At 35.6% G+C, this 57671-nt stretch carries 54 protein-coding genes and 4 pseudogenes; 36 read left to right on the forward strand and 22 right to left on the reverse strand.

Translation table 11 applies throughout. The annotated features are described in order from the left end of the window. From HMPREF2758_RS04060 to HMPREF2758_RS08670, 18 genes and pseudogenes are all read left to right on the forward strand, one after another. Nucleotides 1-858: FtsK/SpoIIIE domain-containing protein (locus HMPREF2758_RS04060; RefSeq protein WP_083304843.1), on the forward strand; the 858-nt coding region annotated here is incomplete at its 5' end. Between the two features lie 20 nt (nucleotides 859-878). Continuing rightward, nucleotides 879-1031, forward strand: a complete 153-nt coding sequence (locus HMPREF2758_RS08655) for a hypothetical protein (protein ID WP_000879507.1) — start codon at nucleotides 879-881, stop codon at nucleotides 1029-1031. A 22-nt stretch (nucleotides 1032-1053) separates the two neighbouring features. Next, on the forward strand, nucleotides 1054-2259 hold the full coding sequence (gene mobT / locus HMPREF2758_RS04065) for a MobT family relaxase (RefSeq protein ID WP_000398284.1): 1206 nt from the start codon (nucleotides 1054-1056) through the stop codon (nucleotides 2257-2259). 42 nt (nucleotides 2260-2301) lie between these two features. After that, nucleotides 2302-2523, forward strand: coding sequence for a hypothetical protein (locus tag HMPREF2758_RS04070; RefSeq protein ID WP_001009056.1), 222 nt, complete (start codon nucleotides 2302-2304; stop codon nucleotides 2521-2523). Nucleotides 2524-2639: 116 nt separating this feature from the next. Beyond that, a complete protein-coding gene (locus HMPREF2758_RS04075; protein WP_000342539.1) occupies nucleotides 2640-3137 on the forward strand; it encodes an antirestriction protein ArdA in 498 nt (165 codons plus the stop codon). A gap of 88 nt (nucleotides 3138-3225) precedes the next feature. Then, nucleotides 3226-3618, forward strand: coding sequence for a conjugal transfer protein (locus HMPREF2758_RS04080; protein WP_000723888.1), 393 nt, complete (start codon nucleotides 3226-3228; stop codon nucleotides 3616-3618). After that, nucleotides 3602-6049 carry a conjugal transfer ATPase TcpF gene (locus HMPREF2758_RS04085; RefSeq protein ID WP_070609282.1) on the forward strand — a complete coding sequence of 816 codons (2448 nt, stop codon included), beginning with the start codon at nucleotides 3602-3604 and terminating at the stop codon, nucleotides 6047-6049. The genes HMPREF2758_RS04080 and HMPREF2758_RS04085 overlap by 17 nt, the downstream gene beginning before the upstream one ends. Before the next feature lie 2 nt (nucleotides 6050-6051). Beyond that, nucleotides 6052-8229, forward strand: a complete 2178-nt coding sequence (locus HMPREF2758_RS04090; protein ID WP_000804748.1) for a CD3337/EF1877 family mobilome membrane protein — start codon at nucleotides 6052-6054, stop codon at nucleotides 8227-8229. After that, the gene (locus HMPREF2758_RS04095; RefSeq protein ID WP_000769868.1) at nucleotides 8226-9227 is read left to right on the forward strand and encodes a bifunctional lytic transglycosylase/C40 family peptidase; all 1002 of its coding nucleotides are present in this window, start codon (nucleotides 8226-8228) and stop codon (nucleotides 9225-9227) included. The genes HMPREF2758_RS04090 and HMPREF2758_RS04095 overlap by 4 nt, the downstream gene beginning before the upstream one ends. Further along, nucleotides 9224-10156 (forward strand): conjugal transfer protein, encoded by a 933-nt coding sequence (locus HMPREF2758_RS04100; protein ID WP_001224319.1) that lies wholly within the window; start codon nucleotides 9224-9226, stop codon nucleotides 10154-10156. The genes HMPREF2758_RS04095 and HMPREF2758_RS04100 overlap by 4 nt, the downstream gene beginning before the upstream one ends. 313 nt (nucleotides 10157-10469) lie before the next feature. Next, a pseudogene (locus HMPREF2758_RS09115) lies at nucleotides 10470-10517 on the forward strand (hypothetical protein); the annotation flags it as partial. A gap of 15 nt (nucleotides 10518-10532) precedes the next feature. Then, the gene (gene tet(M), locus HMPREF2758_RS04105) at nucleotides 10533-12452 is read left to right on the forward strand and encodes a tetracycline resistance ribosomal protection protein Tet(M) (protein ID WP_000691727.1); all 1920 of its coding nucleotides are present in this window, start codon (nucleotides 10533-10535) and stop codon (nucleotides 12450-12452) included. A 346-nt stretch (nucleotides 12453-12798) separates the two neighbouring features. Beyond that, a pseudogene (locus HMPREF2758_RS09095) lies at nucleotides 12799-12884 on the forward strand (peptide-binding protein); the annotation flags it as partial. A gap of 48 nt (nucleotides 12885-12932) precedes the next feature. Next, on the forward strand, nucleotides 12933-13016 hold the full coding sequence (locus HMPREF2758_RS04110; RefSeq protein WP_001814874.1) for a 23S rRNA methyltransferase attenuation leader peptide: 84 nt from the start codon (nucleotides 12933-12935) through the stop codon (nucleotides 13014-13016). A 124-nt stretch (nucleotides 13017-13140) separates the two neighbouring features. After that, nucleotides 13141-13878, forward strand: a complete 738-nt coding sequence (gene erm(B) / locus HMPREF2758_RS04115) for a 23S rRNA (adenine(2058)-N(6))-methyltransferase Erm(B) (protein WP_002292226.1) — start codon at nucleotides 13141-13143, stop codon at nucleotides 13876-13878. 354 nt (nucleotides 13879-14232) lie between these two features. Next, nucleotides 14233-14787: a recombinase family protein gene (locus HMPREF2758_RS04120; RefSeq protein ID WP_000576156.1), complete on the forward strand. Its 555-nt coding sequence runs from the start codon at nucleotides 14233-14235 to the stop codon at nucleotides 14785-14787. A 3-nt stretch (nucleotides 14788-14790) separates the two neighbouring features. Beyond that, nucleotides 14791-17705, forward strand: a pseudogene (locus HMPREF2758_RS04125) (Tn3 family transposase). A 134-nt stretch (nucleotides 17706-17839) separates the two neighbouring features. Continuing rightward, a pseudogene (locus tag HMPREF2758_RS08670) lies at nucleotides 17840-18006 on the forward strand (cysteine-rich KTR domain-containing protein). Nucleotides 18007-18065: 59 nt separating this feature from the next. Here the strand turns inward: HMPREF2758_RS08670 and HMPREF2758_RS04130 are convergent. Further along, complete coding sequence (locus HMPREF2758_RS04130; protein ID WP_001227347.1) at nucleotides 18066-18419, reverse strand: helix-turn-helix transcriptional regulator; 354 nt, start codon at nucleotides 18417-18419, stop codon at nucleotides 18066-18068. 503 nt (nucleotides 18420-18922) lie between these two features. Between HMPREF2758_RS04130 and HMPREF2758_RS04135 the strand changes: the two genes are divergently transcribed. Together HMPREF2758_RS04135 and HMPREF2758_RS04140 are read left to right on the forward strand one after the other, a co-directional pair. Then, nucleotides 18923-19345: a sigma-70 family RNA polymerase sigma factor gene (locus HMPREF2758_RS04135; RefSeq protein WP_000804885.1), complete on the forward strand. Its 423-nt coding sequence runs from the start codon at nucleotides 18923-18925 to the stop codon at nucleotides 19343-19345. Then, nucleotides 19342-19572, forward strand: a complete 231-nt coding sequence (locus HMPREF2758_RS04140; protein WP_000857133.1) for a helix-turn-helix domain-containing protein — start codon at nucleotides 19342-19344, stop codon at nucleotides 19570-19572. Before HMPREF2758_RS04135 ends, HMPREF2758_RS04140 begins: the two co-directional genes overlap by 4 nt. A 225-nt stretch (nucleotides 19573-19797) precedes the next feature. On the opposite strand, the gene HMPREF2758_RS09015 is transcribed toward HMPREF2758_RS04140, so the two are convergent. Further along, entirely contained in the window at nucleotides 19798-20049 is a 252-nt protein-coding gene (locus HMPREF2758_RS09015; RefSeq protein ID WP_001845478.1) for a hypothetical protein, read from the reverse strand. Here HMPREF2758_RS09015 and HMPREF2758_RS04145 point away from each other — a divergent pair. Both HMPREF2758_RS04145 and HMPREF2758_RS04150 read left to right on the forward strand, forming a co-directional pair. Next, a complete protein-coding gene (locus HMPREF2758_RS04145) occupies nucleotides 20033-20236 on the forward strand; it encodes an excisionase (protein WP_000814511.1) in 204 nt (67 codons plus the stop codon). The genes HMPREF2758_RS09015 and HMPREF2758_RS04145 overlap by 17 nt on opposite strands. 81 nt (nucleotides 20237-20317) lie before the next feature. Beyond that, on the forward strand, nucleotides 20318-21535 hold the full coding sequence (locus HMPREF2758_RS04150; RefSeq protein WP_001291561.1) for a tyrosine-type recombinase/integrase: 1218 nt from the start codon (nucleotides 20318-20320) through the stop codon (nucleotides 21533-21535). Nucleotides 21536-21810: 275 nt separating this feature from the next. Here the strand turns inward: HMPREF2758_RS04150 and gltX are convergent, their stop codons facing one another. Genes gltX through HMPREF2758_RS04170 form a run of 4 tightly spaced genes read right to left on the reverse strand, consistent with a single transcriptional unit; the run spans nucleotide 21811 to nucleotide 26431 of the window. Further along, on the reverse strand, nucleotides 21811-23286 hold the full coding sequence (gene gltX / locus HMPREF2758_RS04155; protein ID WP_070609283.1) for a glutamate--tRNA ligase: 1476 nt from the start codon (nucleotides 23284-23286) through the stop codon (nucleotides 21811-21813). Between the two features lie 54 nt (nucleotides 23287-23340). Further along, a complete protein-coding gene (locus tag HMPREF2758_RS04160; protein ID WP_070609284.1) occupies nucleotides 23341-24465 on the reverse strand; it encodes a PIN/TRAM domain-containing protein in 1125 nt (374 codons plus the stop codon). 23 nt (nucleotides 24466-24488) lie between these two features. After that, entirely contained in the window at nucleotides 24489-25865 is a 1377-nt protein-coding gene (gene radA, locus HMPREF2758_RS04165; protein WP_070609285.1) for a DNA repair protein RadA, read from the reverse strand. 20 nt (nucleotides 25866-25885) lie between these two features. Then, on the reverse strand, nucleotides 25886-26431 hold the full coding sequence (locus HMPREF2758_RS04170) for a dCTP deaminase/dUTPase family protein (protein WP_070609288.1): 546 nt from the start codon (nucleotides 26429-26431) through the stop codon (nucleotides 25886-25888). Nucleotides 26432-26613: 182 nt separating this feature from the next. Here HMPREF2758_RS04170 and HMPREF2758_RS04175 point away from each other — a divergent pair, with 182 nt between their 5' ends. After that, complete coding sequence (locus HMPREF2758_RS04175; RefSeq protein ID WP_070609290.1) at nucleotides 26614-26916, forward strand: DUF4298 domain-containing protein; 303 nt, start codon at nucleotides 26614-26616, stop codon at nucleotides 26914-26916. 54 nt (nucleotides 26917-26970) lie between these two features. Here HMPREF2758_RS04175 and glnA read toward each other — a convergent pair whose 3' ends face one another. Together glnA and HMPREF2758_RS04185 are read right to left on the reverse strand one after the other, a co-directional pair. Next, on the reverse strand, nucleotides 26971-28317 hold the full coding sequence (gene glnA, locus HMPREF2758_RS04180; protein WP_210384432.1) for a type I glutamate--ammonia ligase: 1347 nt from the start codon (nucleotides 28315-28317) through the stop codon (nucleotides 26971-26973). A 14-nt stretch (nucleotides 28318-28331) separates the two neighbouring features. Continuing rightward, complete coding sequence (locus HMPREF2758_RS04185) at nucleotides 28332-28688, reverse strand: MerR family transcriptional regulator (protein WP_070609292.1); 357 nt, start codon at nucleotides 28686-28688, stop codon at nucleotides 28332-28334. A gap of 195 nt (nucleotides 28689-28883) precedes the next feature. On the opposite strand from HMPREF2758_RS04185, the gene HMPREF2758_RS04190 reads away from it, so the two are divergent. Next, nucleotides 28884-29798, forward strand: coding sequence for a C39 family peptidase (locus HMPREF2758_RS04190; protein ID WP_006908397.1), 915 nt, complete (start codon nucleotides 28884-28886; stop codon nucleotides 29796-29798). Nucleotides 29799-29822: 24 nt separating this feature from the next. After that, nucleotides 29823-30686: a cation diffusion facilitator family transporter gene (locus tag HMPREF2758_RS04195; protein WP_006908398.1), complete on the forward strand. Its 864-nt coding sequence runs from the start codon at nucleotides 29823-29825 to the stop codon at nucleotides 30684-30686. A 64-nt stretch (nucleotides 30687-30750) separates the two neighbouring features. Here the strand turns inward: HMPREF2758_RS04195 and HMPREF2758_RS04200 are convergent, their stop codons facing one another. The 14 genes from HMPREF2758_RS04200 to dnaA all read right to left on the reverse strand — a co-directional run bounded on the left by HMPREF2758_RS04200 (nucleotide 30751) and on the right by dnaA (nucleotide 47011). Then, nucleotides 30751-31938 carry an acetyl-CoA C-acetyltransferase gene (locus HMPREF2758_RS04200; protein ID WP_070609294.1) on the reverse strand — a complete coding sequence of 396 codons (1188 nt, stop codon included), beginning with the start codon at nucleotides 31936-31938 and terminating at the stop codon, nucleotides 30751-30753. A 14-nt stretch (nucleotides 31939-31952) separates the two neighbouring features. Continuing rightward, nucleotides 31953-32819, reverse strand: coding sequence for a hypothetical protein (locus tag HMPREF2758_RS04205; protein ID WP_070609295.1), 867 nt, complete (start codon nucleotides 32817-32819; stop codon nucleotides 31953-31955). A gap of 180 nt (nucleotides 32820-32999) precedes the next feature. Then, nucleotides 33000-34364, reverse strand: coding sequence for a replicative DNA helicase (gene dnaB, locus HMPREF2758_RS04210; RefSeq protein WP_070609297.1), 1365 nt, complete (start codon nucleotides 34362-34364; stop codon nucleotides 33000-33002). Between the two features lie 18 nt (nucleotides 34365-34382). After that, nucleotides 34383-34835, reverse strand: coding sequence for a 50S ribosomal protein L9 (gene rplI, locus HMPREF2758_RS04215; RefSeq protein WP_070609299.1), 453 nt, complete (start codon nucleotides 34833-34835; stop codon nucleotides 34383-34385). Between the two features lie 2 nt (nucleotides 34836-34837). Beyond that, on the reverse strand, nucleotides 34838-36838 hold the full coding sequence (locus HMPREF2758_RS04220; protein ID WP_070609301.1) for a GGDEF domain-containing protein: 2001 nt from the start codon (nucleotides 36836-36838) through the stop codon (nucleotides 34838-34840). 138 nt (nucleotides 36839-36976) lie between these two features. Further along, nucleotides 36977-37210 (reverse strand): 30S ribosomal protein S18, encoded by a 234-nt coding sequence (rpsR, locus tag HMPREF2758_RS04225; protein WP_070609303.1) that lies wholly within the window; start codon nucleotides 37208-37210, stop codon nucleotides 36977-36979. 18 nt (nucleotides 37211-37228) lie between these two features. After that, nucleotides 37229-37759: a single-stranded DNA-binding protein gene (ssb, locus tag HMPREF2758_RS04230; protein WP_070609304.1), complete on the reverse strand. Its 531-nt coding sequence runs from the start codon at nucleotides 37757-37759 to the stop codon at nucleotides 37229-37231. Nucleotides 37760-37797: 38 nt separating this feature from the next. Continuing rightward, nucleotides 37798-38097, reverse strand: a complete 300-nt coding sequence (gene rpsF / locus HMPREF2758_RS04235; protein WP_070609306.1) for a 30S ribosomal protein S6 — start codon at nucleotides 38095-38097, stop codon at nucleotides 37798-37800. A gap of 161 nt (nucleotides 38098-38258) precedes the next feature. Further along, nucleotides 38259-40835, reverse strand: coding sequence for a DNA gyrase subunit A (gene gyrA / locus HMPREF2758_RS04240; protein WP_070609308.1), 2577 nt, complete (start codon nucleotides 40833-40835; stop codon nucleotides 38259-38261). Between the two features lie 19 nt (nucleotides 40836-40854). Continuing rightward, complete coding sequence (gene gyrB / locus HMPREF2758_RS04245) at nucleotides 40855-42774, reverse strand: DNA topoisomerase (ATP-hydrolyzing) subunit B (protein WP_070609309.1); 1920 nt, start codon at nucleotides 42772-42774, stop codon at nucleotides 40855-40857. Between the two features lie 2 nt (nucleotides 42775-42776). Next, a complete protein-coding gene (gene recF, locus HMPREF2758_RS04250) occupies nucleotides 42777-43898 on the reverse strand; it encodes a DNA replication/repair protein RecF (protein WP_070609311.1) in 1122 nt (373 codons plus the stop codon). Beyond that, nucleotides 43898-44131: a S4 domain-containing protein YaaA gene (yaaA, locus tag HMPREF2758_RS04255; protein WP_070609312.1), complete on the reverse strand. Its 234-nt coding sequence runs from the start codon at nucleotides 44129-44131 to the stop codon at nucleotides 43898-43900. The genes recF and yaaA overlap by 1 nt, the downstream gene beginning before the upstream one ends. Nucleotides 44132-44358: 227 nt before the next feature. Next, nucleotides 44359-45507 carry a DNA polymerase III subunit beta gene (dnaN, locus tag HMPREF2758_RS04260; protein WP_070609313.1) on the reverse strand — a complete coding sequence of 383 codons (1149 nt, stop codon included), beginning with the start codon at nucleotides 45505-45507 and terminating at the stop codon, nucleotides 44359-44361. Nucleotides 45508-45664: 157 nt separating this feature from the next. Further along, nucleotides 45665-47011, reverse strand: a complete 1347-nt coding sequence (gene dnaA / locus HMPREF2758_RS04265; protein ID WP_070609315.1) for a chromosomal replication initiator protein DnaA — start codon at nucleotides 47009-47011, stop codon at nucleotides 45665-45667. Between the two features lie 476 nt (nucleotides 47012-47487). On the opposite strand from dnaA, the gene rpmH reads away from it, so the two are divergent. The 11 genes from rpmH (at nucleotide 47488) to HMPREF2758_RS04320 (ending at nucleotide 57666) form a co-directional block, all read left to right on the forward strand. Beyond that, complete coding sequence (gene rpmH, locus HMPREF2758_RS04270) at nucleotides 47488-47625, forward strand: 50S ribosomal protein L34 (protein ID WP_006908413.1); 138 nt, start codon at nucleotides 47488-47490, stop codon at nucleotides 47623-47625. A gap of 127 nt (nucleotides 47626-47752) precedes the next feature. Further along, nucleotides 47753-48139 carry a ribonuclease P protein component gene (rnpA, locus tag HMPREF2758_RS04275; RefSeq protein ID WP_006908414.1) on the forward strand — a complete coding sequence of 129 codons (387 nt, stop codon included), beginning with the start codon at nucleotides 47753-47755 and terminating at the stop codon, nucleotides 48137-48139. Beyond that, entirely contained in the window at nucleotides 48123-48959 is an 837-nt protein-coding gene (gene yidC / locus HMPREF2758_RS04280; RefSeq protein WP_070609316.1) for a membrane protein insertase YidC, read from the forward strand. Before rnpA ends, yidC begins: the two co-directional genes overlap by 17 nt. 12 nt (nucleotides 48960-48971) lie before the next feature. Continuing rightward, the gene (gene jag, locus HMPREF2758_RS04285; RefSeq protein ID WP_070609318.1) at nucleotides 48972-49940 is read left to right on the forward strand and encodes an RNA-binding cell elongation regulator Jag/EloR; all 969 of its coding nucleotides are present in this window, start codon (nucleotides 48972-48974) and stop codon (nucleotides 49938-49940) included. A 137-nt stretch (nucleotides 49941-50077) separates the two neighbouring features. Continuing rightward, on the forward strand, nucleotides 50078-51229 hold the full coding sequence (locus HMPREF2758_RS04290) for a GerMN domain-containing protein (protein WP_070609320.1): 1152 nt from the start codon (nucleotides 50078-50080) through the stop codon (nucleotides 51227-51229). A 154-nt stretch (nucleotides 51230-51383) separates the two neighbouring features. Next, nucleotides 51384-52760, forward strand: a complete 1377-nt coding sequence (mnmE, locus tag HMPREF2758_RS04295; protein WP_083304844.1) for a tRNA uridine-5-carboxymethylaminomethyl(34) synthesis GTPase MnmE — start codon at nucleotides 51384-51386, stop codon at nucleotides 52758-52760. An 8-nt stretch (nucleotides 52761-52768) separates the two neighbouring features. Then, on the forward strand, nucleotides 52769-53260 hold the full coding sequence (locus tag HMPREF2758_RS04300; RefSeq protein WP_070609324.1) for an NUDIX hydrolase: 492 nt from the start codon (nucleotides 52769-52771) through the stop codon (nucleotides 53258-53260). Further along, on the forward strand, nucleotides 53260-55170 hold the full coding sequence (gene mnmG, locus HMPREF2758_RS04305; RefSeq protein ID WP_070609326.1) for a tRNA uridine-5-carboxymethylaminomethyl(34) synthesis enzyme MnmG: 1911 nt from the start codon (nucleotides 53260-53262) through the stop codon (nucleotides 55168-55170). Before HMPREF2758_RS04300 ends, mnmG begins: the two co-directional genes overlap by 1 nt. Before the next feature lie 114 nt (nucleotides 55171-55284). Beyond that, a complete protein-coding gene (gene rsmG, locus HMPREF2758_RS04310; RefSeq protein WP_070609327.1) occupies nucleotides 55285-56010 on the forward strand; it encodes a 16S rRNA (guanine(527)-N(7))-methyltransferase RsmG in 726 nt (241 codons plus the stop codon). 20 nt (nucleotides 56011-56030) lie between these two features. After that, nucleotides 56031-56795 carry a ParA family protein gene (locus tag HMPREF2758_RS04315; protein WP_006908422.1) on the forward strand — a complete coding sequence of 255 codons (765 nt, stop codon included), beginning with the start codon at nucleotides 56031-56033 and terminating at the stop codon, nucleotides 56793-56795. Next, entirely contained in the window at nucleotides 56785-57666 is an 882-nt protein-coding gene (locus tag HMPREF2758_RS04320) for a ParB/RepB/Spo0J family partition protein (RefSeq protein ID WP_016648680.1), read from the forward strand. The genes HMPREF2758_RS04315 and HMPREF2758_RS04320 overlap by 11 nt, the downstream gene beginning before the upstream one ends. Nucleotides 57667-57671 lie beyond the last annotated feature (5 nt).

The raw sequence follows: 57671 nt of genomic DNA on the forward strand, positions 1-57671 counted from the left end.
TGTGAGCTGACGGATAAAGAGTTAAAGGATTCCTATGTGGAATATACTTTGCTCTATGACACCATAGCCAGTCGTATTTCTATTGATGAAGTAGAAGCTAAAGATGGTAAACTTCGCTTAATGAAAAACGTATGGTGGGAATATGATAAGCTCCCTCATATGTTGATTGCTGGTGGTACAGGTGGCGGTAAAACTTACTTTATACTGACACTGATTGAAGCCTTGCTTCATACAGATTCAAAACTGTATATTCTTGACCCGAAAAATGCTGATCTTGCGGACTTAGGTTCTGTGATGGCAAATGTCTACTATAGAAAAGAAGACTTGCTTTCTTGCATTGAAACATTCTATGAAGAAATGATGAAACGTAGTGAGGAAATGAAGCAGATGAAGAACTATAAGACTGGCAAAAATTATGCTTACTTAGGTCTCCCGGCACACTTCTTAATCTTTGATGAATACGTCGCTTTCATGGAAATGCTGGGAACAAAAGAAAACACCGCAGTTATGAATAAGCTGAAACAGATTGTCATGTTAGGTCGTCAAGCTGGCTTCTTTCTAATACTGGCTTGTCAACGTCCAGACGCAAAATATTTAGGCGACGGAATCCGTGATCAGTTTAATTTCAGAGTGGCTTTAGGTCGTATGTCTGAAATGGGCTATGGCATGATGTTTGGCAGTGACGTACAAAAGGATTTCTTCTTAAAGCGAATCAAAGGTCGTGGCTATGTTGATGTAGGAACAAGTGTCATATCAGAGTTTTATACTCCCCTTGTACCAAAAGGATATGATTTCTTGGAGGAAATTAAAAAGTTATCCAACAGCAGACAGTCCACGCAGGCGACGTGCGAAGCGTAAGTCGCAGGTGTGGACTGATCTTGCTGGCTGGTGTGGCAATAGCCACGCCAGCACTTAACCCCCCGTATCTAACAGGGGGGTACAAATCGACAGGAAACAGTCAAAAAAACATTAGAAAATCCTTTGGTTACAAGGGATTTACAAAATTTCAGCGTATGTCAAATGGGCTTTAAAAGTTGACATACGCCTTTTTGATTGGAGGGATTTTTACTGAATGAACAAACTTGGTTACAGCATTTAAAAGAAAAACGCTTGGCTTATGGACTATCTCAAAACCGTTTAGCTGTTGCGACTGGTATTACAAGGCAGTATCTAAGCGATATTGAAACAGGAAAAGTCAAGCCATCAGAGGATTTACAGCAGTCCCTTTGGGAAGCTCTGGAACGCTTCAATCCCGACGCTCCCCTTGAAATGCTGTTTGATTATGTAAGAATTCGCTTTCCGACAACAGACGTACAGCAGGTGGTCGAAAACATCTTACAACTGAAACTGTCCTATTTTCTTCATGAGGACTATGGTTTCTATTCTTATTCAGAGCATTATGCTTTAGGCGACATATTCGTCCTTTGCTCCCATGAACTGGACAAAGGAGTTCTGGTGGAATTGAAAGGTCGTGGGTGCAGACAATTTGAAAGCTATCTTCTGGCACAACAAAGAAGCTGGTATGAGTTCTTTATGGACGTTTTGGTGGCTGGCGGTGTGATGAAACGCCTTGACCTTGCCATTAACGATAAGACAGGGATTTTAAATATCCCTGTACTCACTGAAAAGTGCCAACAGGAAGAATGTATCTCCGTCTTCCGCAGTTTTAAAAGCTATCGCAGTGGCGAACTGGTACGCAAAGAGGAAAAGGAATGTATGGGAAACACCCTCTATATCGGTTCATTACAAAGTGAAGTTTATTTCTGTATCTATGAAAAGGACTACGAGCAGTACAAGAAAAATGATATTCCCATTGAAGACGCAGAAGTAAAAAACCGTTTTGAGATTCGATTGAAAAATGAGCGTGCCTATTATGCAGTCCGTGATTTACTCGTCTATGACAATCCAGAGCATACCGCCTTTAAAATTATCAATCGGTATATCCGTTTTGTAGATAAAGACGATTCCAAACCTCGTTCTGATTGGAAACTGAATGAAGAATGGGCTTGGTTTATTGGGAACAATCGTGAACGATTAAAACTAACCACAAAACCAGAGCCTTACTCCTTCCAAAGGACGCTGAACTGGCTATCTCATCAAGTTGCCCCGACCTTAAAGGTTGCGATTAAACTTGATGAAATCAACCAGACGCAGGTTGTAAAAGACATTCTCGACCATGCGAAACTGACAGACCGACACAAGCAGATTTTGAAGCAACAGTCAGTAAAAGAACAGGACGTGATAACAACAAAAAAATAACTCAAATACAAATTCATTGAATATAGAGAGGAGAACATTTTTATGAATTTTGGACAAAACCTTTATAACTGGTTTCTATCAAACGCTCAATCACTGGTGCTTTTAGCAATCGTTGTGATTGGCTTGTATCTTGGCTTCAAGCGTGAGTTTAGCAAACTGATTGGCTTTTTAATTATTGCGATTATTGCGGTTGGCTTAGTCTTCAACGCTGCTGGAGTAAAAGACATTTTACTAGAGCTATTCAATCGCATTATTGGTGCTTAAATAAAACAGTTCTTTTGTGGAATATAAGTGGTTTTCTTATGTTCCGCAAAGGAATGGTACACCAAACGAAGTGCGGTAGGGATTTTTGAATCTCTACAAAGAAAGGACGTGAATATATGGACGATATGCAAGTCTATATTGCGAATTTAGGCAAATACAATGAGGGCGAATTGGTCGGTGCGTGGTTTACCTTTCCCATTGACTTTGAGGAAGTCAAAGAGAAAATCGGCTTGAATGATGAATATGAGGAATACGCCATTCATGACTACGAGTTACCCTTTACGGTTGACGAATACACTTCCATTGGCGAACTCAATCGACTATGGGAAATGGTATCGGAATTACCCGAAGAATTACAATCGGAGCTATCTGCTCTGCTCACTCATTTTTCAAGCATTGAAGAACTAAGCGAACATCAAGAGGATATTATCATTCATTCCGATTGTGATGATATGTATGACGTGGCACGCTACTACATTGAAGAAACGGGTGCTTTAGGCGAAGTACCAGCTAGTCTTCAAAACTATATTGATTATCAAGCCTATGGTCGGGATTTAGACCTTTCAGGAACGTTTATCTCAACCAATCATGGGATTTTTGAAATCGTCTATTAAATCTGTCGGTACATTACTACTGGCAGATTTTCTATTTTACGGGGTGGCTCAATCAGCTACCCCTATTTTTTATGAAAGGATTGATTACATGAAGAAAATACGAAGCTATACCAGTATCTGGTCTGTGGAAAAGGTACTGTATTCTATCAATGATTTTAGACTTCCGTTTCCCATAACCTTTACGCAAATGACATGGTTTGTCGTGTCACTCTTTGCAGTGATGATACTTGGCAACTTGCCCCCTCTTTCCATGATAGAGGGAGCATTTCTCAAATACTTTGGGATTCCTGTGGCTTTCACATGGTTTATGTCTACAAAAACTTTTGATGGTAAAAAGCCTTATGGATTTTTGAAGTCTGTCATTGCTTATGCACTGCGACCAAAGCTGACCTATGCAGGAAAAAAAGTAACGCTTGGCAGAAACCAGCCACAAGAAGCCATTACAGCAGTTAGGAGTGAATTTTATGGCATATCCAATTAAATACATTGAAAACAATCTCGTCTGGAATAAAGACGGGGAATGTTATGCTTACTATGAGCTTGTTCCTTACAATTACTCATTTCTAAGTCCAGAACAGAAAATACAAGTGCATGATTCTTTCAGACAGCTTATCGCACAAAATCGTGATGGCAAAATTCATGCTTTACAAATCAGTACAGAATCCAGCATACGTTCTGCACAAGAGCGTTCCAAAAATGAAGTCACTGGCAAGCTCAAAGCGGTTGCCTATGACAAAATCGACCAACAGACAGACGCTTTAATATCCATGATTGGCGAAAATCAAGTGAACTACCGTTTCTTTATCGGCTTTAAGTTGCTTCTCAACGATCAGGAGTTTTCTATGAAAAGTCTTACCGTTGAAGCAAAAAATGCTTTGTCTGATTTTGTCTATGATGTGAACCATAAGCTGATGGGCGATTTTGTTAGTATGAGTAATGATGAAATCCTGCGTTTTCAGAAGATGGAAAAGCTCTTAGAAAATAAAATCTCTCGTCGTTTCAAAATCCGCAGGTTAGATAAGGACGACTTCGGCTATCTGATTGAACACCTTTACGGACAGACAGGCACTGCCTATGAAGAGTATGAGTACCATCTATCAAAGAAAAAGCTGGATAATGAAACGCTGATTAAATACTATGACTTGATTAAGCCTACTCGCTGTTTGGTGGAAGAAAAACAGCGATATTTGAAAATCCAGCAGGAAGATGAAACCGTCTATGTAGCTTACTTTACCATTAACAGCATTGTCGGAGAACTGGACTTCCCGTCCTCTGAAATCTTCTACTACCAGCAACAGCAATTTACATTCCCGATTGATACGTCAATGAATGTGGAAATTGTAGCGAATCGTAAAGCCCTATCTACTGTCCGCAATAAAAAGAAAGAACTGAAAGACTTGGATAACCACGCTTGGCAAAGTGATAATGAAACCAGCTCCAATGTGGCGGAAGCTCTGGAAAGTGTGAATGAGCTGGAAACCAATTTAGACCAAAGCAAGGAATCTATGTACAAGCTGTCTTATGTGGTAAGGGTATCAGCAAATGATCTTGACGAACTCAAACGTCGTTGTAATGAAGTGAAAGATTTTTATGACGATTTAAGCGTAAAACTGGTACGACCATTTGGGGATATGCTCGGCTTACATGAAGAATTTTTACCTGCCAGCAAGCGTTATATGAATGATTATATTCAATACGTGACCTCTGATTTCCTCGCTGGTTTAGGTTTTGGTGCTACTCAAATGCTGGGGGAAAATGAGGGGATTTATGTTGGCTACAGCTTAGATACTGGACGCAATGTCTATCTGAAACCTGCTCTTGCCAGTCAAGGGGTTAAGGGTTCAGTAACCAATGCGTTAGCGTCGGATTTTGTTGGTTCGCTGGGTGGTGGTAAATCCTTTGCGAATAACCTTATCGTCTATTATGCGGTGCTTTATGGGGCACAAGCAGTGATTGTAGACCCAAAAGCAGAACGTGGCAGATGGAAAGAAACCTTGCCAGAGATTTCCCATGAAATCAATATCGTCACTCTGACTTCTGATGAGAAAAACAAAGGCTTACTTGACCCTTATGTGATTATGAAAAATCCCAAAGATTCTGAATCACTGGCTATTGATATTCTGACATTCCTTACGGGGATTTCCTCTCGTGATGGGGAACGCTTCCCAATCCTTAGAAAAGCCATTCGTGCAGTAACCAATAGTGAAGTACGAGGGTTGATGAAAGTGATTGAGGAATTACGGGTTGAGAATACGCCACTAAGTACCAGTATAGCCGACCATATCGAAAGTTTTACAGACTATGACTTTGCACATTTATTATTCAGTAATGGTTATGTGGAGCAGTCTATCAGCTTAGAAAAACAACTGAACATTATACAGGTTGCGGACTTGGTACTTCCCGACAAGGAAACTTCCTTTGAGGAATATACCACTATGGAGCTTTTATCCGTTGCTATGCTGATTGTCATTAGTACCTTTGCTTTAGACTTTATCCATACAGACCGAAGCATTTTCAAGATTGTAGATTTAGACGAAGCATGGAGCTTTTTACAGGTAGCACAAGGAAAAACACTATCTATGAAGCTGGTTCGGGCTGGTCGTGCTATGAACGCTGGGGTATATTTCGTGACCCAAAATACAGACGACCTCTTAGATGAAAAACTGAAAAATAACCTCGGCTTAAAATTTGCATTTCGTTCCACTGACCTTAACGAGATTAAAAAGACCTTAGCCTTTTTTGGTGTAGACCCAGAGGACGAAAACAATCAGAAGCGATTGCGTGATTTGGAAAACGGGCAATGCCTTATCAGTGATTTATATGGTCGTGTCGGTGTGATACAGTTCCACCCTGTATTTGAAGAACTGCTCCATGCCTTTGATACCAGACCACCTGTGCGAAAAGAGGTGTAAATGTGAAACCATCAATAGTAAACAGAATAAAATCAAACTGGACGCTGAAACGTCTAGGTAAAGTGGCAATGACAGTGGCTTTCACACTTGTGATTGCCATTTTTCTTTTAGCCATGCTGGGAACGGTGGTTCAAGCTGCGGGCTTGGTAGATGATACGGTCAATGTGGCAAATGAATACAGCCGATACCCACTTGAAAACTATCAACTGGATTTTTATGTGGATAATAGCTGGGGCTGGCTTCCGTGGAACTGGTCGGACGGGATTGGAAAACAGGTCATGTATGGACTATATGCCATTACCAATTTTATTTGGACAATCAGTTTGTATGTTTCCAATGCGACAGGTTACTTAGTACAGGAAGCCTATTCCTTAGACTTCATTTCCGCTACAGCAGATTCCATTGGTAAGAATATGCAGACCTTAGCTGGTGTGAGTGCAAACGGATTTTCAACAGAGGGTTTCTATGTTGGATTCCTCTTACTCTTGATTTTGGTTCTTGGGGTTTATGTTGCCTATACGGGACTGATAAAGAGAGAAACCACAAAGGCAATTCATGCCATTATGAATTTTGTGCTGGTGTTTATCCTATCGGCTTCCTTTATTGCCTACGCTCCCGACTACATTAAAAAAATCAATGACTTTTCATCAGACATCAGTAATGCCAGTTTATCACTTGGCACGAAGATTGTCATGCCCCATTCCGATAGTCAAGGCAAGGACAGCGTGGACTTAATCAGAGATAGCCTGTTTTCCATACAGGTTCAGCAACCGTGGCTACTGCTTCAATACAACAGTTCAGACATTGAAAGTATCGGTATTGACCGTGTGGAAAGCCTGCTCTCCACCAGCCCAGATTCCAACAATGGCGAAGACAGAGAAAAAATTGTTGCGGAAGAAATTGAAGACAGAAGCAATACCAATCTAACCATTACAAAGACCATTAACCGTTTAGGTACAGTCTTCTTCCTATTTGTCTTCAATATTGGGATTTCCATATTTGTATTCCTATTAACAGGAATCATGATTTTCTCGCAGGTACTTTTTATCATCTATGCTATGTTTCTGCCTGTGAGCTTTATTTTAAGCATGATTCCATCATTTGATGGTATGTCAAAACGAGCCATAACAAAGCTCTTTAATACCATTTTGACACGAGCTGGAATCACATTGATTATTACGACAGCATTTAGTATTTCAACCATGCTCTATACCTTATCGGCTGGTTATCCGTTCTTTTTGATTGCTTTTCTACAGATTGTGACCTTTGCAGGAATCTACTTCAAGCTGGGCGATTTAATGAGTATGTTTTCTCTACAGAGTAACGATTCTCAAAGTGTGGGAAGTCGTGTGATGAGAAAACCTCGTATGCTTATGCACGCTCACATGCACCGTCTACAGCGGAAACTTGGACGTTCCATGACTACTCTAGGGGCTGGGTCTGCCATTGTTACAGGTAAAAAAGGACAGTCGGGTTCGGGGAGTTCTGCAAGGACACAAGCAGATCACTCCCGACCAGACGGAAAGGAAAAATCAACACTTGGAAAACGTATCGGTCAAACCATCGGTACAGTAGCTGATACCAAAGACAGAATGGTAGACACTGCTAGTGGTTTGAAAGAACAGGTTAAAGATTTGCCGACCAATGCAAGATATGCAGTATATCAAGGAAAATCCAAAGTAAAAGAGAATGTCCGTGATTTAACCAGTAGTATTTCTCAAACCAAAGCGGACAGAGCCAGTGGACGCAAGGAACAGCAGGAACAAAGGCGAAAAACCATTGCGAAGCGTCGCTCTGAAATGGAACAGGTCAAACAGAAAAAACAGCCTGCTTCTTCTGTTCATGAAAGACCGACTACAAGACAAGAACAATATCATGATGAACAGACCTCAAAACAGTCTAATATTCAGACTTCATATAAGGAATCTCAACAAGCCAAACAAGAGCGTCCAGCAGTTAAGTCCGATTTTTCAAGTCCAAAAGTGGAACGCCAAGGCAATACCGTTCAAGAAAAAACCGTTCAAAAGCCAGCAACTTCAACCACTACAGCAGATAGAACTTCACAACGTCCAATCACAAAAGAACGTCCGTCTACTGTTCAAAGAGTACCACTACAAAATACAAGAAGTAGACCACCAATCAAAACCGCCACCATTAAGAAAGTCGGTAAGAAACCATGAAGTTGAAAACTTTAGTGATTGGTGGTTCTGGATTATTCTTGATGGTCTTCTCACTGCTTCTGTTTGTTGCCATTTTATTTTCAGATGAACAGGACAGCGGAATTTCCAATATTCATTATGGAGGTGTGAATGTTTCCGCAGAAGTGCTGGCTCATAAGCCTATGGTAGAAAAATATGCCAAAGAATATGGCGTTGAAGAATATGTCAACATACTTCTTGCGATTATACAGGTGGAATCGGGCGGTACTGCGGAAGATGTTATGCAGTCCTCGGAATCCCTCGGTCTTCCACCTAATTCATTGAGTACAGAAGAATCCATTAAGCAAGGTGTGAAGTATTTCAGTGAATTATTAGCCAGTAGCGAAAGGCTCAGTGTAGATTTAGAATCGGTTATCCAGTCCTACAATTATGGTGGTGGTTTCTTAGGGTATGTGGCTAATCGTGGAAATAAATATACCTTTGAACTGGCTCAAAGTTTCTCAAAAGAGTATTCAGGTGGCGAAAAAGTGTCTTACCCCAATCCCATAGCCATACCTATCAATGGGGGCTGGCGATACAACTATGGCAATATGTTTTATGTGCAACTGGTAACGCAGTATCTTGTCACAACAGAGTTTGATGATGATACGGTACAAGCCATCATGGACGAAGCACTGAAATATGAGGGCTGGCGATACGTTTACGGTGGAGCTTCCCCGACTACTTCTTTTGATTGTAGCGGACTGACACAATGGACGTATGGAAAAGCTGGAATTAACTTACCACGAACCGCACAACAGCAATATGATGTGACCCAGCATATCCCACTATCGGAAGCACAAGCTGGCGATTTGGTTTTCTTTCATTCTACCTATAACGCTGGCTCTTATATTACTCATGTTGGGATATACCTTGGCAATAACCGTATGTTTCATGCAGGCGACCCAATCGGTTATGCCGACTTAACAAGCCCCTACTGGCAACAGCATTTAGTGGGAGCAGGACGAATCAAACAATGAGAAAGGAAGATTTAATGATGAAATTTAGAAAAAATCAGAATAAAGAAAAACAGATACCAAAGGAAAAGAAACCTCGTGTCTATAAGGTCAATCCTCATAAAAAGGTTGTGATTGCCTTGTGGGTACTTTTAGGGCTTAGTTTCAGCTTTGCGATATTCAAGCACTTTACAGCTATAGATACTCATACTATTCACGAAACAACTATCATAGAAAAGGAATACGTTGATACTCATCATGTAGAAAATTTTGTAGAGAACTTTGCGAAAGTCTACTATTCATGGGAGCAATCCGATAAGTCCATTGATAATCGAATGGAAAGTCTAAAAGGCTATCTGACAGATGAACTTCAAGCTCTCAATGTTGATACAGTACGCAAAGATATTCCTGTATCGTCTTCTGTAAGAGGATTTCAGATATGGACGGTAGAGCCAACTGGCGACAATGAGTTTAATGTAACCTACAGTGTAGACCAGCTCATTACAGAGGGAGAAAATACAAAGACCGTCCACTCTGCTTATATAGTGAGTGTCTATGTAGATGGTTCTGGAAATATGGTACTGGTTAAGAATCCGACCATTACCAACATACCTAAGAAATCAAGTTATAAACCAAAAGCCATTGAAAGTGAGGGGACGGTTGATTCCATTACAACCAATGAAATCAATGAGTTTTTAACGACGTTCTTCAAGCTCTATCCTACAGCGACAGCCAGTGAACTTTCCTACTATGTGAATGACGGGATATTAAAACCAATCGGAAAAGAGTACATCTTTCAAGAACTGGTAAATCCTATTCACAATCGTAAGGATAATCAAGTCACGGTATCGCTGACAGTGGAGTATATCGACCAGCAGACCAAAGCAACGCAGGTATCTCAATTTGATTTGGTACTTGAAAAGAACGGGAGTAATTGGAAGATTGTAAAATAACAAATATTGGTACATGATTACAGATACTTTGTAATCATGTACTCTTTTTGATAAAAAATTGGAGATTCCTTTACAAATATGCTCTTACGTGCTATTATTTAAGTGACTATTTAAAAGGAGTTAATAAATATGCGGCAAGGTATTCTTAAATAAACTGTCAATTTGATAGCGGGAACAAATAATTAGATGTCCTTTTTTAGGAGGGCTTAGTTTTTTGTACCCAGTTTAAGAATACCTTTATCATGTGATTCTAAAGTATCCAGAGAATATCTGTATGCTTTGTATACCTATGGTTATGCATAAAAATCCCAGTGATAAAAGTATTTATCACTGGGATTTTTATGCCCTTTTGGGTTTTTGAATGGAGGAAAATCACATGAAAATTATTAATATTGGAGTTTTAGCTCATGTTGATGCAGGAAAAACTACCTTAACAGAAAGCTTATTATATAACAGTGGAGCGATTACAGAATTAGGAAGCGTGGACAAAGGTACAACGAGGACGGATAATACGCTTTTAGAACGTCAGAGAGGAATTACAATTCAGACAGGAATAACCTCTTTTCAGTGGGAAAATACGAAGGTGAACATCATAGACACGCCAGGACATATGGATTTCTTAGCAGAAGTATATCGTTCATTATCAGTTTTAGATGGGGCAATTCTACTGATTTCTGCAAAAGATGGCGTACAAGCACAAACTCGTATATTATTTCATGCACTTAGGAAAATGGGGATTCCCACAATCTTTTTTATCAATAAGATTGACCAAAATGGAATTGATTTATCAACGGTTTATCAGGATATTAAAGAGAAACTTTCTGCCGAAATTGTAATCAAACAGAAGGTAGAACTGTATCCTAATATGTGTGTGACGAACTTTACCGAATCTGAACAATGGGATACGGTAATAGAGGGAAACGATGACCTTTTAGAGAAATATATGTCCGGTAAATCATTAGAAGCATTGGAACTCGAACAAGAGGAAAGCATAAGATTTCATAATTGTTCCCTGTTCCCTGTTTATCACGGAAGTGCAAAAAACAATATAGGGATTGATAACCTTATAGAAGTGATTACGAATAAATTTTATTCATCAACACATCGAGGTCCGTCTGAACTTTGCGGAAATGTTTTCAAAATTGAATATACAAAAAAAAGACAACGTCTTGCATATATACGCCTTTATAGTGGAGTACTACATTTACGAGATTCGGTTAGAGTATCAGAAAAAGAAAAAATAAAAGTTACAGAAATGTATACTTCAATAAATGGTGAATTATGTAAGATTGATAGAGCTTATTCTGGAGAAATTGTTATTTTGCAAAATGAGTTTTTGAAGTTAAATAGTGTTCTTGGAGATACAAAACTATTGCCACAGAGAAAAAAGATTGAAAATCCGCACCCTCTACTACAAACAACTGTTGAACCGAGTAAACCTGAACAGAGAGAAATGTTGCTTGATGCCCTTTTGGAAATCTCAGATAGTGATCCGCTTCTACGATATTACGTGGATTCTACGACACATGAAATTATACTTTCTTTCTTAGGGAAAGTACAAATGGAAGTGATTAGTGCACTGTTGCAAGAAAAGTATCATGTGGAGATAGAACTAAAAGAGCCTACAGTCATTTATATGGAGAGACCGTTAAAAAATGCAGAATATACCATTCACATCGAAGTGCCGCCAAATCCTTTCTGGGCTTCCATTGGTTTATCTGTATCACCGCTTCCGTTGGGAAGTGGAATGCAGTATGAGAGCTCGGTTTCTCTTGGATACTTAAATCAATCATTTCAAAATGCAGTTATGGAGGGGATACGCTATGGCTGTGAACAAGGATTGTATGGTTGGAATGTGACGGACTGTAAAATCTGTTTTAAGTATGGCTTATACTATAGCCCTGTTAGTACCCCAGCAGATTTTCGGATGCTTGCTCCTATTGTATTGGAACAAGTCTTAAAAAAAGCTGGAACAGAATTGTTAGAGCCATATCTTAGTTTTAAAATTTATGCGCCACAGGAATATCTTTCACGAGCATACAACGATGCTCCTAAATATTGTGCGAACATCGTAGACACTCAATTGAAAAATAATGAGGTCATTCTTAGTGGAGAAATCCCTGCTCGGTGTATTCAAGAATATCGTAGTGATTTAACTTTCTTTACAAATGGACGTAGTGTTTGTTTAACAGAGTTAAAAGGGTACCATGTTACTACCGGTGAACCTGTTTGCCAGCCCCGTCGTCCAAATAGTCGGATAGATAAAGTACGATATATGTTCAATAAAATAACTTAGTGTATTTTATGTTGTTATATAAATATGGTTTCTTGTTAAATAAGATGAAATATTTTTTAATAGGGGTCCCGAGCGCCTACGAGGAATTTGTATCGATAAGAAATAGATTTAAAAATTTCGCTGTTATTTTGTACATTTAACTTGACGGTGACATCTCTCTATTGTGAGTTATTAGTGGTACAGTTTTCAACCGTTTTAATTATAAAAAAGTGGTGCATTTTTAAATTGGCACAAACAGGTAACGGTTATTGCAGGTGTATTTCTTATCTATGGGTTTAACATGGATTTTATCATTAAAATCATGAGTATTGTCCGAGAGTGATTGGTCTTGCGTATGGTTAACCCTAAAGTTATGGAAATAAGACTTAGAAGCAAACTTAAGAGTGTGTTGATAGTGCAGTATCTTAAAATTTTGTGTATAATAGGAATTGAAGTTAAATTAGATGCTAAAAATTTGTAATTAAGAAGGAGGGATTCGTCATGTTGGTATTCCAAATGCGTAATGTAGATAAAACATCTACTGTTTTGAAACAGACTAAAAACAGTGATTACGCAGATAAATAAATACGTTAGATTAATTCCTACCAGTGACTAATCTTATGACTTTTTAAACAGATAACTAAAATTACAAACAAATCGTTTAACTTCTGTATTTATTTACAGATGTAATCACTTCAGGAGTGATTACATGAACAAAAATATAAAATATTCTCAAAACTTTTTAACGAGTGAAAAAGTACTCAACCAAATAATAAAACAATTGAATTTAAAAGAAACCGATACCGTTTACGAAATTGGAACAGGTAAAGGGCATTTAACGACGAAACTGGCTAAAATAAGTAAACAGGTAACGTCTATTGAATTAGACAGTCATCTATTCAACTTATCGTCAGAAAAATTAAAACTGAATACTCGTGTCACTTTAATTCACCAAGATATTCTACAGTTTCAATTCCCTAACAAACAGAGGTATAAAATTGTTGGGAGTATTCCTTACCATTTAAGCACACAAATTATTAAAAAAGTGGTTTTTGAAAGCCATGCGTCTGACATCTATCTGATTGTTGAAGAAGGATTCTACAAGCGTACCTTGGATATTCACCGAACACTAGGGTTGCTCTTGCACACTCAAGTCTCGATTCAGCAATTGCTTAAGCTGCCAGCGGAATGCTTTCATCCTAAACCAAAAGTAAACAGTGTCTTAATAAAACTTACCCGCCATACCACAGATGTTCCAGATAAATATTGGAAGCTATATACGTACTTTGTTTCAAAATGGGTCAATCGAGAATATCGTCAACTGTTTACTAAAAATCAGTTTCATCAAGCAATGAAACACGCCAAAGTAAACAATTTAAGTACCGTTACTTATGAGCAAGTATTGTCTATTTTTAATAGTTATCTATTATTTAACGGGAGGAAATAATTCTATGAGTCGCTTTTTTAAATTTGGAAAGTTACACGTTACTAAAGGGAATGGAGATAAATTATTAGATATACTACTGACAGCTTCCAAGAAGCTAAAGAGGTCCCTAGCGCCTACGGGGAATTTGTATCGATAAGGAATAGATTTAAAAATTTCGCTGTTATTTTGTACAATAAGGATAAATTTGAATGGTACCATAAACGACCGTTTATGGTACCTTTTCATTTTCCTGCTTTTTCTAAATGTTTTTTAAGTAAATCAAGTACCAAAATCCGTTCCTTTTTCATAGTTCCTATATAGTTATACTTAATGAGTTATGGTACATTTAAATTATAAAATTAAGGAGGTTTTTTTATGATTTTTGGCTATGCTCGAGTGAGTACGGATGATCAAAATCTTAGTTTACAAATTGATGCACTTACTCATTATGGAATTGATAAATTATTTCAAGAAAAAGTAACTGGTGCGAAAAAAGACCGACCGCAATTAGAAGAAATGATCAACCTACTACGTGAAGGAGATTCTGTTGTCATTTACAAGTTAGATCGAATTTCACGATCAACTAAACATTTGATTGAACTTTCTGAATTATTTGAAGAACTTAGTGTCAATTTTATATCTATTCAAGATAACGTAGATACTTCAACGTCTATGGGAAGATTCTTTTTCCGAGTTATGGCTAGTTTAGCAGAACTGGAACGGGATATTATTATTGAACGAACTAACTCTGGTCTTAAGGCAGCCAGAGTCCGAGGAAAAAAAGGGGGCCGTCCAAGTAAAGGTAAGCTATCAATTGATTTAGCTTTAAAAATGTATGACAGCAAAGAGTATTCTATTCGTCAAATTCTTGATGCCTCTAAATTAAGCAAAACAACCTTTTACCGTTACCTCAATAAAAGGAATGCTTAAGATATGGCTATGAAAAGAATTTTAACTACTTCACAGCGTGAACAACTTCTTTCTGTAGACCACTTATCAGAAGAGGATTTTAAAGCGTATTTTAGTTTTTCTGATTATGATCTGGAGGTTATTAATCAACACCGTGGAAAGGTCAATAAACTAGGATTTGCGATACAACTTTGTTTGGCCCGGTATCCTGGGTGTTCTTTAAGTAATTGGCCGATTAAATCAACCAGACTAACTTCTTATGTGAGTCGACAGCTCCATCTTGATGCAATTGATTTAAATTCATATGATCATAGAAATACACGTGCAAATCACTTCAACGAGATCTTAGAAGTATTCAACTATCATCGATTCGGTAGTGCTAATACACAAAAACAGTTAATAGAATATTTAATTGAACTAGCTTTAGAAAATGATGACTCTATCTAATGAAAAAAACAATTGATTTCTTAACTCGAAAAAGAATTATTTTTCCATCTATAGCTACACTTGAAGACATTATAAGCCGCTGTCGAGATAAAGCAGAAAACAACTTATTTTCAATATTACTCTGTTCATTAACAGATATACAAATTGAAAAACTAGAGAGTTTGTTTCAAATTTATGAAGAGACGAAAATAACTAAACTCGCTTGGCTAAAAGACATTCCAGGTAAGGCAAATCCAGAAAGCTTTATGAGTATTTGTAAAAAAGTGGAAGTGATTGCTTCCATGGGACTCGGGACAATTAATGTCTCCCATATTAATCGGAACAGGTTTCTTCAGCTAGCTAGACTAGGGGAAAATTATGATGCATATGACTTCTCCCGTTTTGAGCTTGAAAAAAGATACTCTTTACTTATTGCTTTTTTAGTCAATCATCATCAATATCTGATCGATCAACTGATTGAGATTAATGACCGCATTTTAGCAAGTATTAAACGCAAAGGGACACGTGATTCACAAGAACAGTTAAAAGAAAAAGGAAAATTGGCTACTAAAAAATTGGAACATTATGCTTCTTTAATTGATGCTCTTCACTTTGCAAAAGATAATGATAGTAATCCTTTTGACGAAATTGAACGAATCATGCCTTGGGAAGATTTAGTACAAGATGGAGAAGAAGCTAAAAAAATTACAGGTAATAAAAATCATGGCTATTTAGAAATGGTTCGAAATAAAGCTAATTACCTCCGAAGATACACGCCAATGTTATTGAGGACCCTTTCGTTCAAAGCAACTCCGGCAGCAAATCCAGTCCTCATGGCCCTAACTCAACTAACTGATTTACACAATAGTGGTAAAAGAAAAATACCGGCAGATACTTCTACTGATTTTGTGAGTAAAAAATGGAAAAGCCTTGTTCGGCCAGAAGAGGGGAAAATAGATCGGTCTTACTATGAGTTAGTAGCTTTCACCGAGCTAAAGAACAATATTCGATCAGGAGATATTTCAGTTGAAGGAAGTATGATCCATCGAAATATTGATGATTACTTAGTTGATTTATCTGCTTGTATTGATTCAGAAACTATTCCAGACACGTTTGAGGACTATTTAAAGGATCGGGAAATAATTTTAGATTTACAGCTTCAATTTTATTCGACAGTTGATAAGAGAATTTCAAGAGCAAACCTTAAAAAGTTGGAAAAAGTTACACCTAGCGAAGCAGAAATATATAGAAAAAAACTTTATTCAATAATTCCTAAGATAAGGCTTAGTGATCTTTTAATTGAGGTGGACAGTTGGACCAACTTTTCACAAGAATTTAGTCATGATTCTACAGGGAAACCGCCGAGTGAACAAGAAAGAAAAATTATTTTTGCTGCTTTGCTGGGTTTAGGGATGAATATTGGTCTTGAAAAAATGGCCCAATCAACTCCTGGAATTTCTTATTCTCAGTTAGCCAATGCCAAACAATGGCGCTTTTATAAAGAAGCTCTGACTCGTGCTCAATCTGTTTTGGTTAATTATCAGTTAAAGCTTCCTGTTGCAGACTTTTGGGGTGAAGGAAAAACCACTGCTTCAGACGGAATGCGCGTCCCAGTGGGCGTCTCAGCTCTAAAATCCGATGTTAATCCACATTACAAAAGTATGGAAAAAGGAGCTACAATGATTCGATCAATAAATGATAGGCATACGACTCATCATATCGAGGTTGCTTCAACTAATACAAGGGAAGCTACTCATACCCTTGATGGCCTACTTTATCATGAAACAGATCTAGATATTGAGGAACATTTTACTGATACAAATGGGTATTCTGATCAGGTGTTTGGAATGACCGCATTACTAGGCTTTGATTTTGAACCTCGCATCAGAAATATAAAAAAATCACAATTATTTTCTATCAAATCACCTTCCTACTACCCTAACTTATCAGAAGATATAAGCGGAAAAATCAATGTAAAAATTATTGAAGAAAACTATGATGAAATTAAACGAATCGCCTATTCGATTCAAACAGGAAAAGTATCTAGTTCTTTACTATTAGGAAAGCTAGGCTCATACGCACGTAAGAATAGAGTAGCTCTTGCACTGAGAGAACTAGGTCGCATTGAAAAGAGCATTTTTATGATAGATTATATTACAGATAGTGAGCTACGGCGAAGGATCACTCATGGACTAAATAAGACAGAAGCGATTAATGCTTTAGCTAGAGAACTATTTTTTGGGCGACGCGGAAAATTTATGGAGCGCGATATTCGCCGACAACTTCAAAGTGCTAGTGCGCTTAATGTGTTAATAAATGCAATAAGTATATGGAACGCCGTCTACTTACAAGCAGCTTATAATTATCTCGTCAAAATAGATCCCGAAGTAACTAAGTATATGAAGCATGTATCTCCTATTAATTGGGAGCATATCACTTTTCTTGGAGAGTATAAATTTGACTTGTTATCTATTCCTAAACACTTAAGAGAATTGAATATAAAAAATAAATAGGCCTTGAAACATTGGTTTAGTGGGAATTTGTACCCCTTATCGATACAAATTCCCACTAAGCGCTCGGGACCCCTAATAAAGATTTGAATTAAAGTGTAAAGGAGGAGATAGTTATTATAAACTACAAGTGGATATTGTGTCCTGTATGTGGAAATAAAACACGATTAAAGATAAGGGAAGATACTGAATTAAAAAATTCCCCCTCTATTGTCCGAAATGCAGACAAGAAAATTTAATTGAAATAAAGCAGTTCAAAGTAACTGTGATTACAGAGCCAGACGCAAAGACGCAGAGCCGATAAAATGAGATTAATACAATCTCATTTTATCGGCTCTTTCCGTTATGTATGGATTCTTTTAATTAGTCTTCGATGTTTCTTGCTTCGTTGATACCGCTGGCTAAAGATTCCATTAAGGATAGTTCTTTGTCTGTAAAGCTATCCATGTATTTCTCTATCTGTAATCGTCGGGTGCTTTTTACCAAGTTATTAGCAGGTAAGAAAAATTCATCAACGGAAACATGAAGTAACGATACAAGGTCATAAAGAACTTGTATGCTGGGGTGTTGCCCTTTATTTTCAATATTAGTTAAGTACCGTGGGTCAATTTCAATCAATGCTCCCACTTGTTCACGAGTTAAACCTCGTTTCAATCGAGCTTCTTTAATGGCTAAACCAAAGGCTCTAAAATCATATTTATCTTCTTTTTTACGCATAGTAGACCACCTCTATACATTTTATTGTTCCTACTGAATTAAAAACAGGTATAGAAAAACGTGTTATATGGTTTATAGGTTTATATTTAATAAAAAGCACTACTAAACGCCAATAAAAAAACCGTTATATGGTAGTGCTATTTACGCTGTTAAAATATTGTATATTACTTCCAAATGGCGGTTTGTTGGAGGTCAACGTCGCCATGAAGTACATCATATACAATAAATTTCCTTACATTGGGTTCTTGTCAAAAAAAGTCGTCTATCTGCAATAGATAAGTACGTCCACCAATGTGGTTTTATAAATCATATAGATAGAATAACAGAAGCATGTAAACAGAGAAATAAATCTGTTTATATGCTTTTTTGGCTATTCAGAACTTTTTTACAAAGTTTATTTATCAGTAATGCAACAAATCCCCCTTTCACATTGGGACTAAGAGTGAAAGGAGATAAACGAGCAAGGCTCACTTCCTTTCCTAGACAGAAAGGGGGTGAGAAACATGAAACCATCTTCTTTTCAGACCACAATAGAAAATCAGTTTGACTATATCTGTAAACGTGCTATGGAAGACGAGCGAAAGAATTATATGCTTTATCTTTCAAGGATTGCAAAGCGTGAGGTGTCCTTTTCGGATGTTGGCGATTATCTTGTTAGCCAGTTTGCGACAACAGATAACTATTCAACTGACTTTCAGATTTTTACACTCAATGGGTTATCAGTAGGCGTTGAAAATGATTTGTTGAGTGAAGCATTACGTGAGTTGCCAGACAAGAAACGTGAAATTCTACTGCTGTTTTACTTTATGGACATGAGCGATTCAGAAATTGCAGACCTGTTGAAATTGAACCGTTCTACTGTCTATCGGCATAGAACCAGTGGACTAGCCTTAATTAAAAAGTTTATGGAGGAATTTGAAGAATGAAAACACAATATCCTATGATTCCCTTTCCTCTCATTGTAAAGGCAACAGATGGCGATACCGAAGCGATTAACCAGATTCTACATCATTACAGAGGGTACATAACGAAGCGTTCCCTACGACTTATGAAAGATGAATATGGCAATCAAAGTATGGTCGTTGATGAAGTCTTACGTGGAAGAATGGAAACCAGACTGATTACAAAGATTTTGTCATTTGAAATTAAGTAATATCCTCTCTCCTTTCGTGGAAGCGTGCTAAACCATTCCACGCTTCCCGAACAGGGAGGTTTGTTATTCCACCAAAGCATATTGAGCTTTCAATGTGTTTTGATAGGCTAACGTGCCATTGTTCTTTGAAAACTGAATAAAAGTAATCGAATACGTTTCGATAAGAAAAGAGCCAACGGAACTAACCGCCATGACCTATCTTATAAAGATAGCGAGCGATTCATGTTAGTGATCCGAGAAGCAATCTTTAGCAGGATTGCCTGCAACGACATTCTTATCGTGATAATGATACTCCCATACAGTCAATAGTCCGAGCGTGATAAAACCGTCGCAGGCAATGAGTATGGCTACATGAGAACCATGCAGGGGTGGAACTCCCGTGAGCTTTGCTAAAGCTGTTCGATTGCTGGTAAAACAACTTTTATGAAATCCAAATAAGTGATTTGGAAAGGAGGATTTTATGAAGCAGACTGACATTCCTATTTGGGAACGTTATACCCTAACCATTGAAGAAGCGTCAAAATATTTTCGTATTGGCGAAAACAAGCTACGACGCTTGGCAGAGGAAAATAAAAATGCAAATTGGCTGATTATGAATGGCAATCGTATTCAGATTAAACGAAAACAATTTGAAAAAATTATAGATACATTGGACGCAATCTAGCGTCGCCAAAGGGTCTTGTATATGATAAAATAGTATTAAGTCGTATCAAGGCTCTTTCCATAAAGGAAAGGAGCAAATGCCATGTCAGAAAAAAGACGTGACAATAAAGGTCGAATCTTAAAGACTGGAGAGAGCCAACGAAAAGACGGAAGATACTTATACAAATATATAGATTCATTTGGAGAACCGCAATTTGTTTACTCGTGGAAACTTGTGGCTACAGACCGAGTACCAGCAGGAAAGCGTGATTGTATCTCACTTAGAGAGAAAATCGCAGAGTTACAGAAAGACATTCATGATGGTATTGATGTTGTAGGAAAGAAAATGACACTCTGCCAGCTTTACGCAAAACAGAACGCTCAAAGACCAAAGGTTAGAAAAAACACTGAAACTGGACGCAAATATCTTATGGATATTTTGAAGAAAGACAAGTTAGGTGTAAGAAGTATTGACAGTATTAAGCCATCAGACGCTAAAGAATGGGCTATTAGAATGAGTGAAAATGGTTATGCTTATCAAACCATCAATAACTACAAACGTTCTTTAAAGGCTTCATTCTATATTGCTATACAAGATGATTGTGTTCGGAAGAATCCATTTGACTTTCAACTGAAAGCAGTTCTTGATGATGATACTGTCCCTAAGACCGTACTAACAGAAGAACAGGAAGAAAAACTGTTAGCCTTTGCAAAAGCTGATAAAACCTACAGCAAAAATTATGATGAAATTCTGATACTCTTAAAAACAGGTCTTCGTATTTCAGAGTTTGGTGGTTTGACACTTCCAGATTTAGATTTTGAGAATCGTCTTGTCAATATAGACCATCAGCTATTGAGAGATACTGAAATTGGGTACTACATTGAAACACCAAAGACCAAAAGTGGCGAACGTCAAGTTCCTATGGTTGAAGAAGCCTATCAAGCATTTAAGCGAGTGTTAGCGAATCGAAAGAATGATAAGCGTGTTGAGATTGATGGATATAGTGATTTCCTCTTTCTTAATAGAAAGAACTATCCAAAAGTGGCAAGTGATTACAACGGCATGATGAAAGGTCTTGTTAAGAAATACAATAAGTATAACGAGGATAAATTGCCACACATCACTCCACATAGTTTGCGACATACATTCTGTACCAACTATGCAAATGCAGGAATGAATCCAAAGGCATTACAGTACATTATGGGACATGCTAATATAGCCATGACGCTGAACTATTACGCACATGCAACATTCGATTCTGCAATGGCAGAAATGAAACGCTTGAATAAAGAGAAGCAACAGGAGCGTCTTGTTGCTTAGTAGTACAAATGAATTTACTACTTATTTACCACTTCTGACAGCTAAGACATGAGGAAATATGCAAAGAAACGTGAAGTATCTTCCTACAGTAAAAATACTCGAAAGCACATAGAATAAGGCTTTACGAGCATTTAAGAAAATATAAAAAGATAATTAGAAATTTATACTTTGTTTATAAATAAAAAAAAGAAATCAAACCATCCCCAACTAAAAAAGCTTCTTTCATGGTTAAACTGAAAGTAACCATAAAAGAAGCTTTTCTTTTTAATTATTGATTAGCACTGACTCATTATTTGGTCGATATGACTTAATACCTTTTTCTTACCTAAGACTTCAATCATATCCGCTAACTGAGGGCCATGCATTTGTCCAGAAACCGCAATACGAATTGGCATAAAGAGATTCTTACCCTTAACACCCGTTTCTTTTTGAACAGCTTTGACTAGGGGATTAATATTTTCTGAAGTGAAAGCCTCCTCACTTAACTGACTTAGTTTTTCTCTCATCAATTCAACAACCGTAGGAACAGTTTCTCCTTGCATGATCTCTTTGGCACTCGCATCCAAATGAACTTCATCATTAAAGAATAGACCTGAAGCTTCTACAATCTCAGCCCCATAAGAAATTTGGTCATGGTATAAAGCAACTAGTTTATGAATCCAGGCCATCTCTTGCGCATCAGGATTTTGAGATACTTTTCCAGCTTTTTGTAAATGAGGAAGCGCTAAGCTAACTACTGTATCTAAATCAGCTGCTTTCATATAAGTATTATTAATCCATTCTAACTTTTTCTTGTCGAAAGAAGCTGGTGAGGTCGAAAGACGATCAGGATCAAATTGTTGGATCAATTCTTCTTGTGAAAAGATTTCTTCCTCTCCCTTAGGAGACCATCCTAATAAAGCAATAAAATTAAACATAGCTTGAGGTAAATAACCTAATTGCTTATATTGATCAATAAATTGTAAAATCGAACCATCCCGTTTAGATAACTTACGATTTGTTTCACTATTAATAATCAATGTCATATGCCCAAACCTTGGAATTTCCCAACCAAAGGCATCATACACCATCATCTGCTTAGGTGTATTTGCAATATGATCGTCCCCTCTTAAAACATGGGTAATCTTCATCATATGATCATCAACAACAACCGCGAAGTTATATGTAGGCATACCATCTCTTTTTTGAATAACCCAGTCACCAGAAATATTCTTAGATTCAAAAGTTACAGGACCTTTAACAATATCATCAAATTGATAAGTAACTCCTTCAGGAACTCGGATCCGAACAACCGGTTGACGACCTTCCGCTTCAAATGCGGCAATCTCATCCTTACTTAAATGAGCATGTTTTCCACCATAATGTGGCATTTCCCCTCTAGCCTTTTGCGCTTCACGTTCTTCTTCTAATTCTTCTTCTGTCATATAGCATTTATAAGCTAAATCACGTGCTAATAAATCATCAATTAAAGGTTGATAAATAGATAAACGTTCCGACTGTCTGTAAGGACCGTATTCTCCAGGATTTTCAGGTGACTCATCCCAATCCATTCCTAACCAAGCCAAATTTTCTAATTGACTTTTCTCTCCATCCTCAATATTACGCTTGGTATCTGTATCTTCAATTCGAATAATAAATTCTCCACCCATCGATCGAGCAAATAAATAATTAAATAATGCCGTACGGGCATTCCCAATATGTAATTTCCCAGTAGGACTTGGTGCGTAACGAACGCGAATTTTATCAGTCATGCTTTTTTTAATCTCCTTTATTCAAATTCTCTCCACTATTGTAATCCTTATCGCTTAAGCTTTCAAATTCGTTTCAGACTCTTTTATTTTTCCAAAAATCATACGTCCAGCAGAAGTCTGTAAAAAGGACGTCACAACAACATCCAACCATTCATTAATATGATTTAAACCTTCTTCAACCACTACCATAGTGCCATCATCTAAATAAGCAACCCCTTGACGCCGTTCTGTTCCTGCCTTAATAATTTGAACATGCATCTCTTCACCTGGTACGTAAGCTGGTTTCAAGGCATTTGCTAAATCATTAATATTCAATACCGCCACTTGCTGAAATTCAGCCACTTTATTCAGATTATAATCAGTAGTAACAAGGACTCCTCCAATTTTCTTAGCTAAAACAACTAATTTCGCATCAACCTCAGAAACATTTTCTACATCTCCTTCAAAAAAACGCACTTCAATATGCCCTTCCTTTTGAAGTCGATTCAAAATATCTAATCCGCGTCGTCCTTTACTCCGTTTTAGTGCATCCGAAGAATCGGCAATGTGCTGTAATTCAATTAAAACAAAATGTGGTACTACCAATCTACCCTCAATAAAACCTGTTTTGACAATTTCCGCCATCCGTCCATCAATAATTGCCGATGTATCCAATAATTTATCTTTCGCTAAATTTTCTGTCGAATCGACATGTATTATCGGATCATCCACCTTCTCAACATTATGACGCAGAGTCGAGACCGCCATCTTATTCATTCGATTAGAAAAAATACCTAACAGTTCCTCTCGCCGATTCATCATGATATTATAGCCAATCACACTCCCTAGAAAGCAAAAGACAAGAGGAGCGATTGAAGATAAGATGGGAATATTACTAAAAGGTAACGATAATAAATATCCTAAAAGTAACCCCAAAACTAAACCCAATAGGCCAAACAAAATATGTGCGGTCGACTGATTCTCAATATAACGAATAAATCGCTTAATAAAGTTTTCAATATAGGGAGATAGAACCCAACCCAAAATAATAAAAATAAGACCAAATAATAAACTGTCTATCACCGGAAACTGAGCTAAAGGGGGAAAAATATTGAAATTTTTCCAGATTAAAGGGCCTACTGAAAAACCTAAACTAATTCCAATAATCGCAAATATACCCACAATAATTTTTCGAAACATAATATCCCTCCTTTCTTTTTTATTTAACGTGGAAATATCTTTTGGATAGCCGAGCGAATCGTTTTCACTGGAATTACTTCAATATCCATTGGTGCCAATTGCAATCCTTTATAATTATTAAAGGGAATATAAATTCGCTTAAATCCCAATTTGTCTGCTTCTTTAATCCGATCCTCGATCTGACTCACTCTTCGTATCTCACCCGTTAAACCAATCTCACCTACAAAAACATCTCCCACCTGAACCTCTTTATTCCAATAAGAGGAAGCAATTGACACAGCGATTGCTAGATCAATCGCCGGCTCATTTAATTTAACACCCCCTGCTGTTTTAAAAAAAGCATCTTGATTTTGTACTAAAAGACCACAATGCTTTTCCATTACAGCAAGCAATAAAGAAATTCTTTGGTAATCAATCCCAGAACTCGTTCGCTTAGCATTTCCAAATACTGTCGGAGTCATCAATGACTGTATTTCTGCTAGAATTGTGCGGGTTCCTTCTAACGCGGCCACCACCGTAGATCCCGTCGCACCAGCTAATCTTTCTTCTAAAAAGAGCTCTGATGGATTGCTCACTTCTCTAAGTCCACGATCATCCATCTCAAAAACACCAATCTCATTTGTTGATCCAAAACGATTTTTAACAGCTCTCAAAATTCGAAAACGATTATGCTTTTCCCCTTCAAAATAAAGAACAGAATCAACCATATGCTCCAAAATACGAGGGCCAGCAATATTTCCTTCTTTAGTCACATGTCCTACAATAAAAATAGCAATGCGTTGATCTTTTGCAATGCGCATCAAATGATTAGTTACTTCTTTTAATTGTGAAACAGATCCTACAATCCCTTGATTTTCACTCGCAGACATAGTTTGGATTGAATCGATCACCACGATTTCTGGTTGAACATGATCAATCTCTTTAACAATTAAATTTAAATCTGTTTCAGACATTAGATAAAAGTCCTGTGCCATCAGATTTAAACGCTGGGCACGCATTTTTATTTGTCCTAAGCTCTCTTCTCCAGAAACGTATAGAATTTTATTTTTTTCTTGAGCTAAGCGCATTGACACTTGAAGTAAAAGAGTTGATTTGCCAATACCAGGATCTCCTCCTATAAGAACCAGAGATCCAGGAACAATTCCTCCTCCTAAAACACGATCTAATTCCTCAAAATGACTGGGAAGTCGTTCTTCAACTTTAGAAGGTATTTGATCTAACTGATACGCTTTTGCTAAAGCCGGATGACGCCGATTCGATAATTGAACCTTATCTTCTGTTATTTGGCGAAGTTGCTCCTCCATTTGATTCCACGCTCCACAATTAGGACATTTCCCTAGCCACTTGGGAGATTCGTAGCCACATGCCAAACATTCATACATTACTTTTGTTTTTACCAAATTTTCCCCCCTATCCCTCGTTAATCTGAAGAACCAAAGCCACCCTGTCGCGTTGTATCAATAGGTTGGTCCTGGTCCACTTTTAAGTATGAACAAAATATCGCTTGTGCTATTCGCTCACCTTTTTTTATTTTTCGCGTCTTCATACCAAAATTTATTAACTGAACATAAACATGCCCTTCATTTTTCTCATTATTATAATAATCTGCATCAATAATCCCAATTCCATTTGGGAGGGCAGAAAAATGTTTATATGAACCTGAAGAACGATTAACAATTTTAACGTACTCATCTTCTTGCATGTAAATTTTTAATCCTGTCGGCACTAGAGTTGGTTTAAAGAGTGTTTCTCTTACTTGATCAACTTGGTCAGAATTTTCCATCATCTTTAACTTAAACTGATGCAACAATACTCTAAAAGCTTGGGACCAAAAACTAGGTAATTCCACTTCCTCTGCTGCAGCTAAATCATATCCTGCTGAATATTTAGTCTGTCTTTGAGGAAGTTCAATCCCTTTATCCTGATATTCAGAAACAATCTCAAAACCACGCACTTTTTCTCTCAAAATATCCCTTCCTTTCTGATAATAAGTTTTTTGCAATCGCTTTAATTGTAACCTTTTTTCTAAATTTTTTCACCTCTTTTAACTATTTGTAAGTGATTTGTAAAAATTCACTTGATTTTACATTCTGAATCTCATTCATTACAATAGAATAAAAGAATATTCAATTTAAAGGAGTGATTAGCATGACCCCTCAAGAACGTGCTGTCCATTATGAAGCGCTCTATCAAAAATACCAAGACCAAATTAACCAATTACAAATGATTGTTGATCAACATGAAGAATTTCTTCCAATGTTTAAAGAATTAAGCGATTATTATAGCTCACAAGCGTATTTTGATGATCTCGATGCCTCCAACAGTGGAAAAATTGACCCCAATATTCCCCAAGGAATTTATAGTGAAGATCAGTTATATAATCTTTTTTTCCAACATCACCAAGTGGCACTCCAGATCTTAGACCTTGCCAGTGAAATGTTAAAGCAATAAAAAACAGCGCATAAAAGAGAACCGTTAAAACCACTCTTTCATGCGCTTATTTTTTTAATAACTAGTAAAGTATTTATCCAACTCCCACTGAGAAACATGTTTTTGATAAGACTCAAATTCCATAGATTTAGCTGTAATAAAGTTTTGAGCAATATGCGGACCTAAGGCATCTAACATAACCGGCTCTTGACGCAATTCTTTAATGGCTTCTCTCAAAGACCCCGGCAAATCCACAATACCATTGGCAAGTCGTTCTTCATGACTCATCGCATAAATATTTCGGTCAATCGCTTTAGGGGGATCAATTTTATGTTCAATTCCTTCTAAACCAGCTTGTAACATCACCGCTAATGCTAGGTAAGGATTCGCAGAAGGATCTACAGATCTCACTTCAATCCGAGTTGAATTTCCTCGAGCAGAAGGAATCCGAATCAAAGGAGACCGATTTTGTTTAGACCAAGCATTATAAACCGGTGCTTCATAACCTGGTACGAGTCTTTTATATGAATTGACCGTTGGATTACACACCGCAGTAAATGAGCGAGCATACCTAATTAATCCTCCAATAAAGTATAAGGCCGTTTGAGATAAGCCGTCTTCAGCTTCTGGATCATAAAAAGCATTTCCAGCTTCATTAAATAAAGATACATTACAGTGCATTCCTGAACCAGCAACACCATAAATTGGTTTAGGCATAAAGGTCGCATGAAGATGATGGCGACGTGCAACTGATTTAACAATCAATTTAAAGGTTTGAATGCTGTCACACGCTGCTACAGCATCTAAATATTTCCAATCAATTTCATGTTGACCAGGTGCATTTTCATGATGACTAGCTTCAATCTCAAAGCCATGATCTTCTAATTCTAAAACAATATCTCGTCGACAATTTTCAGCCAAATCAACAGGAGCTAAATCAAAATAACCGCCATTATCATAGAGATTTTTAGTAGCTTCACCTTTATCATCTAGTTTAAACAGGAAAAATTCGGGTTCGGGTCCTAAATTAAATTGTGTAAATCCCATATCTTTCATTCTTTTTAAAACTCGCTTCAAATTAGACCGCGGGTCTCCTGGAAAGGATTGACGCATTGGCAATTCAATGTCACAAATCAACCGAGCAATCTTAGCATCTTTTTCTGTCTCTTTCCAATCAAAAACAAGCCAGGTATCTAAGTCAGGTACAAGATACATATCACTCTCTTCAATTCTTACAAAACCGTCAATAGAAGAGCCATCAAACATCATATCATTATCCATCGCCTTATTTAGCTGGGATAATGGAATCTCAACATTTTTTAAAATTCCATTAATATCAGTAAAAATCAAACGAATAAATCGAACATTTTGCGCTTTTGCATCTGATAAAATTGCCTCACGAGTCCATTTCTTCTTCATTATATCATCCTTTTAAATTAAATTTCATAATCACTTAAAAAACGGTTTTGTGCCTGCATTTCACTGTACAATATCCGCCGAACATCGTCATCAGTCAAAGGCCTTTGATGATCTTTTTTTAAATTTATTTTTTCCTGTTCAAAACGACGTTTTATTCCTTCTAGGCTCATCCCTTCCTCCATCAATTCTTTGATATCCAGAATTCGATCCAAGTCATTTAAGGAGTACAGTCGTCGATTTGTCTTTGACCGTTGTGGTTGGATCAATTGATATTTTTCAAGATAACGAACTTGTCTGGCTGACATTTCAGTAATTTCCATAACTGTCCCAATTGGAAAAATCGGACGTAATTTACGTTTAACCTTATCTTTCAAGCCTTTTCCTCCCTAAATTTAGTCACAGTATAAAACTTAGATTTATGATGCGTCAAAGATAATATAACATTATGTGTCATATTATCTTACATTATAAATTTATTTCGCAAAAAAGTCATGCAAAATGTTTTTTAATTCAAATTAACTTATGCTATGATAATATGGAACTTCTGTTACATAATAAGGAGGAAGTCAATGTTGAATCATTTCCAAAAAAAACGACAGATTTCAAATCTGCTATCTACAATAATCATAGTTATAGCATGTCTGTCTGTCGTCTATCTTTGTTACTTTAGCAATCATATGGAAACAGATGTAGAAAAATCAATATCTCCACAAACTGATCAAGTTTCAGATAATAATCAACCATCCCATACTGAAGAGAACGACTTAGCAAAGATTATTCACGATTATCGCTTTGATAATGGAAACAAAGCAACAATCAAAAAACTCATCAAAAATATTATTAATACTAACTACCATGGAGAATTTTTAAGTGCACAAAGTGATCTAGTTACACTTTTTGAATCAAGTCCTTACGAATTGAAAAATATCAGTAATTATGTGTTACCTGATTTTCCAGCTTCTTGGACTCATCATGGTAACAATCAAATAAATATCCCGTTATACCTACAAAATGACCCTCAATTTGCAAACCTTTCCTACGGAACAGATGGCAGTCAATCTATTGCCGAAAACGGTTGTGCCATCGTTTCACTAGCAATGGTTGACTCCTATTTATCAAAAAAAGAAGTATTACCCAAAGATGTTCTTAAATGGGCTAAAAATGATTATTATGAAGAACGCGCGGGAACTTCTTGGCGTATTTTCTCTGATTATGCGATGGCCCATGATCTTACCTTTTACAATTACGGAAATAACTTTGCTCAAGCCATGCAAGCACTGAATGAAGGGCAGGTTGTTATTGCTTCAGTCTCTCCAGGATTTTTTACGGAAGTGGGTCATATCATTGTCATCCGTGGTTATCAAAATGGCTTTGTCTATGTCAATGATCCCAATGATGATATTGAAAAAATGCATAGCCTGCAGGCTATCCCTGAATCTACCTTGATTGAAGAAGGTATTAATTATTGGTCTTTCTCCAACTAATCCAAATATAAACGAGGGAAAATCATGAAAACTTCTTTTAAAATAGCCACTCAAGGTGCAATGATAAGTATTTTCGTGTATCTTTTTTTAGCGATTAGCAAACTTGTAGTCGCAAACATTTTCCAAGCAGGGTCACTTAAGGCCGATGGGTTAAATAATTTAACCGATATTTTTTCTTCGGCCTTTGTACTACTTGGTATCTATTTTGCCAGTCGACCTGCAGATCGTGAACATCGATTTGGACACGAAAAATATGAACTTCTAGCCTCCTTTGTTGTTTCATTGATGATGTTTTCAATTGGCGTTCAAGTATGTTGGGAAGCATTGAGTCGTATCTTTCATCCCTTAGAAAGTCGCAATTCTATCATCGTCTATCTTACAACCTTTGCTTCAATCTCTGTACTCTATTTAACCCAATTCATCATTGGTCGTATGGCTAAATCATCAAAATCAATTGCTCTAAAAGCAACCAGTCAGGATATGAAAAATGACTTTTATGTTTCTCTAGCTACTTTATTTGGAGCCTTAATGGTTAATTTAAAGCTGCCTCTATTCGATGTTTTAGTTTCTCTATTAGTCGGGTTAAGCATTTTAAAATCTGCTTATGATCTTTTTATGGAATCAAGTTTTTCATTATCTGATGGATTCGATCCAGAACTCCTCAAAGAATATAAACAAGCAGTCTGTAACCATCCTCAAGTTATACAAGTCAAATCTATTCGTGGTCGCCAATCAAGTCATTCTATTTATCTTGATATCGTCATTTTGTTAGACCCAGACTTATCAGTATTAAAATCTCACCAAATCACTGAAGAAATTGAAGAAATTTTAACACTTAAATACCAAATCGATGATATTGATATTCATGTTGAACCCTATATTCCATAAAAAAGGGATGTCCCACTTAGCTAAAATGCTAAGCGATACATCCCTTTTAATATATAATTAAGCTTTACTCTCTTTCTAAAATAAGAGCATTCCCTTGACCACCACCAATACATAATGAGGCTAAACCATATTTTACTTGTTGGCGTTTCATTTCATAAAGTAAGGTCACAAGGATTCGACTCCCACTACAACCAATTGCATGTCCTAAAGAAATTGCTCCACCATTGACATTAACACAATCTCTAGGCCAATTTAATTCCTTTAAACAACTCAAGCACTGAGCAGCAAAAGCTTCATTTAATTCAAATAAATCAATATCTTTAGACTGTAATTGGGCGGCTGTCAAAGCCTCTAAACTTGCTTTAACCGGGCCCATCCCCATCGCTTGTGGATCCAGTCCAGATTTTCCAGAAGACCTGATACTAGCTAAGATCGGCAATCCCAACTTCCTAGCCTTTTGTCTACTTGCCAAAACAAGGCAGGCCGCTCCATCATTTATAGGTGACGCATTGCCAGCGGTCACACTACCCTCTTTTTTAAAAACTGGCTTTAATTTCTGTAGAGCTTCTAAAGTCTGGCCATGCCGGATCCCTTCATCTTCTGAAAATATAGTTTGCTCCTTCTTTTTATTTGTCACTTTTATAGGAATGATTTCATCAACAAACTTTAATTCCTTTTGAGCTTTTTCAGCTTTTTGATGACTAGTTAAAGCAAAAAGATCCTGGTCCTTTCTAGATATTTGATAATGTTCGGCTAAGTACTCGGCAGTTAATCCCATATGATTTAAGCTAAAAGCATCTGTTAATCCATCGACTAAAATAGAGTCATATACTTGTTGGTGACCTAATTTACTACCCCAACGTTGATTCGTTAAATAATATGGAGCTTGAGACATGTTTTCACAGCCTCCAACCACGACTAATTCATTTTCTCCAACCTCAATTGACTGAGCACCTAACATCACTGCTTTCATTCCTGAACCACAGACCTGACTAACAGTATAAGCAGGAACCGTAACTGGAAGTCCTGCTTTAATACTAATCTGTCGAGCCATATTTTGACCAAGTCCTGCACTTATAACATTCCCAAAGATCACCTCATCATATTCTTCTTTAGGAATTGCTAAAGAATCTAATATTCCCTGAACTAATTGGCTTCCTATTTCCACAGCACTTAAATCCTTCAAACTACCTCCAAAACGACCAACGGCTGTCCGTTTTGCAGCTACGATAACTACGTCTTTATATTCCATTTTGTCTCCTCTATTTATTTAAAAATTGTTTCTAAATAATTTTTACTCCGTACTGTTTGATTTAATTGAACAGATTTTAATTCTGCTTTTATTTCTTTGTATGTCATTTTTAAATTTTGATCACTTTCTACTTCAATAAGATCTTGATTTAAGATTTCTATTAATTTTGCATGCTTTTGTTCAGTAATCAACATAAGTTGTTGTTGCTGATCTAGTAATTGATGTAATCCCTTGATTTGCTCGTTCTTTGTTCGTAACTCAGACATTAGTCTTTCCTTTTCTGCATGTTCTTGATCTTCCCATACAGATAATTGATCTTTAACTACTTCTTGGATATAGCTTAAAATCATCGCCTGATTTTCTGAATTCAATTTATTAGATTCTACTCGTCCTTCTCTTTTCTCATCTTTCAAGATTTCATTTGTGATCTTATCTTGTTTCGACCCCTCACTGTCAACTTGGTTATTATCCTTATGTAAATGAGGAAGATTTTTCGCTATTTCTTTTGAACTATCTTTAACACTTTCTTCATGATCTAAAACAAGGGCAATTTCTCTAGCTAATTCTGGATCATAGGTAAAGTCAGGAGATTCATTTGCTTCTTGGCTGACTTCTTGAATCTCACTTTCTAGAGAATGATCATCAAAAATTGGATTTTTTCCCTGAACACTTTTATCTATTTTATTTGATTGATTTTTAGTAGGTAACACCGTATCAGTCATAAAGCTTTTTAAAAAATCTTGTTGTTCAGGAGAAAAAACAAGCTTATTATCCTCATATATTTTATCTTTTGAATTTATTTTCTTTGCATGGTAATAAATTAGCTGCCGAGTTACACCTAATTCATCCGCAAATTCTTGAGCTGTTAATTTTTTTGTCATTTTCCGCCACCTTTTCCACTGTAAAAGACTCTCATCTATTTTAACCAAAATCATCTTATTTTTTCAAGTTCAATTTGTCACTTACTATGTAAAAAGAGGATTTGACAATAATGCCAAATCCTCTTTAAGTTATTATTAATAAAAAAGCACTTTTTACAATTCATATTTTATATAATCTAACTATTCAGTTTTAAATGATAGTGATGAAAACTTATTATATTCCTTTTTAAATAGTAACTTAACGGTGTCTCTCGCGCCTGCACGATTTTTGGCAATAATCACTTCTACTACATTATCCGGAAGATCGTCTTGTTTGTCGGGTTCTTCTTCATCTTTCTGATGATAATCATCTCGATAAAGAAAAGCAACAATATCTGCATCTTGCTCAATAGAACCCGATTCTCGAATATCTGATAATATAGGGCGTTTGTTCTGTCTTTGCTCCAACCCCCGAGACAGTTGGGACAATGCTAGTACAGGGACTCCTAGTTCTTTAGCAAGCTTTTTGAGTTGTCTTGAAATTTCAGATACCTCCTGTTGCCGATTTTCTCGTCCATTTCCATCGATTAATTGTAGATAGTCAATAACAATTAATCCTAAATTAGGATTTTCTTGCTTTAGACGTCGGCATTTAGCCCGAATCTCAGATACTTTAATTCCCGCTGAATCATCAATAAAGATAGGAGCATCCTTTAGTGTATCAGTAGCTACCGTTAAGCTAGACCATTCATCATCAGTAAGTTGACCTGTTCTTAAGTTAGAAGCATTGATATTTCCCTCTGCACAAATCATTCGGTAGACCATATCTAGCGCATTCATTTCTAAAGAAAAAATAACAACAGGAATTGAAAAACGAGTAGCAACATTTTGTGCAATATTCAAAGCAAATGCAGTTTTACCTACTGAAGGTCTTGCAGCCAAGATAATTAACTGATCAGGTTGAAAACCGGCGGTTAACTTATCTAATTCAATATATCCACTCGGTAAACCTACAATATCTTTTTTTTCTTCTGATAATTTAACAATCTTCTCAAAAGCTTCAACGACCATTTTATGCATATCTCTTGGTCGATCATCTTGTGATCCTTCACCAATTGATAAAATCCATCTTTCACTTTGATCAATAATTGATTCAATATCCTCTGATTCCTCATAAGCTATCTTAGAAATACGTTTAGAAGTACTGATTAATTGACGTAATAGTGATTTTGTTTGTACGATTTTAGCATACTGTTCTATGTTCGCTGTGGTTGGTACATAAGCTGCTAAATTAATAATGGCTTCTTGTCCACCAACTGTCTCTAATTGATCTAAAGCATCTAACTGATCAATCAACATCAAAGTATCTACACTACCCTCACGATCATAGATACGTTCAATCGCTGAATAAATTAATTGATGGCTCACTTTATAAAAATCAGACTCATTTAAGATTGGTGCAACACTGGCATATTTTATAGGATCTAAAAGAAGGCCACCTAAGACAGATCTTTCTGCATCAAGATTTTGAGGGGGTGTCTGAGTGACTTGTTCAAAATTTTCCATGTTGTCCCCCCTAATAGTCTATTGTTCTTCAACCTTTACTCGGATAGTTGCCATCACATCTGGATGCAACTTAACTGGCACTTGATGAAAGCCTAGAGATGAAAGGTTTTCAGACAATTCTATTTTTCGCCGATCCACTTTAAGTTTATATTGTTTTTCAAGTTCTTGAGATATTTGCTTAGATGGAATTGTTCCAAATAACCTACCATCTTCACCTGTTTTGGCTGCAATTACTACTACTGTAGATTCACTTTCAATTTTTTCCTTTAGTTCCTTTGCTTCCTGTAACTGTTCTTTTGCTAATTTTTCTTTAGCTTTATTATGTGCTTTCAATTCTGACATATTTCCCGCATCAGCTACTTTTGCTAATCCATTTTTTATCAGATAGTTATTCGCATATCCATCAGGAACATCAATAACTTGTCCTTTTTTACCCTTTTTTCGAACATCTTGTAATAAAATTACTTTCACTATTATTCCTCTCTTTCCTTAATCACTTGAATCAATTGATCTTTTACTTCTGTTAATGTTTTACCAGTAATTTGAGTCGCTGCATTGGATAAATGACCGCCACCACCTAAAGCCTCCATAATCGTTTGAACATTAACACTTCCTAAACTACGTGCTGAAATTCCTACTTCGTCAGCCTTCCTTCGATAAATAACAAATGAAGCATCAACATGATCAATCCCAAGCATCTCATCAGCAGTTTGTGCAGCTGTTACATTATCTAATATCGCTTCCTCATCACTAAGAGTAATGGCATGACCTGAATCGAGCAACTCCATTTTTTCTATTAATCGGTTTCTAGTTGTTATAGTTTCTAAACTTTCTTTAAGTAAATATTGAATTTTAACAGAGTCTGCTCCTTTAGATTTCAAATAAGCAGCTGCTTGAAAAGTCCGAGACCCTGTTCTTAATGAAAATTGATTAGTATCTACAACAATTCCTGATAATAGTGCTGTCGCAATCATATCATCAACTTTACTATTTCCTTCTTCTACAAATTCAAAATATTCGGTTACTAATTCAGACGCAGAAGATGCCGATGGTTCCAAATAAGACAATACAGAATTTGATAAACAGTCTTCAGAACGACGATGATGATCAATAATAACCGTGTCATGATCATTAATATATGCTTCTGCTTCTGAAAGTGTTGGACGATGATGATCTACCAATATAAACAAAGTCTTAGTTTTTAAGAAGTCGTTTAAATGATCATGCGTAATAAAGAATTGATCATAGTTTTCCTTAAAATAGTTATCACTTAATAATTCTGTAATATCATGATTTAATTCACTTTGATTAATAATAATGCGGGCATCTTTTTTCCATGATTGACATATTTGATAAATACCTAATGCTGATCCAATTGAATCTGTATCCGGAAAGCGATGTCCAGCAATCACTACATTATCTGCTGAGACGACACTTGATTTAAGAGCCTGAAAGAATAACTTAACTCGAATATCTGATCTCTTTTCAGTATGACTTGTATTACCACCGTAATAATTAGCCTTACCTTCAATAGCTCTTACAACTACTTGGTCACCCCCACGTCCTAAAGCTAAATCTAGATTACTTCTAGCCTGATTTGATACTAAAATCATATCTTGCTTAATTTCCTGAGTATACGCTAAGCCTAAAGCCATCGATAACGGAATATTCTTCTCTTCATAACTTTTTCGTATCATTTCAAATGATTGAAATTTTTCCTTCTCTAAAATATTAAGATCAGCTTTTGTTAAAAGTAACATAAATCGATCTTCATCTGTTGGTTTTAAAAAGATATGGTATTGGTCTGCCCAATGATGTAAATCACTGATTAATTCTGATTCGAACTTTGCACTTTTCTCATCATCCATAGCATACAGAAGATCATCGTAGTCATCCAACAGTAAGCTCCCCATAACTACAATTGTACTATCAGTCGCTTCTTGCATTTCTCGATCATAGGTAATGTCATAAAGATAAATCGCATGGTATTTCGCATGGTGAAGAATTCTATAATAACCATGTGATAATGAAATTTCCTGCCACTCATCCATTGACGTCTGATTAAGAACAGGAACTAATTTAGGATCTATCGACTCTAATGATTGACCAATAATATCATCAACTTCCATAATTTCTTGCATTTTTGGATTTACCCAAGAAATTCGGTTAGATTCATCATAAATTAGAACACCAATTGGAGCATGGTAAATAGCATACTCCTGTGATAAAGAAACATCTTTTGATAACTGGTTAGCCATCAAAGTAATATCCCTTACGAAACTCTTATACTTAAAAGAAAAAAACAAAATTGTAATCATCAAAAAGATCACTAACATCCATGTAATTCGAATATCTATCCATAGAGAAACAACGCATATTGATAAATAAATTGCCAATAAGGTATAAATTTGCCAAGAGATTTCTAGAGAATGAAAATATTCAAAAAAAATCTTCAATTTTTCTTTAATAATCACAGTTCACCTCTTTTTCTGTTCAGTAATTATTTTAACATAGATCGAATTAAATCACTATCTATGAAGGTGAATGTTTCACATGAAACCTATATATTAAAAAATGTCATCTCTATACGAAAGAGATGACATTTGTATTGATTAATCTTTAACGGTGAATGGTAACAATGCCATTACACGTGCACGTTTAATTGCCGTTGTTAAAGTACGTTGATGTTTCGCACAAGTACCTGTAACACGACGAGGTAAAATTTTACCTTTTTCTGAAATGTAGCGTTTAAGTAGGTCTGTATCTTTATAATCGACATGATCGATATGATTTGCACAGAAATAACATACTTTTCTTCTACGTCTTCCTCCGCGACGTTGTGCCATAATATTCCTCCTTATCTCCTAGAAAGGTAAATCATCCTCCGAAATATCATTTCTTGGACTTGCTGAGAATGAATCCTGATCATTAAAATTGAAATTTGGACTAAAATCAAAGCTTGACTGATTTTGGTTAGACTGATTAGTAGGTGTTGAGGGACCAGCAGTTTGATTTGATTGATAATTAGAGTTTGTAGCGTACCCTTGATTATGATCAACCGGTCTTTGATCAGTAACTGATTTAGGCTCTAATAAGTGAAAATTATTCACGACTACTTCAGTTACATATACTCTCTGACCCTGTTTATTTTCATAATTTCTCGTCTGAATACGACCTTCTATACCAATCAACGATCCTTTACGCGTAAAATTCGCTAAGTTCTCTGCTGATTTCCGCCAAATCACACAATTAATAAAATCCGCTTCACGTTCACCTTGCTGATTGGTGAAAGAGCGATTAACAGCAATTGTAAAAGAACCAACAGCAGTTCCTTGAGCTGTAAAACGTAATTCAACTTCTCTAGTTAAACGACCTACAAGCTGTACTGTATTCATCTTCCATACCTCCTACAAGTGTTTCACGTGAAACATAACTAGTCTTCTAACTTAATAATCATATGGCGTAAGATATCACGATTGATACGTGCTAGACGATCAAATTCGTTTACTCCTTCAGCATTTTCTGCATTAACATTGATTAAGTGATAGATTCCTTCACGATAATCGTTAATTTCATATGCTAAACGTCTCTTAGCCCAGTCTTTTGATTCTACAACTTCCGATCCATGATCAGAAAGAACTTGGTCAAAACGAGAAATTAATTCTTGTTTTGCTTCATCGTTCATATCAGGACGAATAATATAAAGAATTTCATATTTTGTTGCTTGACTCATGACTGCACCTCCTTTTGGTCTTATGGCTCCATAGAGCAAGGAGTTGCTAGCTAAATAGCTAATAACTCACATTTATTAATTTTATCATACTGATTAAACTAATTCAATAATTTTCCCTATAAAAATATGAGGCTAGGAAAAAATCCTGCCTCATTATGCTATTATATACGGTCTAAATCATCATCGTTTTCGGCTCGATCCAATAACTGGTCAACTAATGATTGATCCTGATCATTTTCTTCAACTTGAACATCCTCATCATTCTTTTGATTTGATTCAGAAGATTCACTAATTGCAACCATTTTTTCAACGATCGCTTCTTCATCCAAACGGATTACTTTAACACCTAGAGTGTCTCTCGATGAGACTGAAATATCTTTCACACAAATACGAATGACAATCCCAGTATTCGTCATTATCATTAAATCTTCATGACCTTCAATGCAAAGCATTGCTGTTAATTTACCACTCTTAGCGGATATTTTAGCAGTCTTAACACCTTTTCCACCACGGTATCTTAAAGCATATTCTTCAACAGGAGTCTTCTTACCATAACCATTTTCGCTAACAACCAGTATTTGATGATCCTCTTTAAGAATATCTGCTCCAATAATATAATCGCCTTTTCTTAAAGACATTCCTTTAACACCTGCTGCCGGACGTCCCATAACACGAACGTCTTCTTGGTCAAAACTAACGGCATAACCTTCATGAGAAGCTAAAATAATATTTGATGTTTCATCGGTTAATAAAACATGCCTTAATTCATCACCTTCATTGAGACCCATAGCAATCAAACCATTAACTCTAATATTATAAAATTCTTCAACACAAGTTCGCTTTACACGACCGTTCTTTGTGACAAAGAAAAGATACCTTTGTTTATCTTTTGATTCATCTTGAACACGAACGTTAATAATTTCAAGTACTTGTTCGCCATCATCTAATTTTAAAAGATTAACTAAAGGTAATCCCTTGGAAGTTCGACCATATTGAGGAATGTCATACCCCTTAGCTTGATATACCTTACCATAATTTGTAAAGAATAGAAGCGTATCATGAGTTGAAGTAGACACCAGACATTGGATAGTATCTTCTTCAGAAACACCCATTCCTTTAATACCTCGTCCTCCACGATTTTGTACCCTAAATTCATCTTCTAAGACACGTTTAATATATCCAGTACGAGTAAGCATCAACAATATATCTTCTTCATCAATTAAATCTTCATCTTCTAAATTCTGTATTTCTCGAGCTTGAATCTGTGTACGCCTTGGATCATTGAATCTTTTTTGAATATCTAATAATTCATCATAAATTAATTCATAAATACGTTCTTGAGAAGATAGAATATCGCTTAATCGCTGGATCAGTTGTCTTAAATCATTTAATTCTTGGTCGATTTTTTCTCTTTCTAATCCTGTTAAGCGAACCAATCTCATATCTAATATAGCTTGAGCTTGAATATCTGAAAAATTAAAACGATGAATTAATTCTTCCTTAGCAGCACTTGGTTCGTGTGAAGAGCGAATAATATCAATAATTTCATCGATTACATCTAAAGCTTTTTGTAATCCTTCAACAATATGAGCACGGTCTTCCGCCTTTTTCTTTTCAAAACGCGTCCGCCTTGTAATTACTTCTTCTTGGTGAGCCAAATATTTTTCCAAAATTTCTTTTAAATTAAGTACCTTTGGAACACCATGGTCAATTGCTAACATATTAATGCCAAAATTTGTCTGAAGAGCTGTTTGTTTATATAAATTATTTAAAACAACATCGACCGAAGTATCTCTTCTTACTTCTACAACAATTCTCATACCTTCACGGTTTGATTCGTCTGCGATATAAGTAATTCCATCTATTTTTTTCTCGCGTCCTAATTCAGCAATTCGTTCAACTAATTTTGCTTTATTAACACCATATGGGATTTCGGTAATCACAATCCGATCCTGATCTTTATATCGACCAAACTTTTCAATTTCTACTTGACCACGAATAATAATCTTTCCACGACCCGTTTTATACGCTTTTCGAATACCTGCTCGTCCCATAATGATTCCACCGGTTGGAAAGTCAGGTCCTTGAATCGCTTGCATTAAATCTTCGACACTAGCTTGGGGATTTTTCATAAGAATTTGAATAGCTGAAATAACCTCAGCTAAATTGTGTGAAGGAATGTTCGTTGTCATCCCCACTGCAATTCCGGATGCTCCATTTACTAATATATTAGGAAAACGGCTTGGTAAAACAACTGGTTCTTTCTCTTCTTGCGAATAATTATCTTGAAAGTCAATGGTGTCTTTATTAATGTCACGCAACATCTCAAGAGTTATTTTAGACATTCTTGCTTCGGTATAACGCATTGCTGCGGCTCCATCACCATCAATTGAACCGAAATTTCCGTGACCATCTACCAATACTTGACGATAAGAAAAGCTTTGAGCCATACGCACCATGGCATCATAAATAGCCGAATCTCCATGCGGATGGTATTTACCCATTACATCTCCAACAATCCGTGCTGACTTCTTATAGGGTTTATCCGGAGTAACACCTAATTCATTCATCCCATAAAGAATTCGACGATGCACTGGCTTTAGTCCATCTCGAACATCTGGCAAAGCTCTTGCTACAATCACCGACATAGCATAATCAAGAAAGGAAGATTTCATCTCTTCAGGTAAACTGACCTCTTCAAAGCTTTGATTTTTAATATCAAAAGATTCCTCTGTCATTGATAACTCCTTTCAATCACTAGACATCCAAATTGCGGACATAGACTGCGTTTTGTTCGATAAACTCTCTTCTAGGTTGAACCTCTTCGCCCATTAACATATTCATAACTCGATTAGCTTCGTCAGCATCTTTCATTTTTACCTTTTGCATTCTTCGATTTGCTGGGTTCATGGTTGTTTCCCAAAGCTGTTCCGCATTCATCTCTCCCAAACCCTTATAACGTTGTAATGAAAAACGAACATCGGGGTTTTCTTTTTGCCATTGATCTAACTGTTCATCCGTATCAAGGTAAAATTCTTTTTTACCTACCTTTAATTTATATAAGGGTGGTAAAGCGATATAAACATAGCCAGCTTCTAATAAAGGACGCATATAACGAAAAATTAAGGTCAATAAAAGGGTCCGAATATGAGCACCATCGACATCTGCATCAGTCATGATAATTAATTTATGATAGCGCGCTTTTTCCACATCAAAATCAGCACCAAAACCTGTCCCCATAGCCGTAAAAAGAGAACGAATTTCCATATTATTTAAGATTCGATCCATCGAGGCTTTTTCCACATTTAAAATTTTTCCACGAATTGGTAAAATTGCTTGATACATTCTTGAGCGACCCTGTTTAGCAGACCCACCTGCTGAATCTCCTTCGACAATAAATAATTCACATTTTTCAGCATCTTTCGATGAACAATCAGCTAATTTACCAGGCAAGTTGGCAATTTCTAAACCTGATTTTTTACGTGTCATTTCTCTAGCACGCTTAGCTGCATGACGTGCTTTCGAAGCTAGAATTCCTTTATCAACAATCGTTCGAGCAATTTTTGGATTTTCTAAAAGGAAAGTTTCAAAATGACTTGAGAAAAGACGATCAGTTACTGTACGAACTTCTGAATTTCCTAATTTAGTTTTGGTCTGTCCTTCGAATTGAGGGTCTGGATGTTTGATAGAAACAATAGCAACTAATCCTTCCCGTGTATCTTCCCCGGTTAAATTAGACTCAGATTCTTTTATAAGATTAGCACGTCGAGCATAATCATTAATCACACGCGTTAAAGAAGTTTTAAACCCTGATTCATGCGTTCCACCTTCATGTGTATGAATATTATTAGCAAAAGAATTAATAATCGTTTCATAGGCAGTCGTATATTGTAAAGCAATTTCGACTGTAATTCCCTCTAACTCTCCTTCTAAATAAATCGGTTCAGAAAATAAAACTTCCTTATCTTCATTTAAATAGCTGACGTAAGACTTAATACCGCCTTCATAAAAATAAGAAACTTCCTTTTCCCGATCCTCTCTTTTATCAACTAAGGTAATTCGTAAATTTTTATTTAAAAATGCGAGTTCTCGAATACGTTCATTCAGAATATTAAATCGGTATTCCGTAGTTTCGGTAAAAATAGTTGGGTCTGGAACAAAATTAACCCGCGTACCAGTTTCTTCGTGGTCTCCAATAACCTTTAATTCCGAAGTGATATTTCCTCTCTCAAACTCAATACGATAAACTTTACCATTACGAGAAACTTCGACACTTAATTGAGAAGATAAGGCATTAACAACTGAAGCACCAACTCCATGAAGTCCACCAGAAACTTTATAGGATCCGCCTCCAAATTTTCCACCAGCATGAAGCACGGTATAAACCGTTTCTACAGCAGGCCGTCCAGTTTTATGTTGAATATCAACTGGGATCCCACGACCATTATCTGTAACCGTAATCGAATTATTTTTTTCAATCGTTACCTCGATATGATTACAATAACCGGCTAAGGCTTCATCAATTGCGTTATCAACAATTTCCCATACTAGATGATGCAACCCTTCTTCAGAAGTTGACCCGATATACATACCAGGTCTTTTACGAACTGCCTCAAGTCCTTCGAGTACTTGAATTTGATCGGCATTATACTGACTTTCATTGTGATGATTTGCCATGCTTAATCTCCTTCATTAATAATTTGTCCATCTGCTATTTTTAATAATTGACTATTTGATAAATTCTCTAAATGAATTTGATCAATAGAAGCTGTCGTTAAAATAGTCTGAACCTTATTTTCAATAGTTTGCATTAACACTAATTGTCGTTGTTCATCTAACTCCGATAAGACATCATCTAATAATAAAACTGGATAGTCTTGATTGAGTCGATACATCCATTCTAATTCTGCTAATTTAAGCGATAATATAATCGTTCTTTGTTGCCCTTGGGATGCAAAATTCTGTGCGACCGTATCATTAATAAAAAATAATAAATCATCACGATGTGGACCGTAATGCGTGATACCAAAGTCGATATCTCTTTGACGATTTTCAAAAAATATATCCGAAAATTGCTTTTTAATTGTCTCTTTACTTTGGTAATCCAACTTACTGGAAGATGCTCGATAAAATAAAGTCAATTCATCGCGATTTAATGACAAATTATGGTGAATTTTATTGGCAATCTTTCCTATATGTTCAATAAAATCAAGTCGATAATTAATAATAATTTCAGCATGTTCAATTAATTGATCACTAATAATATCTAAATATATAAGATCCTTAGCTTGTTTTTCTCGTAATTGCTTTAGATAAGTATTTCGTTGTTTTAACAAGCGATGATATTGTAATAAGCTTTGAAGATATAAAGGTTGAGCTTGACCCAATTCAGCATCAATAAACTGCCTTCTTAAAGAAGGACTGCCTTTTATTAACTGCATATCCTCCGGTGCAAATAAAACAACATTCAATTTACCTATAAATTGACTCAATTTTGCCTGATCCTGGTAATTAAATTTAGCTATTTTACCTTTTTTAGACAACTGAATTTCAAGTGGAATTTCATAACTATTTTTTTTTACTTTCCCTTGGATAATTGCATAGTCACTACCCCATTGAATCATATCCATATCATGATTAGTACGATGACTTTTAGCCAAAGATAGTAAAAAAATCGCCTCAAGGAGATTGGTCTTTCCTTGGGCATTCTCACCAGTTAAGATTGTTAGACCTGGATTTAGTTGAATATCAAGCTGTGAATAATTTCTGAAATTTTTAAGACTGAGTTTGGATAAGTACATTAGTTTGAGTCTTCTCTTTTAATTAAAATTATCAATGATTCATCAATGAAATTCACTCGATCTTGTGGATAGAGCTTACGTCCTCTACGATTTTCTACCTCATCATTAACAAGAACTAGATGCTCATTCAGATAGTGTTTTGCCATCCCACCACTTGAGATGAGACTGAGTTCTTTAAGTAATTGACCTAAAGTAATCAGATCATTAGTTATTATTAATTTTTCTTCTTTCATCAGTTTCATCTCCTTTATGATGATTCTATCTTATTATAGGCTTAAAATCAGTAAAAAACAAACAATCTCACAAATATTACGATTTAACCACGGTAAACTTAATCTGATATTTTTTATCTCATTATAGAAAAAGCTCTAAGAAATGGTTTTTAGCCTTTATTAATTAAAAACTTGATAACTGAGCAAATAAATTAATTACTCAGTTATCAAGTTAGAAAAGTTAAAAATTAGTATGTATGGGTACGTATAGGAGTTAATAATTGTAATAGAGCGTTTTTTGAATCTTTTTCTGGATAAGCTTTTAAAAGCATTGTTCTAACTGGAGAAATTAATTGTAAACAAATCGTTTGATCACCAAAAGATTTTAGAGCTTCATTCATATAATCAGGATTAAAAGATATTTTTATGTTTTCGCCCACAAGCTCTTGGTATTCAATTTCCTCTGTAACATTACCAATTTCTGCTCCTAAAACTTTTAATTCAACATGTTGATCTTCGATTGATAATTGGACAATATTATTTTTTCCTTCATGTGACATTAAAGAAGCTCGATCCATGGCCCCTGAGAAATACTGTGCGTTAAGAACAACTTCTGTATTAAATTCAGTTGGAATCAAGCGACTTGCGTCTGGATAAGTTCCATCAATTAATCGAGAATACACAGTAATATTTTCAAATTGAAAGACTACTTGATGACTAGCAATTGTCATTTTAATGTCTGCATAATCTGGAACCACACGAGCTAATTCTTTAACTGTTTTTTTAGGTAAAATCATTGGTGTAATACCTGATAAATTTTGATTTTCTAAAAGTAACTTACGTTGGCTTAATCGATGGCTATCTGTTGCTACAGCGGTTAATTGATCCTTGTCGATAGCTAAATAAAGCCCCGTTAAACTTGGTTTAAGTTCTTGATTTGAAGCAGAAAAGATAGTTTGATCGATAACTTTTTTTAATTGAGCAGCAGGAAGAATAATTTGACTTTGTTCTTCAATTGTTGGTAAATGGGGAAAATCTTCTGCATTAATTCCAATAATTTTAAATTCAGCATTAGCTGCTGAAATTTTTGTAACATAATCTGTTTCAACTTCAATCTTAACTTCATCACTAGCTAATTTTTTAACAATGTCATTTAATAAACGAGCAGGAAGTACAACTGATCCTGTTTCTTCAATTTTTAAATGTGCATCCTCTTTATTTACATTGATGAAACTTTCAATAGAAATTTCAGAATCACTACCTAATAAATAAAGTCCATTAGAAGTTAAATTTAATTTTATACCCAGTAGAATTTCCATACTTGTTTTACCAGGAATTGCTCGTTGAACATTAGATAATTCTTGAATTAATTTAGATCGATTGATAGTAAATTTCATAGTGAGACTCCTTTATATAAAGTATTTTATAAGTAAGTAATAATAGTAGGGCCTGTTCATTTAGTGGATAAGTCATTTAATCAAGCAAATAATAAGCTTTTGAGTGTGAATAGACTAGTTGATAAATATTATGTTTTTCAACTAATTATACACAGTTCTATTTTTTGAGTTGTTTTTCAAGATTTAAAAGATCATTTTCTACTTGAGAATCTTGTTTTCGATCTTGAGCAATTTTTTCATAGGCGTGAATGACTGTTGTATGATTTTTATTACCAAAGGCTTCACCAATCTTTGGAAAAGATAATTCAGTCTCTTGACGAGTTAAATACATTGCTATTTGGCGTGCATAAACAATTTCTTTCTTACGTTTTTTACCAAGAATTAGTTCGATGGGAATTCCAAAATATTTGCTGCTTATTTGAATGATACTTTCAGCAGAGACAATGGACTCTTGTTTGTGATCAATGATTGAAGAAAGAGCTTCTGCAGCTAGTTGGCTGTTAATTTCTTTTCCTTCGATTGCTGCATAAGCAATAACCCGCATTAGAGCTCCTTCTAATTCACGAATATTAGTATCTACATTGGAAGCAATGTAAGTTAAGCTTTCGGAATCAACATCTAATTGATCACTACTGGCTTTTTTGCGAAGAATAGCGATACGTGTTTCTAGATCTGGTGGTGTAATATCGGTGGATAGTCCCCATTTAAAACGTGAAATTAGACGTTCTTCTAAGTTAGCAATATTATTAGGTAATCGATCAGAAGTTAGAACAATTTGTTTATTATTATTATATAGTTCATTAAATGTATGGAAAAATTCCTCTTGGGTGGCATCTTTTTTGGATAAGAATTGGATATCATCAATTAAAAGAACATCAATTTCACGGTACATTTCACGAAATGTTTTCTGGGAGCCATTTTGAATGGAGGTAATGAAATCATTTACAAAAGACTCTGACGTTGCATATTTAATTTTTAGTTGAGGGTTTCTTTTTAAGATTTCATTTCCAATAGCTTGCATTAAGTGAGTCTTGCCAAGACCTACGCCTCCATAAATAAGAAAAGGGTTGTAAGTTTTACCTGGTCCATCGCATACAGCTAATGCAGCACCCGCTGCCATTTTATTTCCTTCTCCAATAACAAAACTATCAAAAGTATAAGAAGGATTTAATTTTGACTCTGAAAAAATAGGAAGAGGAATTGTTTCTTGAGATTGATCATTAATTTTTGATTGAGATACGATATCTTTTTGTGGCTGTTTACGAACTACAAATTCTGGTAAATATTCCTGACCATAGTGTTCATAGCTATATTGTAGGATATAGTTGGTTAAATGATTTTCCCAATATTTTTGTGTCATAGGATTGGGAACAACTAATGTAATGGTACGCTGTCCAATTCGAGTGGGAATAACTGGCTCTACCCATGATCGGTATGAAGATACTGAAAGTATGTCTTTAAGGTATTCCTGAGCTCCTTGCCAGAAAAGATCTTTCTCGTCCATTTAATCACCTCCATTATTTGGAATACAGTCTCAATGAGTAAATCTATTGTAACATAAAGAGAGTTTTCCACAAAGTAAAAGTAGGCAAACCATTAATACACATATTGTCATCAGACTTATCAACAAGTGAATATTATCAGTGGATAAATTTTAAAAAACGTTGGTTCATTATTATAAATTGTGCATAACTAACATGAAAGAATGGCTTAATAATAGGATTGTAATCCTTGGAAAATTAAAACTGTTGAAAAGTGTAAAATTTGTAAACAGCCTGTTCATTGTGGATAAGTCTGAAAAATAATTGTGATTTAATAAAAATAAAGGAGAACTTTATCAACAGTTATTTTGAATCCTGTTGATAACTTGTTGGAAAATATATAAAATTCGTATATTTAGTAAAAAGTACTTGCTTTCATAAAAAGATTCTTATAAACTATTCTAGTATTGTGTTATAAGAATGGTGAGGAGGTGTTTATATGTCAAAAAGAACATATCAACCAAAAAAACGTCAACGTAGTAAAGAACATGGTTTCAGAAAACGTATGGCAACGAAAAACGGTCGCCACGTTTTAGCTAGAAGACGTAAAAAAGGTCGTAAAAAATTAAGTGCATAGTCATGCGAGGCTTCCTAGGGGAAGCCTTTTTATTTTATAATGGATAACTATTGATTATGTTTCAATTGTTCATTTTTTTGATATAATATAAGGCACAGATTGATAGTAATATTAGAAAGGGAATCTATTGAAAAAAAAATATCGTGTAAAAAGTGATAAGGATTACCAAAAAGTTTTTCATCAAGGCCAATCAATTGCTAATCGTCAATTAGTAATTTATCAATATTCTAAGCCTAATCAGGAGCATTTTAGAGTGGGTTTATCGGTTGGTAAGAAAATAGGGAATGCTGTTGTTCGAAATCAAATTAAACGCTATTTACGTCAGGCAGTATTTGAACTTCGTGAAGTGATTCAACCCGATCTTGATTTTCTTTTAATTGCCCGAAAGGATATTGTTGGTCGCCCTTATCAAGAAGTGAAAAGTTCAGTGATTCATGTCATGAATCTTGCTGGTATTATCGATCGTTCATTATTAAACAATCAATTAGGAGGGACCTATGATAAAAAACAATAAACATCTAAAGGTATTGTTATTAATTTTGATGTCGACTACTTTAAGTGCTTGTGCGACAATTAATCAACCAATTAATGCGAATTCTAGTGGATTCTGGGATGGAATCATATTATATAATCTATCGCGATTAATCATTGCAATTTCAAATTTATTCGCGGGTAATTATGCTATTGGAATTATTATTTTTACAGTTATTCTGCATATTTTATTATTACCTTTAAATCAAATGCAGATGAAATCTCAACAAAAAATGATGGAGATCCAACCAGAATTGGATGCCATCAAGGCAAAGTATCCTAATCGTGATCGTCAATCTATGGAATTATTACAGACCGAACAACAAGCTCTTTTGGATGAAAAGGGCGTTAATCAGTTTGCAGGTTGCTTGCCACTTTTAATCCAATTACCAATTCTTACCGCTTTATATCAGGCCATTCTTAGAACAGAAGTTTTACGACAAGGTCACTTTTTATGGATGAATCTAGGACAAAGAGATCCTTATTTTGTTCTTCCATTATTGGCAGCTGGTTTAGCATTTTGGACGACTTATTTAACAACAAAAGCCAATCCGCAAAATAATCCAATGGCCCGTTCAATGACTTATTTTATGCCAATTATGATTTTTATTATTTCAATGAGTTTACCATCAGCAGTTGCCCTATATCTTGTAGTTTCTAATTTGGTTAGGTTGATTAGTATTTTATTATTTAATAATCCATATAAAATTATTGAAGAAAGAAAAGCTGAAGCTGCTGCAAAAAAAGCTAAAGAAAAAGAATTGCGTAAAGCATTGAAAAAAGTACAAAAAAATCGCTCATAGAGGAGAGTTAATATGATTGAAAATAGTCTAACAATGAAAGCAAAAAATGTTGAAGAAGCTATCGAATTAGGATTAAAAAAACTAAACTTGTCAAAAGATCAAGTAGACATTCGTATTATTAGTGAAGGAAAAAAAGGATTTTTAGGGTTAGGTAGACAAGACGCTATAGTCCATTTACAGGCAAAAAATAATCAATCTTTTAAAGAAATTACTCAAGAATTAGAAAAACAGGTAGGTATGTCTTCCCAAAAGGAAAGAGTTAGTCAAGATCTTAGTTCGTCTTCGATTGCTGATTATATACGGAAGAATAATCAATCCGAAAAGCAGGTTCAAAATGAAGTAAAAAAAGACTCAGATAAATCAGTGGATCAAACAATTAAAAATGAAATTCAAGAATCGCTCCACAAAGAAATGCCGATTGATTCCTTATCTGAAGTAACATCTGAAACAACTAAAGAAGTCAAAGAAATTAAGCAAGATGAGTCACTTGATAAGACAGAAATTAAAGCTAAACAAACTCAAAATTTTGAAGAGGCGTGTCGTTATTTAGAGCAAATCATTAAAGAATATGGTGCTGAGGCTAAGGTACAATTCCATATCAAGGGAAACCAAGTAACCTTTGATATTGATACTGATAAATCAGGTTTAGTTATTGGTCGACATGGAAAAATTATTAATTCTCTTCAAACGCTTGTTCAAATCTTTATTCATAATAAGGATCGTCGTCGCTTATCAGTTTTACTAAATGTTGGGGATTATCGAGATCGTCGATTAAATGTTTTAGAACAAATCGCTGAAAGAACTGCTGATAAAGTATTAAAAACTAAGCAAACTATAATTTTAGATCCACTTCCTGCTTATGAGCGTAAACAAATTCATGCCTATTTAAGTAAGGTAGATCATATTGCTACACATTCTGAAGGAAAAGATCCTAATCGCTATTTAGTGGTAGATTATGTATCAGATTCTAAATTATCTTAACTATAAAGAAAGTTTGAAGAGCTGGTAGCTTGTGACTGCCAGCTTTTTTTAATGAAATGGTTAGGATTTCTTATTAGAAGAACTACTGAATCATAAAATATGCTATAATATTTTTAGCTTAGAAGGGAGCTGGTCTGATGCTTCGGCGTCTTCGTTATCTGCTACTATTAGCTTGCTTTGCTTTAACAGCCTGTGCTAAAGAGCCAATGATAAAACTAAGTGAAGAAAATTTAGCTAAAATAAATAATAATTCACTCAAAAAATCTTCAGAAGTACCAGAAGATGATCATAGATCAATTGATGATCAAACACTCCCTGAAAATATTCATGGAGAATTAGCAGAACCAAATACACAATTTGACCTAGTCAATTTTTCTTTTTTTAATCCTAATCGAATTAGTTATTATTCGGATGGAAGTATTCGTTATCTGGAATATGTTGATACGGATCAAGTAATGGGTCAAATCCGAAGAATACAGGATGATCAATGGATTAATGAAATTTACAAAAAAGATAAGGACGCATTATTACAGTTAAATGAATTTGACCCACCTGTAAAAATGTCAAACTATTTAAATCAAAAAGATACTGAAGTATTATCATTAGCACCAAAAATATTATTAAAAGCCCCTATTCAACAGGGAACAACTTGGATTAATGAAGATCAGTCAGAATCAAGAATACAAGCTTTATATCAACAAGTAACAATTCAAGATCAAACTTATCAAGAAGTAGTTGAAGTCGTTAATAAAAAGGATCAGGGTGTTTCACATTCTTTATATTCAGCTAATCAAGGATTGGTTGCTGAATGGATTGAAGGAGAGCCGACTAAATTTATTTATTTAAACAAAGTAGAAGATAATGTGATGATTATAACCCCCATAACAGTTTACCAGCCCGTTGTGCAAAATGATCTTAGTTTGGGAAAGATAACAAAGGAACAGGCTACTATATCATGGCAAACCAATGCTCAAGTAGAAAAAGTATTTGAAACTTTTTTCAAAGAACAAAAATGGATTGGACCTAATGATCAATTACTAGCTTTAGAAATGACAGATCAAGGACTACTTGTTAACCTATCTCAGTCAGTAACAAAAAGTTTTAGTCAGAACCCAGCAGGTGAACTTGCAGTTGTTCATGCGTTAGTTACCACCTTAGGGCATTTTTATGGCGTTGAGCATGTTCAATTACAAGTTCAGTCGATGATCTATCAACCTTTGTTTAGTTTACCGGTAGATCAAGCTATTTACACTCTTGATTCAAGTTGGATAATAGAAAATGGAGAATAATCTTCCTTGAAATATAGTTGAAAATTTGTTAGCATAATATCAATAGTTTTAGCAGTCAAAGTGCTATCCGACTCTTTCAAAGGAAAAGAGTTTGGACAAAGCACTTTTTTTGTTTGGATTTCTTAGATGATTAAATATATAGGAGGAGATGTCGGTGTACCAATTAGATACGATTGCTGCTATTTCTACTGCTCTAGGGGAAGGAGCAATTGGAATTGTAAGAATGAGTGGACCAGAAGCGATTGAATATGCAAACCGATTGTTTAGAGAAAAGGATCTAAATCAAGTAGCAAGCCATACGATTCACTATGGTCATATTTATCGAGAAGATCAAAGTATCATTGATGAAGTAATGATAACTGTTTTAAAGGCTCCTAAAACATATACGCGAGAAGATATTATTGAGATTAATTGCCATGGGGGATTGGTAGCAGTACAAGAAGTATTAGAAGCTTGTCTGTATCAAGGGGCCCGTTTGGCCCAGCCCGGTGAGTTTACAAAAAGGGCCTTTTTAAATGGCCGTTTGGACTTATCTCAAGCTGAAGCCTTGATGGACTTGATTCAAGCTAAAACAGCTAAATCAATGTCTGCTTCGATGAGTCAATTGAGCGGTTCTTTATCAAGTAAAATAAAACACCTTCGTAACGAAATGCTCCAGACTCTTGCACAAGTTGAAGTGACGATTGATTATCCTGAGTATGATGATGTTGAAGAATTATCAAATAAAGCTCTTTGTCAAACAGCGCTTGTGGTGAAAGATGAAATTGACAAACTGTTAAATGAAGCTTCAAATGGGCAATTATTAAGAGAAGGTGTCAAAACGGTGATTGTTGGTCGTCCCAATGTGGGAAAGTCTAGTTTGTTAAATCGTTTGACAGGTCGTGAAAAGGCTATTGTGACTAATATTGCAGGGACAACTAGGGATACGATTGAAGAATTAATTTCAATACGAGGAATCCCATTGCTTCTTATTGATACAGCAGGAATTCGTGATACTAATGAAATTGTGGAACAAATTGGTGTAAATAAGAGTCGTCAAATGGTTAATGAAGCAGATTTGATTATCTTAATGTTTGATCAAAGTCAAGCTTTAAGTCCAATGGATTTAGAATTAATTGATTTGACAAAAGATAAGAAACGAATTGTTTTATTAAATAAACAAGATTTAAAGCCCGTTTTAGATATTGACAAATTGAAAGAGGCGTTAGTGGGAACGCCTTTGATCGAAACATCATTAATGACAGATGAAGGAATCTATGAAATGGAAAATCAAATAGAGTCACTTTTTAATAAAGGGGCTATTGAAAGTCAAGATGTTAACTATTTACTAAATACTAGACATACTAACCTACTCAAACAAGCGATTAGATCTTTGGACGCGGTGATTGAAGCAAGTCAAATGGGAGTGCCTGTAGATTTAATTCAAATTGATTTTACTCAAGCTTGGGATTATCTTGGAGAAATTACCGGAGAAAGTGTTCAAGATGAGCTATTAGATAAATTATTTAGTCAATTTTGTTTAGGAAAATAGGAGGTATTATGCAACAACTCTCAACTATTTGTTATATTGATAATGGCTCACAACTATTATTGTTATATCGAAATAAGAAAAAGAATGATATCCATCATGGAAAATGGATTTCTGTAGGCGGTAAATTTGAAGCAGAAGAAGATCCTAAATCCTGTGCCATTCGTGAAATTAAAGAAGAAACAGGTTTGGAGGCTAAAAAACTAGATCTTTTAGGTTTTATCACTTTTCCTAATTTTACTCATGATGGTCGTGATTGGTATTCTTTTGTTTATCGTGTCAAAGAGTATTCAGGAGAATTAATTGATGATTGTGATGAGGGTCAACTAGAGTGGGTTGATTATGAACAAGTGTTAACTAAGCCTACCTGGACTGGAGATGCTTTAATTCTAAAGTGGGTACTTGAAGCGAAAGGCTTTTTTATGGCTAAATTCAAATATAATGAATTAGGCGAATTAGTAGACTATGAGGTGGACTTTTTATATAAAGGAGATCAATGCTAATGAATCATTTTGAAGTTAAAAGTTACGATGTCATAGTAGTTGGAGCTGGGCATGCTGGTTGTGAAGCAGCTTTAGCAGCTGCAAGAATGGGGTGTCAAACATTATTACTCACTATATCATTAGAAATGGTAGCTTTCATGCCTTGTAATCCATCAATTGGTGGCCCCGCAAAAGGAGTCGTTGTTCGTGAAATTGACGCTTTAGGGGGTCAAATGGGCAGAAATATTGATGAGACAGCTATTCAAATGAGAATGTTGAATAGTTCCAAAGGTCCAGCTGTTCAAGCATTAAGAGCTCAGGCCGACAAGCAAGCATACTCACAGAAAATGAAAGAAACATTGGAATCGACTGAAAATCTTATTTTGCAACAAGGTATGGTTGAAGAGCTGTTAATAGAAGATGAAAAATGTTGTGGTGTGATTACTTCGACAGGAGCCGTTTATCGGTCAAAAACAGTTGTTCTAACAGCAGGCACTTCATCCCGGGGAAAAATAATTATAGGAGAATTATCCTATTCATCAGGACCTAATAATACGCTACCTTCCATAAAATTATCAGAAAATTTGCAGTCTTTAGGTGTAGAATTGGTTCGATTTAAAACAGGAACGCCTCCACGTGTTCATGGGGATTCAGTCGATTATGATAAAACCCAAGAACAACCGGGAGATCCTGATGCCGGATTCTTTTCCTTTGAAACATCAGAGGAAGCTAGTATTCAAGATGATGTATCATGTTGGTTAACTCATACCAATGAAAAAACGCATGAAATAATCAGACAAAATCTAGATCGTGCACCTATGTTTACAGGAATTGTAGAAGGAGTTGGGGCTAGGTATTGTCCCTCGATTGAAGATAAAATTGTAAGATTTAGTGATAAACCAAGACACCAAGTATTTATAGAACCAGAAGGTCGTTGTACAAAAGAGATGTATCTACAAGGAATTTCAACTTCTATGCCTGAAGATGTTCAATTAAAGATTGTTCATTCTGTAGAAGGATTAGAAAATGCACGATTGATGCGGTCAGGGTATGCCATTGAATATGATGTTGTTGTTCCACATCAGCTAAATTTAACCCTTGAACTAAAGAAAATTCCTAATTTATACACAGCTGGGCAGATGAACGGAACCTCGGGTTATGAAGAAGCAGCGGGACAAGGATTAATTGCTGGTATTAATGCAGCATTAAAAGTACAAAACAAGGAAGCATTCATTATTCAAAGATCGCAAGCTTATATTGGAGTAATGATTGATGATTTGGTGACAAAGGGTACTACTGAGCCCTATCGTTTATTAACCTCTAGAGCTGAGTATCGTTTATTATTAAGACATGATAATGCAGATCAACGATTAACTGAAATAGGATACCAACTCGGGTTAATAGACATCGAACGTTACCAAGCTTTTAAAAGTAAACTAGCAGCAGTCGAATCTGAATTGGAAAGATTAAAGACCATTCGTTTGACACCTAATACTCCAGGATTAATGAACTATTTTGAAAAGGTTCATTCCACTCCATTAAAAGATGGTATTCTAGCGAGTGATCTATTAAAGCGTCCTGAAATCAAATATATAGATTTGCAAGAGTATTTACCAAAAAGTGAAAATGAATTGTCAAAGGCTGTCAAAGATCAAGTAGAAATACAAATAAAATATGCAGGTTACATTAAAAAAGCAATCTCAAAAGTGGAAAAAGTCAAAACCATGGAAGACAAATTGATTCCAGAAAATATTGATTATGATGCGATTGATTCTTTGGCAACTGAAGCACGGGATCGATTAAAAAAGATACGTCCTTATAATATTGGACAAGCTAGTCGAATATCGGGTGTTAATCCTGCAGACATTGCAATTTTAAGTATTTATATTCAACATGGTAATATTAAACGTTTAGAAGATAGTAAAAGATAAGATAAGATAGGAAGCACTTTAAAACTGAAAAATAAGATTGCTATTTATTGAATTCTTTAGTAAAGTGGATTTATGTGGAACAATTGTTTCACATATTGTAAAGGAGTGATTAAAATGGATGAAATGACATTCTTAACAACTTTGTCAAACCATGGTATAAAAATGTCAAAGGATCAGCTTAATCAATTCGATTGTTACTACAAATTATTAGTAGAGTGGAATCAAAAAATTAATTTGACAGCAATCACTCAAAAAGAAGAAGTCTATTTAAAACATTTTTACGATAGCTTAATTTGTTTATGGCAGATGCCATTGGAAAGTTATCAAATTAAGCTATGTGATGTTGGCGCAGGTGCTGGCTTTCCTAGCTTACCTTTAAAGATTGTTAGGCCTGAATTAAAGGTGACTATAGTTGACTCATTAAAAAAGAGAACTCACTTTTTAGAATTATTAGTGAGTGAATTAAAACTTGATAACGTTGAAATAATACATGCGCGTGCGGAGGATTTTGGGCATCTTGAAAATCAGCGAGAATCTTTTGACCTTGTAACAGCTCGTGCAGTTGCTAGATTAAATACTTTAAGTGAGTATTGCCTTCCACTAGTTAGCCTTGAAGGAAACTTTTTGGCCTTAAAAGGTGATTGGAACCTTTGTCAAGAAGAATTGAATGAAGCAAAGAGAGCTTTGAATATATTGGGTGGAAGAGTGGTTCAATCAAATTATTGTCAATTGCCTGAAAATCAAGGAGAACGCTCATTTTTATTGATTAATAAAGTAGAGAAAACACCAAAAAAATATCCGCGTCAAGCCGGTAAACCTAGTAAACAACCGATTATATAGCAAGAAAGGGAGGATCATCTATGGGGAAAATGATTGCTATTGGTAATCAAAAGGGTGGTGTTGGAAAAACAACTACCACGGTTAATTTGGGTGCCGCTTTAGCAAAATTAGGTAAAAAAGTTCTAATCATTGATTCGGATTCTCAAGGTAATGCTAGCTCCGGTTTAGGAGTGGAGCGTGGTGATGTTAAAGCTAGTTTATACGAAGTTTTAATAAATAATGTCGCTATTGAAGAAACGATCCTACCTACTACTCGTGAAAATTTGTCGATTGTACCGTCTACGATCTCGTTGGCCGCAGCAGAAATTGAATTAATTGATATCAAGGACCGTGAATTCCAATTAAAAAATGCGATACAACCGATTAGGGATAACTATGATTATATTTTGGTAGACTGTCCGCCTTCTCTAGGACAACTGTGTATTAATGCATTTACAGCGTCCGATACTATTCTAATTCCCGTTCAGGCAGAGTATTATGCATTAGAAGGATTGAGCCAATTATTAAATACTATTCGTTTGGTACAAAAAACCTATAATCCACATTTTAGGATAGAAGGTGTTTTGATCACCATGTTGGATGCTCGAACGAATTTGGGTTATGAAGTAGTAGATGAGGTACGTAAATATTTCCAAGAAAAGGTATATCAAACAGTTATTTCTCGAAACATTCGTTTGTCAGAAGCTCCATCATATGGACTTTCAGTGATTGATTATGATCCTAGATCAAGGGGGGCATTAATGTATCACCAACTTGCAAAGGAAGTGATTAGTTATGGTGAGTAAAAATAAACGAGGCGGTTTGGGAAGAGGGATGGAGGCCTTGTTTTCAACAGCTTACGAAGAAAGTCCAGGAGAAAATGAGCTAGTAACGGAAGTTGAATTAAGTCAAATTAGACCTAATCCTTATCAGCCGAGAAAGCATTTTGATCCAGAAGCGCTTAATGAACTAGCCGAATCGATTCGTAAAACAGGTGTGTTTCAACCCATTATTATACGACGATCAACAATTAAAGGCTATGAATTAATTGCTGGTGAAAGACGTGTTAGGGCCTCTAAATTAGCCGGTAAAACAACAATTCCAGCGATTATACGAGATCTGAATGAGGAAGCAATGATCGAGATTGCAGTGATTGAAAACCTACAGCGAGAAGATCTAAGCCCCCTTGAAGAGGCAGAAGCATATGCCATGTTGATGGAAAACTTAAGATTAACTCAAGCACAAGTAGCTGAAAGAATTGGGAAAAGTCGACCGTATATCGCTAATTATATTCGCTTGCTACAGTTACCTGAATCAGTAAAGGATTTAGTTAATCAAGAAAAATTAACAATGGGCCATGCAAGAACCTTATTAGGTGTTAATGATTCGGTCCAAATGGTAAAGTTAGCTAAACAGGTGATTAAAGAACATTGGACTGTTCGCCAGCTGGAAGAGAAAGTTCAATCGATTAATCAACAATCAGCGAAAGATAAATCGGTTAAAACAAAGAAAGTGACTAAATCTCCCTACATACGTGCTTTAGAAAATCAAATGGAAGAAAAGTTTGGAAGTAAAAGTAATATTGTCGTTAAAGGGAATCGTGGTAAAATTGAGATTGAGTATGTTAGTCAATCAGATTTGACAAGAATTTTAGATATTTTAGACATACATTTGTAAAAGGT

It is taken from the genome of Facklamia sp. HMSC062C11 (genome assembly GCF_001810675.1).
GTDB lineage: Bacteria > Bacillota > Bacilli > Lactobacillales > Aerococcaceae > Facklamia > Facklamia hominis.

Coding starts and splice junctions, on each gene's coding strand:
- rsmG (WP_070609327.1), top strand. CDS start 55,285: ATGGATGAAATGACATTCTTAACAACTTTGTCAAACCATGGTATAAAA.
- HMPREF2758_RS09015 (WP_001845478.1), bottom strand. CDS start 20,049: ATGTCAGTCTGCTTCATAAAATCCTCCTTTCCAAATCACTTATTTGGA.
- HMPREF2758_RS04290 (WP_070609320.1), top strand. CDS start 50,078: ATGCTTCGGCGTCTTCGTTATCTGCTACTATTAGCTTGCTTTGCTTTA.
- HMPREF2758_RS04080 (WP_000723888.1), top strand. CDS start 3,226: ATGAAGAAAATACGAAGCTATACCAGTATCTGGTCTGTGGAAAAGGTA.
- jag (WP_070609318.1), top strand. CDS start 48,972: ATGATTGAAAATAGTCTAACAATGAAAGCAAAAAATGTTGAAGAAGCT.
- HMPREF2758_RS04175 (WP_070609290.1), top strand. CDS start 26,614: ATGACCCCTCAAGAACGTGCTGTCCATTATGAAGCGCTCTATCAAAAA.
- mnmG (WP_070609326.1), top strand. CDS start 53,260: ATGAATCATTTTGAAGTTAAAAGTTACGATGTCATAGTAGTTGGAGCT.
- HMPREF2758_RS04100 (WP_001224319.1), top strand. CDS start 9,224: ATGAGAAAGGAAGATTTAATGATGAAATTTAGAAAAAATCAGAATAAA.
- HMPREF2758_RS04095 (WP_000769868.1), top strand. CDS start 8,226: ATGAAGTTGAAAACTTTAGTGATTGGTGGTTCTGGATTATTCTTGATG.
- recF (WP_070609311.1), bottom strand. CDS start 43,898: ATGTACTTATCCAAACTCAGTCTTAAAAATTTCAGAAATTATTCACAG.
- ssb (WP_070609304.1), bottom strand. CDS start 37,759: ATGAATACAGTACAGCTTGTAGGTCGTTTAACTAGAGAAGTTGAATTA.
- HMPREF2758_RS04320 (WP_016648680.1), top strand. CDS start 56,785: ATGGTGAGTAAAAATAAACGAGGCGGTTTGGGAAGAGGGATGGAGGCC.
- HMPREF2758_RS04130 (WP_001227347.1), bottom strand. CDS start 18,419: ATGCGTAAAAAAGAAGATAAATATGATTTTAGAGCCTTTGGTTTAGCC.
- dnaA (WP_070609315.1), bottom strand. CDS start 47,011: ATGGACGAGAAAGATCTTTTCTGGCAAGGAGCTCAGGAATACCTTAAA.
- yaaA (WP_070609312.1), bottom strand. CDS start 44,131: ATGAAAGAAGAAAAATTAATAATAACTAATGATCTGATTACTTTAGGT.
- HMPREF2758_RS04075 (WP_000342539.1), top strand. CDS start 2,640: ATGGACGATATGCAAGTCTATATTGCGAATTTAGGCAAATACAATGAG.
- HMPREF2758_RS04085 (WP_070609282.1), top strand. CDS start 3,602: ATGGCATATCCAATTAAATACATTGAAAACAATCTCGTCTGGAATAAA.
- HMPREF2758_RS04195 (WP_006908398.1), top strand. CDS start 29,823: ATGAAAACTTCTTTTAAAATAGCCACTCAAGGTGCAATGATAAGTATT.
- HMPREF2758_RS04070 (WP_001009056.1), top strand. CDS start 2,302: ATGAATTTTGGACAAAACCTTTATAACTGGTTTCTATCAAACGCTCAA.
- rpsF (WP_070609306.1), bottom strand. CDS start 38,097: ATGAGTCAAGCAACAAAATATGAAATTCTTTATATTATTCGTCCTGAT.
- HMPREF2758_RS04190 (WP_006908397.1), top strand. CDS start 28,884: ATGTTGAATCATTTCCAAAAAAAACGACAGATTTCAAATCTGCTATCT.
- HMPREF2758_RS04135 (WP_000804885.1), top strand. CDS start 18,923: ATGAAACCATCTTCTTTTCAGACCACAATAGAAAATCAGTTTGACTAT.
- HMPREF2758_RS04300 (WP_070609324.1), top strand. CDS start 52,769: ATGCAACAACTCTCAACTATTTGTTATATTGATAATGGCTCACAACTA.
- dnaB (WP_070609297.1), bottom strand. CDS start 34,364: ATGGAAAATTTTGAACAAGTCACTCAGACACCCCCTCAAAATCTTGAT.
- HMPREF2758_RS04120 (WP_000576156.1), top strand. CDS start 14,233: ATGATTTTTGGCTATGCTCGAGTGAGTACGGATGATCAAAATCTTAGT.
- HMPREF2758_RS04315 (WP_006908422.1), top strand. CDS start 56,031: ATGGGGAAAATGATTGCTATTGGTAATCAAAAGGGTGGTGTTGGAAAA.
- dnaN (WP_070609313.1), bottom strand. CDS start 45,507: ATGAAATTTACTATCAATCGATCTAAATTAATTCAAGAATTATCTAAT.
- gyrA (WP_070609308.1), bottom strand. CDS start 40,835: ATGACAGAGGAATCTTTTGATATTAAAAATCAAAGCTTTGAAGAGGTC.
- HMPREF2758_RS04160 (WP_070609284.1), bottom strand. CDS start 24,465: ATGTTTCGAAAAATTATTGTGGGTATATTTGCGATTATTGGAATTAGT.
- rpmH (WP_006908413.1), top strand. CDS start 47,488: ATGTCAAAAAGAACATATCAACCAAAAAAACGTCAACGTAGTAAAGAA.
- gyrB (WP_070609309.1), bottom strand. CDS start 42,774: ATGGCAAATCATCACAATGAAAGTCAGTATAATGCCGATCAAATTCAA.
- HMPREF2758_RS04140 (WP_000857133.1), top strand. CDS start 19,342: ATGAAAACACAATATCCTATGATTCCCTTTCCTCTCATTGTAAAGGCA.
- rpsR (WP_070609303.1), bottom strand. CDS start 37,210: ATGGCACAACGTCGCGGAGGAAGACGTAGAAGAAAAGTATGTTATTTC.
- HMPREF2758_RS04110 (WP_001814874.1), top strand. CDS start 12,933: ATGTTGGTATTCCAAATGCGTAATGTAGATAAAACATCTACTGTTTTG.
- HMPREF2758_RS04145 (WP_000814511.1), top strand. CDS start 20,033: ATGAAGCAGACTGACATTCCTATTTGGGAACGTTATACCCTAACCATT.
- HMPREF2758_RS04205 (WP_070609295.1), bottom strand. CDS start 32,819: ATGACAAAAAAATTAACAGCTCAAGAATTTGCGGATGAATTAGGTGTA.
- HMPREF2758_RS04150 (WP_001291561.1), top strand. CDS start 20,318: ATGTCAGAAAAAAGACGTGACAATAAAGGTCGAATCTTAAAGACTGGA.
- yidC (WP_070609316.1), top strand. CDS start 48,123: ATGATAAAAAACAATAAACATCTAAAGGTATTGTTATTAATTTTGATG.
- HMPREF2758_RS04200 (WP_070609294.1), bottom strand. CDS start 31,938: ATGGAATATAAAGACGTAGTTATCGTAGCTGCAAAACGGACAGCCGTT.
- gltX (WP_070609283.1), bottom strand. CDS start 23,286: ATGACTGATAAAATTCGCGTTCGTTACGCACCAAGTCCTACTGGGAAA.